The 53,230-nt window shown below is 69.6% G+C and carries 68 protein-coding genes (2 of these 68 cut by a window edge); 59 read left to right on the top strand and 9 right to left on the bottom strand.

Going from position 1 to position 53,230, the window contains the following annotated elements; all coding sequences use genetic code 11:
• The 42 genes from rfbD to glmM all read left to right on the top strand — a co-directional run.
• A protein-coding gene (rfbD, locus tag ACZ4YL_RS18405; RefSeq protein WP_468117564.1) for a dTDP-4-dehydrorhamnose reductase crosses the window boundary here: on the top strand, positions 1-727 show its 3' portion. The gene continues 185 nt to the left of window position 1, outside the view; the window shows 727 of its 912 coding nt (coding positions 186-912); its start codon lies beyond the left edge, outside the window; it ends in the stop codon at positions 725-727.
• Between the two features lie 143 nt (positions 728-870).
• The gene (locus ACZ4YL_RS18400) at positions 871-1,272 is read left to right on the top strand and encodes a DUF2304 family protein (protein WP_468117562.1); all 402 of its coding nucleotides are present in this window, start codon (positions 871-873) and stop codon (positions 1,270-1,272) included.
• Complete coding sequence (locus ACZ4YL_RS18395; protein ID WP_468117560.1) at positions 1,269-2,075, top strand: glycosyltransferase family 2 protein; 807 nt, start codon at positions 1,269-1,271, stop codon at positions 2,073-2,075. The genes ACZ4YL_RS18400 and ACZ4YL_RS18395 overlap by 4 nt, the downstream gene beginning before the upstream one ends.
• 9 nt (positions 2,076-2,084) lie before the next feature.
• Positions 2,085-2,969 carry a glycosyltransferase gene (locus tag ACZ4YL_RS18390; protein ID WP_468117559.1) on the top strand — a complete coding sequence of 295 codons (885 nt, stop codon included), beginning with the start codon at positions 2,085-2,087 and terminating at the stop codon, positions 2,967-2,969.
• Between the two features lie 25 nt (positions 2,970-2,994).
• Positions 2,995-4,293, top strand: a complete 1,299-nt coding sequence (locus ACZ4YL_RS18385; RefSeq protein WP_468117558.1) for a lipopolysaccharide biosynthesis protein — start codon at positions 2,995-2,997, stop codon at positions 4,291-4,293.
• 149 nt (positions 4,294-4,442) lie between these two features.
• A complete protein-coding gene (locus ACZ4YL_RS18380) occupies positions 4,443-5,552 on the top strand; it encodes a hypothetical protein (protein WP_468117557.1) in 1,110 nt (369 codons plus the stop codon).
• Between the two features lie 470 nt (positions 5,553-6,022).
• Positions 6,023-6,331 (top strand): 30S ribosomal protein S10, encoded by a 309-nt coding sequence (gene rpsJ, locus ACZ4YL_RS18375; protein ID WP_003948644.1) that lies wholly within the window; start codon positions 6,023-6,025, stop codon positions 6,329-6,331.
• A 14-nt stretch (positions 6,332-6,345) separates the two neighbouring features.
• Positions 6,346-6,990 (top strand): 50S ribosomal protein L3, encoded by a 645-nt coding sequence (gene rplC / locus ACZ4YL_RS18370; RefSeq protein ID WP_007265899.1) that lies wholly within the window; start codon positions 6,346-6,348, stop codon positions 6,988-6,990.
• Positions 6,991-6,994: 4 nt separating this feature from the next.
• Positions 6,995-7,645: a 50S ribosomal protein L4 gene (gene rplD, locus ACZ4YL_RS18365; RefSeq protein WP_030725940.1), complete on the top strand. Its 651-nt coding sequence runs from the start codon at positions 6,995-6,997 to the stop codon at positions 7,643-7,645.
• Positions 7,645-7,968, top strand: coding sequence for a 50S ribosomal protein L23 (rplW, locus tag ACZ4YL_RS18360; RefSeq protein WP_030154694.1), 324 nt, complete (start codon positions 7,645-7,647; stop codon positions 7,966-7,968). Before rplD ends, rplW begins: the two co-directional genes overlap by 1 nt.
• A gap of 39 nt (positions 7,969-8,007) precedes the next feature.
• A complete protein-coding gene (rplB, locus tag ACZ4YL_RS18355; RefSeq protein WP_008739715.1) occupies positions 8,008-8,844 on the top strand; it encodes a 50S ribosomal protein L2 in 837 nt (278 codons plus the stop codon).
• Positions 8,845-8,856: 12 nt separating this feature from the next.
• Positions 8,857-9,138: a 30S ribosomal protein S19 gene (rpsS, locus tag ACZ4YL_RS18350; protein ID WP_008739713.1), complete on the top strand. Its 282-nt coding sequence runs from the start codon at positions 8,857-8,859 to the stop codon at positions 9,136-9,138.
• A 43-nt stretch (positions 9,139-9,181) separates the two neighbouring features.
• Complete coding sequence (gene rplV, locus ACZ4YL_RS18345) at positions 9,182-9,529, top strand: 50S ribosomal protein L22 (RefSeq protein ID WP_007265904.1); 348 nt, start codon at positions 9,182-9,184, stop codon at positions 9,527-9,529.
• A complete protein-coding gene (gene rpsC, locus ACZ4YL_RS18340; RefSeq protein ID WP_008739710.1) occupies positions 9,529-10,371 on the top strand; it encodes a 30S ribosomal protein S3 in 843 nt (280 codons plus the stop codon). The genes rplV and rpsC overlap by 1 nt, the downstream gene beginning before the upstream one ends.
• 5 nt (positions 10,372-10,376) lie before the next feature.
• On the top strand, positions 10,377-10,796 hold the full coding sequence (rplP, locus tag ACZ4YL_RS18335; RefSeq protein ID WP_008739704.1) for a 50S ribosomal protein L16: 420 nt from the start codon (positions 10,377-10,379) through the stop codon (positions 10,794-10,796).
• Positions 10,796-11,020 (top strand): 50S ribosomal protein L29, encoded by a 225-nt coding sequence (gene rpmC / locus ACZ4YL_RS18330; protein ID WP_008739703.1) that lies wholly within the window; start codon positions 10,796-10,798, stop codon positions 11,018-11,020. Before rplP ends, rpmC begins: the two co-directional genes overlap by 1 nt.
• On the top strand, positions 11,020-11,301 hold the full coding sequence (rpsQ, locus tag ACZ4YL_RS18325; RefSeq protein ID WP_030008467.1) for a 30S ribosomal protein S17: 282 nt from the start codon (positions 11,020-11,022) through the stop codon (positions 11,299-11,301). Before rpmC ends, rpsQ begins: the two co-directional genes overlap by 1 nt.
• A gap of 137 nt (positions 11,302-11,438) precedes the next feature.
• On the top strand, positions 11,439-11,807 hold the full coding sequence (gene rplN / locus ACZ4YL_RS18320; protein WP_008739701.1) for a 50S ribosomal protein L14: 369 nt from the start codon (positions 11,439-11,441) through the stop codon (positions 11,805-11,807).
• Between the two features lie 2 nt (positions 11,808-11,809).
• Positions 11,810-12,121, top strand: a complete 312-nt coding sequence (gene rplX, locus ACZ4YL_RS18315) for a 50S ribosomal protein L24 (protein WP_030008468.1) — start codon at positions 11,810-11,812, stop codon at positions 12,119-12,121.
• A complete protein-coding gene (rplE, locus tag ACZ4YL_RS18310; protein WP_037792008.1) occupies positions 12,121-12,672 on the top strand; it encodes a 50S ribosomal protein L5 in 552 nt (183 codons plus the stop codon). The genes rplX and rplE overlap by 1 nt, the downstream gene beginning before the upstream one ends.
• 5 nt (positions 12,673-12,677) lie before the next feature.
• Positions 12,678-12,863, top strand: coding sequence for a type Z 30S ribosomal protein S14 (locus ACZ4YL_RS18305; protein WP_003956452.1), 186 nt, complete (start codon positions 12,678-12,680; stop codon positions 12,861-12,863).
• 223 nt (positions 12,864-13,086) lie between these two features.
• Positions 13,087-13,485, top strand: coding sequence for a 30S ribosomal protein S8 (gene rpsH / locus ACZ4YL_RS18300; RefSeq protein WP_008739698.1), 399 nt, complete (start codon positions 13,087-13,089; stop codon positions 13,483-13,485).
• A 20-nt stretch (positions 13,486-13,505) separates the two neighbouring features.
• Positions 13,506-14,045 carry a 50S ribosomal protein L6 gene (gene rplF, locus ACZ4YL_RS18295; protein WP_109778528.1) on the top strand — a complete coding sequence of 180 codons (540 nt, stop codon included), beginning with the start codon at positions 13,506-13,508 and terminating at the stop codon, positions 14,043-14,045.
• A gap of 2 nt (positions 14,046-14,047) precedes the next feature.
• A complete protein-coding gene (gene rplR, locus ACZ4YL_RS18290; RefSeq protein ID WP_189970613.1) occupies positions 14,048-14,431 on the top strand; it encodes a 50S ribosomal protein L18 in 384 nt (127 codons plus the stop codon).
• Positions 14,432-14,476: 45 nt separating this feature from the next.
• Positions 14,477-15,079: a 30S ribosomal protein S5 gene (rpsE, locus tag ACZ4YL_RS18285; protein WP_073912880.1), complete on the top strand. Its 603-nt coding sequence runs from the start codon at positions 14,477-14,479 to the stop codon at positions 15,077-15,079.
• The gene (rpmD, locus tag ACZ4YL_RS18280) at positions 15,079-15,261 is read left to right on the top strand and encodes a 50S ribosomal protein L30 (protein ID WP_005313525.1); all 183 of its coding nucleotides are present in this window, start codon (positions 15,079-15,081) and stop codon (positions 15,259-15,261) included. Before rpsE ends, rpmD begins: the two co-directional genes overlap by 1 nt.
• A 1-nt stretch (position 15,262) precedes the next feature.
• Positions 15,263-15,718 carry a 50S ribosomal protein L15 gene (gene rplO, locus ACZ4YL_RS18275; protein WP_030008473.1) on the top strand — a complete coding sequence of 152 codons (456 nt, stop codon included), beginning with the start codon at positions 15,263-15,265 and terminating at the stop codon, positions 15,716-15,718.
• Positions 15,719-15,905: 187 nt separating this feature from the next.
• Positions 15,906-17,219, top strand: a complete 1,314-nt coding sequence (secY, locus tag ACZ4YL_RS18270; RefSeq protein ID WP_030008474.1) for a preprotein translocase subunit SecY — start codon at positions 15,906-15,908, stop codon at positions 17,217-17,219.
• On the top strand, positions 17,219-17,866 hold the full coding sequence (locus ACZ4YL_RS18265) for an adenylate kinase (protein ID WP_468117552.1): 648 nt from the start codon (positions 17,219-17,221) through the stop codon (positions 17,864-17,866). The genes secY and ACZ4YL_RS18265 overlap by 1 nt, the downstream gene beginning before the upstream one ends.
• Positions 17,867-17,969: 103 nt before the next feature.
• A complete protein-coding gene (map, locus tag ACZ4YL_RS18260; protein WP_390799118.1) occupies positions 17,970-18,821 on the top strand; it encodes a type I methionyl aminopeptidase in 852 nt (283 codons plus the stop codon).
• Between the two features lie 138 nt (positions 18,822-18,959).
• On the top strand, positions 18,960-19,181 hold the full coding sequence (infA, locus tag ACZ4YL_RS18255) for a translation initiation factor IF-1 (protein WP_003956442.1): 222 nt from the start codon (positions 18,960-18,962) through the stop codon (positions 19,179-19,181).
• Between the two features lie 73 nt (positions 19,182-19,254).
• Positions 19,255-19,368 carry a 50S ribosomal protein L36 gene (gene rpmJ / locus ACZ4YL_RS18250; RefSeq protein WP_003956441.1) on the top strand — a complete coding sequence of 38 codons (114 nt, stop codon included), beginning with the start codon at positions 19,255-19,257 and terminating at the stop codon, positions 19,366-19,368.
• A gap of 201 nt (positions 19,369-19,569) precedes the next feature.
• A complete protein-coding gene (gene rpsM, locus ACZ4YL_RS18245) occupies positions 19,570-19,950 on the top strand; it encodes a 30S ribosomal protein S13 (protein WP_007265919.1) in 381 nt (126 codons plus the stop codon).
• Between the two features lie 54 nt (positions 19,951-20,004).
• Complete coding sequence (rpsK, locus tag ACZ4YL_RS18240; RefSeq protein WP_003956432.1) at positions 20,005-20,409, top strand: 30S ribosomal protein S11; 405 nt, start codon at positions 20,005-20,007, stop codon at positions 20,407-20,409.
• Between the two features lie 151 nt (positions 20,410-20,560).
• Entirely contained in the window at positions 20,561-21,583 is a 1,023-nt protein-coding gene (locus ACZ4YL_RS18235; protein WP_008739666.1) for a DNA-directed RNA polymerase subunit alpha, read from the top strand.
• A 141-nt stretch (positions 21,584-21,724) separates the two neighbouring features.
• A complete protein-coding gene (gene rplQ / locus ACZ4YL_RS18230; protein ID WP_030008477.1) occupies positions 21,725-22,186 on the top strand; it encodes a 50S ribosomal protein L17 in 462 nt (153 codons plus the stop codon).
• Positions 22,187-22,296: 110 nt separating this feature from the next.
• Positions 22,297-23,148: a tRNA pseudouridine(38-40) synthase TruA gene (gene truA / locus ACZ4YL_RS18225; RefSeq protein WP_468117550.1), complete on the top strand. Its 852-nt coding sequence runs from the start codon at positions 22,297-22,299 to the stop codon at positions 23,146-23,148.
• A 56-nt stretch (positions 23,149-23,204) separates the two neighbouring features.
• Positions 23,205-24,833, top strand: coding sequence for an ABC-F family ATP-binding cassette domain-containing protein (locus tag ACZ4YL_RS18220; protein ID WP_393785322.1), 1,629 nt, complete (start codon positions 23,205-23,207; stop codon positions 24,831-24,833).
• A gap of 69 nt (positions 24,834-24,902) precedes the next feature.
• Positions 24,903-26,213, top strand: coding sequence for a glycosyltransferase family 87 protein (locus ACZ4YL_RS18215; RefSeq protein ID WP_468117548.1), 1,311 nt, complete (start codon positions 24,903-24,905; stop codon positions 26,211-26,213).
• A gap of 232 nt (positions 26,214-26,445) precedes the next feature.
• Positions 26,446-26,889 carry a 50S ribosomal protein L13 gene (gene rplM / locus ACZ4YL_RS18210; protein WP_008739660.1) on the top strand — a complete coding sequence of 148 codons (444 nt, stop codon included), beginning with the start codon at positions 26,446-26,448 and terminating at the stop codon, positions 26,887-26,889.
• A 42-nt stretch (positions 26,890-26,931) separates the two neighbouring features.
• Positions 26,932-27,453: a 30S ribosomal protein S9 gene (rpsI, locus tag ACZ4YL_RS18205; protein WP_150258789.1), complete on the top strand. Its 522-nt coding sequence runs from the start codon at positions 26,932-26,934 to the stop codon at positions 27,451-27,453.
• Between the two features lie 135 nt (positions 27,454-27,588).
• Entirely contained in the window at positions 27,589-28,947 is a 1,359-nt protein-coding gene (gene glmM, locus ACZ4YL_RS18200; RefSeq protein ID WP_468117545.1) for a phosphoglucosamine mutase, read from the top strand.
• On the opposite strand, the gene ACZ4YL_RS18195 is transcribed toward glmM, so the two are convergent.
• Complete coding sequence (locus ACZ4YL_RS18195; protein ID WP_468117543.1) at positions 28,944-29,924, bottom strand: DUF389 domain-containing protein; 981 nt, start codon at positions 29,922-29,924, stop codon at positions 28,944-28,946. The two genes, glmM and ACZ4YL_RS18195, sit on opposite strands and share 4 nt — an antisense overlap.
• Positions 29,925-30,018: 94 nt before the next feature.
• Positions 30,019-31,068, bottom strand: a complete 1,050-nt coding sequence (coaA, locus tag ACZ4YL_RS18190; protein ID WP_301367595.1) for a type I pantothenate kinase — start codon at positions 31,066-31,068, stop codon at positions 30,019-30,021.
• Positions 31,069-31,365: 297 nt separating this feature from the next.
• Between coaA and ACZ4YL_RS18185 the strand changes: the two genes are divergently transcribed.
• The 8 genes from ACZ4YL_RS18185 (at position 31,366) to ACZ4YL_RS18150 (ending at position 39,343) form a co-directional block, all read left to right on the top strand.
• Complete coding sequence (locus tag ACZ4YL_RS18185; protein ID WP_468117542.1) at positions 31,366-32,136, top strand: hypothetical protein; 771 nt, start codon at positions 31,366-31,368, stop codon at positions 32,134-32,136.
• A 107-nt stretch (positions 32,137-32,243) separates the two neighbouring features.
• Positions 32,244-34,091, top strand: a complete 1,848-nt coding sequence (gene glmS / locus ACZ4YL_RS18180) for a glutamine--fructose-6-phosphate transaminase (isomerizing) (RefSeq protein ID WP_468117540.1) — start codon at positions 32,244-32,246, stop codon at positions 34,089-34,091.
• A gap of 29 nt (positions 34,092-34,120) precedes the next feature.
• Positions 34,121-34,489, top strand: coding sequence for a holo-ACP synthase (locus ACZ4YL_RS18175; protein WP_189733332.1), 369 nt, complete (start codon positions 34,121-34,123; stop codon positions 34,487-34,489).
• Between the two features lie 10 nt (positions 34,490-34,499).
• Entirely contained in the window at positions 34,500-35,900 is a 1,401-nt protein-coding gene (locus ACZ4YL_RS18170; RefSeq protein ID WP_468117539.1) for an NAD(P)H-hydrate dehydratase, read from the top strand.
• A 284-nt stretch (positions 35,901-36,184) separates the two neighbouring features.
• Positions 36,185-37,321 (top strand): alanine racemase, encoded by a 1,137-nt coding sequence (gene alr / locus ACZ4YL_RS18165; RefSeq protein ID WP_468117538.1) that lies wholly within the window; start codon positions 36,185-36,187, stop codon positions 37,319-37,321.
• Positions 37,266-38,525, top strand: a complete 1,260-nt coding sequence (locus tag ACZ4YL_RS18160; RefSeq protein WP_468117536.1) for an alpha/beta fold hydrolase — start codon at positions 37,266-37,268, stop codon at positions 38,523-38,525. Before alr ends, ACZ4YL_RS18160 begins: the two co-directional genes overlap by 56 nt.
• On the top strand, positions 38,476-39,042 hold the full coding sequence (gene tsaE / locus ACZ4YL_RS18155; RefSeq protein ID WP_468117535.1) for a tRNA (adenosine(37)-N6)-threonylcarbamoyltransferase complex ATPase subunit type 1 TsaE: 567 nt from the start codon (positions 38,476-38,478) through the stop codon (positions 39,040-39,042). The genes ACZ4YL_RS18160 and tsaE overlap by 50 nt, the downstream gene beginning before the upstream one ends.
• A 115-nt stretch (positions 39,043-39,157) precedes the next feature.
• Positions 39,158-39,343, top strand: coding sequence for a hypothetical protein (locus ACZ4YL_RS18150; RefSeq protein ID WP_468117533.1), 186 nt, complete (start codon positions 39,158-39,160; stop codon positions 39,341-39,343).
• A gap of 44 nt (positions 39,344-39,387) precedes the next feature.
• Here ACZ4YL_RS18150 and ACZ4YL_RS18145 read toward each other — a convergent pair whose 3' ends face one another.
• Positions 39,388-39,942, bottom strand: coding sequence for a hypothetical protein (locus tag ACZ4YL_RS18145; RefSeq protein ID WP_468117531.1), 555 nt, complete (start codon positions 39,940-39,942; stop codon positions 39,388-39,390).
• A 119-nt stretch (positions 39,943-40,061) separates the two neighbouring features.
• On the opposite strand from ACZ4YL_RS18145, the gene tsaB reads away from it, so the two are divergent.
• The 4 genes from tsaB to ACZ4YL_RS18125 are packed head-to-tail and all read left to right on the top strand — an operon-like array spanning position 40,062 to position 42,634.
• Positions 40,062-40,739 carry a tRNA (adenosine(37)-N6)-threonylcarbamoyltransferase complex dimerization subunit type 1 TsaB gene (gene tsaB / locus ACZ4YL_RS18140; RefSeq protein WP_468117529.1) on the top strand — a complete coding sequence of 226 codons (678 nt, stop codon included), beginning with the start codon at positions 40,062-40,064 and terminating at the stop codon, positions 40,737-40,739.
• A 20-nt stretch (positions 40,740-40,759) separates the two neighbouring features.
• Positions 40,760-41,239: a ribosomal protein S18-alanine N-acetyltransferase gene (gene rimI, locus ACZ4YL_RS18135; protein ID WP_202203724.1), complete on the top strand. Its 480-nt coding sequence runs from the start codon at positions 40,760-40,762 to the stop codon at positions 41,237-41,239.
• Positions 41,232-42,365, top strand: a complete 1,134-nt coding sequence (gene tsaD, locus ACZ4YL_RS18130) for a tRNA (adenosine(37)-N6)-threonylcarbamoyltransferase complex transferase subunit TsaD (protein ID WP_468117527.1) — start codon at positions 41,232-41,234, stop codon at positions 42,363-42,365. The genes rimI and tsaD overlap by 8 nt, the downstream gene beginning before the upstream one ends.
• Positions 42,362-42,634, top strand: a complete 273-nt coding sequence (locus ACZ4YL_RS18125; protein WP_389119695.1) for a hypothetical protein — start codon at positions 42,362-42,364, stop codon at positions 42,632-42,634. The genes tsaD and ACZ4YL_RS18125 overlap by 4 nt, the downstream gene beginning before the upstream one ends.
• A gap of 152 nt (positions 42,635-42,786) precedes the next feature.
• Here the strand turns inward: ACZ4YL_RS18125 and ACZ4YL_RS18120 are convergent, their stop codons facing one another.
• Positions 42,787-43,995, bottom strand: coding sequence for a class I SAM-dependent methyltransferase (locus ACZ4YL_RS18120; RefSeq protein ID WP_468117525.1), 1,209 nt, complete (start codon positions 43,993-43,995; stop codon positions 42,787-42,789).
• 224 nt (positions 43,996-44,219) lie between these two features.
• On the opposite strand from ACZ4YL_RS18120, the gene ACZ4YL_RS18115 reads away from it, so the two are divergent.
• Positions 44,220-45,089, top strand: coding sequence for a polysaccharide deacetylase family protein (locus tag ACZ4YL_RS18115; RefSeq protein ID WP_468117524.1), 870 nt, complete (start codon positions 44,220-44,222; stop codon positions 45,087-45,089).
• Positions 45,086-45,967 (top strand): polysaccharide deacetylase family protein, encoded by an 882-nt coding sequence (locus ACZ4YL_RS18110; protein ID WP_468117523.1) that lies wholly within the window; start codon positions 45,086-45,088, stop codon positions 45,965-45,967. Before ACZ4YL_RS18115 ends, ACZ4YL_RS18110 begins: the two co-directional genes overlap by 4 nt.
• Before the next feature lie 286 nt (positions 45,968-46,253).
• Here the strand turns inward: ACZ4YL_RS18110 and ACZ4YL_RS18105 are convergent, their stop codons facing one another.
• Together ACZ4YL_RS18105 and ACZ4YL_RS18100 are read right to left on the bottom strand one after the other, a co-directional pair.
• The gene (locus ACZ4YL_RS18105) at positions 46,254-46,466 is read right to left on the bottom strand and encodes a hypothetical protein (protein ID WP_468117521.1); all 213 of its coding nucleotides are present in this window, start codon (positions 46,464-46,466) and stop codon (positions 46,254-46,256) included.
• Positions 46,467-46,610: 144 nt separating this feature from the next.
• Positions 46,611-46,895: a hypothetical protein gene (locus ACZ4YL_RS18100; protein ID WP_468117520.1), complete on the bottom strand. Its 285-nt coding sequence runs from the start codon at positions 46,893-46,895 to the stop codon at positions 46,611-46,613.
• 252 nt (positions 46,896-47,147) lie between these two features.
• On the opposite strand from ACZ4YL_RS18100, the gene ACZ4YL_RS18095 reads away from it, so the two are divergent.
• Positions 47,148-47,615 carry an NUDIX hydrolase gene (locus ACZ4YL_RS18095; RefSeq protein ID WP_468117519.1) on the top strand — a complete coding sequence of 156 codons (468 nt, stop codon included), beginning with the start codon at positions 47,148-47,150 and terminating at the stop codon, positions 47,613-47,615.
• Positions 47,616-47,639: 24 nt separating this feature from the next.
• On the opposite strand, the gene ACZ4YL_RS18090 is transcribed toward ACZ4YL_RS18095, so the two are convergent.
• From ACZ4YL_RS18090 to ACZ4YL_RS18080, 3 genes are all read right to left on the bottom strand, one after another.
• Positions 47,640-48,347, bottom strand: a complete 708-nt coding sequence (locus tag ACZ4YL_RS18090) for a UTRA domain-containing protein (RefSeq protein WP_468117738.1) — start codon at positions 48,345-48,347, stop codon at positions 47,640-47,642.
• Between the two features lie 393 nt (positions 48,348-48,740).
• Positions 48,741-50,135 carry an FtsW/RodA/SpoVE family cell cycle protein gene (locus ACZ4YL_RS18085; protein WP_468117518.1) on the bottom strand — a complete coding sequence of 465 codons (1,395 nt, stop codon included), beginning with the start codon at positions 50,133-50,135 and terminating at the stop codon, positions 48,741-48,743.
• A 742-nt stretch (positions 50,136-50,877) separates the two neighbouring features.
• Positions 50,878-51,396 (bottom strand): hypothetical protein, encoded by a 519-nt coding sequence (locus ACZ4YL_RS18080; protein WP_468117517.1) that lies wholly within the window; start codon positions 51,394-51,396, stop codon positions 50,878-50,880.
• Between the two features lie 258 nt (positions 51,397-51,654).
• Between ACZ4YL_RS18080 and groES the strand changes: the two genes are divergently transcribed.
• Positions 51,655-51,963, top strand: coding sequence for a co-chaperone GroES (gene groES, locus ACZ4YL_RS18075; RefSeq protein ID WP_030389102.1), 309 nt, complete (start codon positions 51,655-51,657; stop codon positions 51,961-51,963).
• A gap of 112 nt (positions 51,964-52,075) precedes the next feature.
• Positions 52,076-53,230, top strand: partial view of a chaperonin GroEL gene (gene groL, locus ACZ4YL_RS18070; RefSeq protein ID WP_327264020.1) — the 5' portion only. Its footprint extends 474 nt past the window's final position; 1,155 of the gene's 1,629 nt are visible here — the first part of the coding sequence; it begins with the start codon at positions 52,076-52,078; its stop codon lies off the right edge, out of view.

Raw genomic sequence — 53,230 nt, 5'->3', positions numbered from 1 at the left:
CTGCGCGGCCTGGACCGACGTGGACGGCGCCGAGACCGCCGAGGAAGCCGCCACCGCCGTCAACGGCACCGGCGTACGCGTCCTCGCGGCGGCCTGCGCCGACGCCGGTGCGCGCCTGCTGCACGTCTCCACCGACTACGTACTGCCCGGCAATGCCACGCAGCCGTACCGCGAGGACGCCGAGACCGGTCCGGTCAACGCCTACGGGCGCTCCAAGCTGGTCGGCGAACAGGCCGTCGCCGAGCTGCTCCCGCAGGACGGCTACATCGTGCGGACCGCGTGGCTGTACGGCGAGCACGGGGCGAACTTCGTCGCAACCATGCTGAAGCTGGCCGCCCAGCGGGACACCCTCGACGTGGTCGACGACCAGCACGGCCAGCCCACTTGGTCCTACGCGCTGGCCCGTCGCCTGGTCGACCTCGGCCTGGCCGCGCTGGCGGGCAAGGCCCCGGGCGGGGTCTACCACGGCACCGCGAGCGGCCGTACGACCTGGATGGGGCTGGCGCGCGAGGCGTACCGGCTGAGCGGGCTCGACCCCGAGCGGATCCGGCCGACGACCTCCGAGGCGTTCGTACGCCCCGCCGTGCGCCCGGCCTTCAGTGTCCTTGCTCACGACGGCTGGTCGGCCGCCGGGCTGGAACCGCTGCCCGACTGGCGGGCGCAGCTCGCCGAGGCGATCACCCGCCCGGCCTTCGCTGATCTGCTGAGACTGTCCTCCGCGAAGTGAGCCGGAGAGGCTGATCGCTTACATACGCGCGTCGTCGACGGGGCCCGGGATGCAACCTCTCGGGCCCCGTTTGCGTCATGTGCCGTGCCATATGCTTCTCCTATAAAGATGTTGGCCCCTTCGCGCGAAAGGCGCCGTCCGCTGTGCGACTCTCCGTTCTGACCTCCATCACCGGTCTTCTGGTGCTGGGGTACATCCTCGAGCTGCTGCGCCGCCAGCAACTGCGGGAGAAGTACGCGGCGATATGGCTCGCGATCGGATTGCTGGTCGCCCCGCTCGGGTTCGTTCCCGGCCTGCTGGACCCGGTGGCCAGGAGCCTCGGCGTGGCATCCGGCGTCAGCCTGGTGCTTTTCGTCGGGTTCATCCTGGTCCTGCTGGTGAGTCTGCACCTCAGCTGGGAGACCAGCCGGCTTGAGGCGGAGACCCGCACCCTCGCGGAGGACGTCGCGCTGATCCGCGCGCACCTCGTCCAGCAGGGCGGATACCCCAGTACGTCGCCGCGCGCGGAGGAATCCGGCGCCATCGAGGCACAGGTGAACTCGTGAACGACGGTCGTCGCGTTCTGATCATTCTTCCCGCCTGGAACGAGGAGGACGGTCTGCCCTCCGTCCTGCGCGAGATCCAGCAGCAACTGCCCTACGTGGACACCCTCGTGGTCGACGACGGCTCGGCGGACAACACCGCCGAGGTGGCCCGGGCAGCCGGCTCGGCCGTCGCCCAGCTGCCCTTCAACCTCGGTGTCGGCGGCGCGATGCGGCTCGGCTACCGCTACGCGCAGCAGCACGGCTACGACGTGGCGATCCAGGTGGACGCCGACGGCCAGCACGACCCGGCGTACGTGCCGGCGCTGCTGGAGCGCCTCGCCGTCGGCGACGCCGACCTGGTCATAGGCGCCCGGTTCGCCGGCGACGGCGACTACACGGTGCGCGGCCCGCGCAAGTGGGCGATGTCGCTGCTGTCCGTGGTGCTGTCGCGGATCACCCGGACCAAGCTCACCGACACCACCTCGGGCTTCCGTGCCTGCAACCGGCCGCTCATAGAGTTCTTCGCCCGCTGGTACCCCGTGGAGTACCTCGGGGACACCATCGAGTCCATGGTGGGCGCGGCACGCTCCGGCTTCACCGTGCGCCAGATCCCCGTGGCCATGCGCGAACGGACCACCGGCCGGCCGAGCGCCTCGCCGTTCAGGGCCATGGTCTATCTCACCCGGGCCGGCCTCGTGCTGCTGCTCGCGATGATCCGCAGGATGCCCGGCGAGCTCAAGGCGTTCCAGCCCGGCACCCCGGCGTACACCGCCTTCCAGCAGCGCACCGCCGAGCTGGTCGCCCGCGAGCTGACCAAGGCCTAGGCGGAGAACATGTCGCGTTTCGAGATCCTTCTGCCGTACTACGGCGACGTCGCGCTGATGCAGGACGCCGTCCGCAGCGTCCTGGCCCAGGACGGCGACGACTGGCGCCTCACCGTCGTCGACGACGGCCGTGAGCCGGGCGTCCCCGAGTGGTTCGAGGAGCTGGCGGACCCCCGCGTCCGCTACTTCCGCAACGAGCACAACCTCGGGGTGACCGGCAACTTCAACCGCTGCGTCGAGCTCGCCGAGTACGAGTACCTGGTGCTCATGGGCTGCGACGACCTCATGCACCCGAACTACCTGCGGGTGGTGCGGGCCGCGGCCGACCGCGAGCCGGCCGCCGCGATGATCCAGCCGGGCGTCCTGGTGATCGGCACCGACGGCCGGGAGTACGACACCCTGGTCGACCGGACCAAGCGCAAGCTGTACTCCCCGAAGGGCCCGGGCCAGGCCCTGCTCGGCGGCGAGGAGCTGGCCATCAGCCTGCTGCGCGGCAACTGGCTGTACTTCCCGTCGATCTGCTGGCGCACCGAGGCGGTCAAGCGCTTCGGCTTCCGCACCGACCTGGGCGTGATCCAGGATCTCGCCCTGGTCGTCGACCTGCTGGTGGCGGGGGAGACCCTGGCCACCACGCCGGAGGTCTGCTTCAGCTACCGCCGGCACGCCGGGAGCGAGTCCTCCGCCAAGGCCTACACCGGCCACCGCTTCGAGGAGGCCAAGCGCTTCTTCGTGGAGACCGCCGACCGCCTGGACCGGCACGGCTGGCCGCGCGCCGCCAAGGTCTCCCGACTGCACCTCTCCTCCCGGCTGCACGCGATCACCCTGCTGCCCGGCGCGGTGAAGCACGCCGGCCGGCCCGGTGTCAGCGCCATGCTCCGCCACGCCACGCGCTGAGCGTGCGGCCGATGAAAGCTACGGGATGAACCCGATCGCGAAACTGCTCAAAGCCCTGCCCCCCGGGACCGCCATGGTCGCGGGGGGCACCGCCGTACTCGGCGCCGCCTCCTACATCCACCTCGCGGTGGCCGGACACAGCCTCTCCGAGGCCGAGAAGGCCGGCGTCTCGGTGCTGTGGACCCTGGTGATGTCCGTCGGGATCGGCCTGTTCTTCCCGATCGAGCAGGAGCTCACCCGGATCGTCGCCGCCCGCGTGGTGCGCGGTGAGGGCGCCGCGCCGGTGCTCCGGAAGGCGGGACTGCTGACCGGGGGCATCCTCGGCGCGGTCCTCGGGGCGCTCGCCGTCTTCGCCCGGCCGATCGCCGACCGGCTGTTCCACGGTGACCTCCAGATGGTCGCCGTGCTCGGCGGCGCCTTCGCCGGGATGGCCCTGTGCTACCTCACGCGGGGCATCCTGGCCGGCACCGGCCGGTTCACCGCGTACGGCTCCCAGCTCGCGGTCGACGGCGGCCTGCGGATCGTGCTGGCCTTCGGCTGCGCCGCCGCCGGGCTGCACTCGGCGCTCGCCTTCAGCCTGATCCTCGTCGTGGCGCCGTTCATCGCCCTGCTGGTCACGCTGGCCCCGACGCTGCGCGCGGCGCGGCCCGGCGGCGTGTTCCCCACCCGGGAGCTGGTCCGCGGTCTCGGGCCGCTGACCGCCTCCACCCTGCTGGCGCAGGTGGTGGTCAACGCGGCGGTGATGAGCACCCAGCTGCTGGAGCCGACCCGCATCGCCCTGATCTCGGCCCTGCTCAGCGCCCTGGTGCTGGCCCGGGTGCCGCTGTTCGTCTTCGGCTCGCTGCAGGCCTCGCTGCTCTCCGGCCTGTCCACCGTGGTGGCCGCCGGGGACCACCAGGGCTTCGCGCGGATGCTCCGCAAGGCCTGCCTGGTGGTGCTCGGCCTCGGCGCGGTCGGCGGCGTGCCCGCCGTGCTGCTCGGACCCTGGCTGATCGAGATCCTGTTCCGCGCCCAGACCGGCCAGCTCGGCCACGTCGACTTCCTCTGGTTCGCCGTCGGGACGACCTGCTACATGCTGGCGATGGTGCTCGGCCAGGCCCAGATGGTGCTGCACAAGCACCGCGCCCAGCTGGCCTGCTGGGTGTTCGGCACCGCGGTCCTGCTCGGGATCACCCTGCTCCCCGGCGACATCGCGCTGCGCGTGGGCCTCGCCTACGCGGTCGGCTCGCTCGCCACCGCCGCCGCGATGCTGCTGACCCTGCGCGGCGCCGTGCCGCGCCGTAGCACCGCACCGGTCCCCGACGGGCAACTCGCCGAGGTCTGAGGTCCGCCGGCGACCGGCACCTCCCGCAGTACGATTTCATGATCCGGCGGCGTGGCCAGTCGCCCGATCGGTGGCCGAGAGGCCCCGCACCGCACGGTGCGGGGCCTCTCGGCCGTAGCGGACACATACGGATGCACACGGGGTGGGGCATGGGCAGGAACGACGAGGACGCGCGCAGCGGGGGCATATCCGACGAGGAGCTGGCGGCGTTCCTGGAACAGGCCTCCTCGGGCGCCGGGGAGGCACCGCGGGAGCCCTCGGCGCGGGCCCGGATGGTGACCGAGCGGCTGCGTGACCAGCAGGATCCGCCGGGCTGGCGCACCGGCCCGGCCTCGCAGGGGATGCGGGGCGGGCGGGGCCGGGCCGGGCGGCGGATCAAGGCCGCCCTGGCCGTCGTCTTCATCGCCGGGCTCGCGCTGGTCGCGCTACGGCCCGAGCTGGTGATCGACCGGGTCACGGGCAAGACCGCCGACCGGGAGGCCGCGAAGGCGCCGCTGGCCGCGGAGACGGCCCGGCCGACCGCGCCGCCGCCCCCGGTGGCCCCCGACCTGCCGACGCTGAAGGAACCCTTCCGCGGGTCTCCGGCCCTCCAGTGGGCCGACGGCGCCGCCGGGATCGAGGTCCCCGAGGCCACCGCCGTGGGCTGGATGCCGAAGGAGAAGGTCGCGGACGCGCTGCAGCAGGTCAAGCAGTTCCTCGTCGCGGCCGGCCTGGACCCGGCGACCCTGCGCGGCGAACGGCCCGCCGCAGCCCTGGCGCTCCTGGATCCCCGGCAGCCGGACGGCCCGCAGCGGCTGGAGCAGTTCCTGGCGAAGCCCACGGCGCAGGACAGCCCGTTGACGCTCTTCACCCGCTTCGATCCGGCCGAGGTCAAGCCCGTCGGCGACGTCGTCAAGGTGCGCGGCAGCATGCGCGTGGAGGAGGGGGAACCCGGGGAGGTGCGCGTGGTGACGGACTACACCTTCGTCCACCCGATGACGAAGGGCGGCACGAGCGTGCAGCGCACGATCGTGCGCCGGCAGATCACCTTGTCCCTGCTCGACCCGGCGCGCTGGACGGCCTCAGGAGACCGGCTCCAGCTGAGCGAGCACCACGCGGAATGGTCGAACGTGCGATGCGAGGTGGCCGACGGCTACCTGCACCCGCAGTTCCCGCAGGACGCGCCGACCGGTCAGGCACCCACCGGGCCCGCCACGGACCCGTACGACCGCAGCAAGGACATCAAGGGCGGAGGGTGCGGGACCTTCACCCGCTCCTGACCGGGGGAGAGGCCCTGCCGCGCCGTGTGCGTGGTGCAGTTTGACCACTCAGCGTGGCGGGGTATTCTCTTCGGCCCGATTGGCCAGGTACGTGCCTCGTATGGCAGACTACTCAAGTTGCTCGGCTGAGTGCCGATGCTGCGCGCCTCCCGCCGGGAGGACCGGAAGCGAGTCCCACAGTACTCGTCGTCCTTAATCTGCCTCTCGGGGCAGCAATGGGGACGGACGTACGGGAATCTTCTGGGAAGTGTCAGCACGGTGCACACCAGGCACTCGGTGGGTGTTTCTCCCCCGAATCGCGGTCACAGGGACCGTACCCCCTTGGACGAGGGAATTTCCGTATGGGAATTTTCTGTAGAGGGAGTGCGACACGCCCGACCGCGTGGGTCGGAGGAGAGGCCGCGGGATTCGTTCCGCAGCCGGCCGGGAGCCAGAGCGTTTCCACATACAGACAGGACTACGGAGTAGCCATGGCGGGACAGAAGATCCGCATCCGGCTCAAGGCCTACGACCACGAGGTCATCGATTCCTCGGCGAAGAAGATCGTCGAGACGGTGACGCGCACTGGTGCGTCGGTCGCGGGCCCGGTGCCGCTGCCCACTGAGAAGAACGTGTACTGCGTCATCAAGTCGCCGCACAAGTACAAGGACTCGCGCGAGCACTTCGAGATGCGCACGCACAAGCGCCTGATCGACATCCTCGACCCGACTCCCAAGACCGTTGACTCGCTGATGCGCCTGGACCTTCCGGCCGGCGTTGACATCGAGATCAAGCTCTGAGAGGCGTCGAGAAGATGGCAAAGCAGATCAAGGGCGTCCTGGGCGAGAAGCTCGGCATGACCCAGGTCTGGGACGAGAACAACCGTGTCGTCCCGGTGACCGTGGTCAAGGCCGGACCCTGCGTCGTTACCCAGGTCCGTACGAACGACATCGACGGCTACGAGTCGGTCCAGATCGCCTTCGGCGAGATCGACCCGCGCAAGGTGAACAAGCCCCTCAAGGGCCACTTCGCCAAGGCCGACGTGACCCCCCGCCGCCACCTGGTGGAGCTCCGCACCTCCGACGCCAGCGAGTACACGCTCGGCCAGGAGATCACTGCTGAGGTGTTCGAGTCCGGCGTCAAGGTTGACGTCACGGGCAACAGCAAGGGCAAGGGCTTCGCCGGTGTCATGAAGCGGCACAACTTCCGGGGCCTCGGCGCCGGTCACGGTGTGCAGCGCAAGCACCGCTCCCCCGGTTCGATCGGTGGCTGTGCCACCCCTGGGCGTGTCTTCAAGGGCATGCGCATGGCCGGTCGCATGGGTAACGAGCGCGTCACCACCCAGAACCTGACCATCCACGCGGTTGACGCGGAGAAGGGTCTGCTCCTCATCAAGGGTGCGGTCCCCGGTCCGAACGGCGGCCTCGTCCTGGTCCGTACCGCGGCCAAGGGGGCTTGAGGTAATGAGCACCATTGACATCCTTTCGCCGGCAGGCGACAAGGCCGGTACCGTCGAGCTCCCCGCGGAGATCTTCGACGCGAAGACCAGCGTTCCGCTGATCCACCAGGTCGTTGTCGCTCAGCTGGCTGCTGCCCGTCAGGGCACGCACAAGACCAAGCGTCGTGGCGAAGTCCGTGGTGGTGGCCGCAAGCCGTACCGCCAGAAGGGCACCGGCCGCGCTCGCCAGGGTTCCACCCGCGCTCCGCAGTTCGTCGGCGGTGGCGTTGTCCACGGCCCGCAGCCGCGTGACTACTCGCAGCGGACCCCGAAGAAGATGAAGGCCGCCGCCCTCCGCGGTGCCCTCTCGGACCGTGCGCGTCACTCCCGCATCCACGTCATCACCGGCGTGGTCGAGGGTGCCGCCTCCACGAAGGCCGCCAAGACGCTGTTCGGCAAGATCTCGGAGCGCAAGAACCTGCTCCTGGTCGTCGACCGCGCCGACGAGGCCGCGTGGCTGTCCGCCCGCAACCTGCCCCAGGTTCACATCCTGGAGCCGGGCCAGCTGAACACGTACGACGTGATCGTCTCTGACGACGTGGTCTTCACTCAGGCCGCTTTCGAGTCCTTCGTGTCTGGCCCCAAGGCCGATGAGACCGAAGGGAGCGACGCCTGATGTCTGAGGCGACCGTTACCAGCAAGACCTTCACTGACCCGCGCGACCTGCTGATCAAGCCGGTTGTCTCGGAGAAGAGCTACGCGCTGCTGGACGAGAACAAGTACACGTTCATCGTCGCGCCCGGCTCCAACAAGACCCAGATCAAGCAGGCCGTGGAAGCGGTCTTCGGGGTCAAGGTCACCGGGGTCAACACGATCAACCGTCAGGGTAAGCGCAAGCGCACCAAGACCGGTTTCGGCAAGCGCGCTGACACCAAGCGCGCCATCGTGACCCTCGCTGAGGGCGACCGAATCGACATCTTCGGCGGCCAGGCCTCCTAACGGAGGTCTAGTCGTCCGGAATCGGACGAGGACTGAGAAATGGGTATCCGCAAGTACAAGCCGACGACCCCGGGCCGTCGTGGCTCCAGCGTCGCCGACTTTGTCGAGATCACGCGGTCCACGCCGGAGAAGTCGCTGGTTCGCCCCCTGCACAGCAAGGGCGGCCGTAACAACACCGGTCGGATCACCGTTCGCCACCAGGGTGGTGGACACAAGCGCGCCTACCGCGTGATCGACTTCCGTCGTCACGACAAGGACGGCGTGCCGGCCAAGGTCGCGCACATCGAGTACGACCCCAACCGCACCGCGCGCATCGCGCTCCTGCACTACGCGGACGGCGAGAAGCGCTACATCATCGCGCCGAAGGCTCTGAAGCAGGGCGACCGGATTGAGAACGGCCCCACGGCCGACATCAAGCCCGGTAACAACCTGGCCCTCCGCAACATCCCGGTCGGTACCACGATCCACGCGATCGAGCTCCGTCCCGGTGGCGGCGCCAAGTTCGCGCGCTCCGCTGGTGCCTCCGTGCAGCTGCTGGCGAAGGAGGGCACGATGGCCCACCTTCGTATGCCGTCCGGTGAGATCCGTCTCGTCGACGCGCGCTGCCGCGCCACGGTCGGCGAGGTCGGCAACGCCGAGCAGTCGAACATCAACTGGGGCAAGGCCGGCCGCATGCGCTGGAAGGGCGTTCGCCCGTCCGTCCGCGGTGTCGCGATGAACCCGGTTGACCACCCGCACGGTGGTGGTGAGGGCAAGACCAGTGGTGGTCGCCACCCGGTCTCCCCGTGGGGTCAGAAGGAGGGTCGTACTCGCTCGCCGAAGAAGGCTTCGAGCAAGTACATCGTCCGCCGCCGCAAGACGAACAAGAAGCGCTAGGAGCGGGTTTAGATGCCGCGCAGTCTCAAGAAGGGGCCCTTCGTCGACGACCACCTCGTAAAGAAGGTGGACGTCCAGAACGAAGCCGGCACCAAGAACGTCATCAAGACCTGGTCCCGTCGCTCGATGATCATCCCCAGCATGCTGGGTCACACCATCGCGGTGCACAACGGCAAGACCCACGTCCCGGTGTTCGTCACCGAGTCGATGGTCGGCCACAAGCTCGGCGAGTTCTCGCCGACTCGCACCTTCCGCGGCCACGTCAAGGACGACCGGAAGTCGAAGCGCCGCTAAAGGCGGGGTGGTTATGACTATGACTTACACCGAAGGGACAACCATGGAAGCCAGGGCCCAGGCGCGGTACATCCGCGTCACGCCCATGAAGGCCCGCCGAGTGGTGGACCTTATCCGTGGCATGGATGCCACGGAGGCTCAGGCGGTCCTGCGTTTCGCCCCGCAGGCCGCGAGCGTGCCGGTTGGCAAGGTGCTTGACAGCGCCATCGCCAACGCCGCACACAACTACAACCACCCGGACGCCTCCACGCTGGTCATCAGCGAGGCGTACGTGGACGAGGGCCCGACCCTGAAGCGGTTCCGTCCGCGTGCGCAGGGCCGTGCCTACCGGATCCGCAAGCGGACCAGCCACATCACCGTGGTCGTCAGCAGCAAGGAAGGTTCCCGGTAATGGGCCAGAAGGTAAACCCGCACGGGTTCCGGCTCGGCATCACCACCGACTTCAAGTCGCGTTGGTACGCCGACAAGCTGTACAAGGACTACGTCAAGGAAGACGTCGCCATCCGTCGGATGATGACGTCCGGCATGGAGCGCGCCGGCATCTCGAAGGTTGAGATCGAGCGCACCCGTGACCGCGTGCGTGTGGACATCCACACCGCTCGTCCGGGCATCGTCATCGGCCGCCGTGGCGCCGAGGCCGACCGCATCCGCGGTGACCTCGAGAAGCTCACGGGCAAGCAGGTCCAGCTGAACATCCTCGAGGTCAAGAACCCCGAGCTCGACGCTCAGCTGGTTGCCCAGGCCGTTGCCGAGCAGCTCTCCTCCCGCGTCTCCTTCCGTCGCGCCATGCGTAAGAGCATGCAGGGCACGATGAAGGCCGGCGCCAAGGGCATCAAGATCCAGTGTGGCGGCCGTCTCGGCGGCGCCGAGATGTCCCGCTCCGAGTTCTACCGCGAAGGCCGTGTGCCGCTGCACACCCTCCGCGCGAACGTGGACTACGGCTTCTTCGAGGCCAAGACCACCTTCGGCCGTATCGGTGTGAAGGTCTGGATCTACAAGGGCGACGTCAAGAACATCGCCGAGGTTCGCGCCGAGAACGCTGCGGCCCGTGCGGGTAACCGCCCGGCCCGTGGCGCGCAGGGCGCTGGCGACCGTCCCGCCGGCCGTGGTGGCCGTGGTGGCGAGCGCGGCGGCCGTGGTGGCCGCAAGCCGCAGCAGGCTGCTGGTGCCGAGGCCCCCAAGGCCGACGCTCCCGCCGCCGCTCCGGCCGAGAGCACCGGAACGGAGGCCTGACCGACATGCTGATCCCTCGTAGGGTCAAGCACCGCAAGCAGCACCACCCGAAGCGCAGCGGTATGGCCAAGGGCGGTACTGAGGTCACGTTCGGCGAGTACGGCATCCAGGCGCTGACCCCGGCTTACGTGACGAACCGCCAGATCGAGGCGGCTCGTATTGCGATGACCCGCCACATCAAGCGTGGCGGCAAGGTCTGGATCAACATCTACCCGGACCGCCCGCTGACGAAGAAGCCGGCCGAAACCCGCATGGGTTCCGGTAAGGGTTCTCCCGAGTGGTGGATCGCCAACGTGCACCCGGGTCGGGTCATGTTCGAGCTGTCCTACCCGAACGAGAAGATTGCTCGTGAGGCGCTCACCCGCGCTGCTCACAAGCTTCCGATGAAGTGCCGGATTGTTCGGCGCGAGGCAGGTGAGTCGTGATGGCGACGGGAACCAAGGCGTCCGAGCTGCGTGAGCTCGGCAACGAGGAGCTCGTTGGCAAGCTGCGCGAGGCCAAGGAGGAGCTGTTCAAGCTCCGCTTCCAGGCGGCCACGGGTCAGCTGGAGAACAACGGCCGGCTCAAGTCCGTCCGTAAGGACATCGCTCGCATCTACACCCTGATGCACGAGCGTGAGCTCGGTATCGAGACGGTGGAGAGCGCCTGATGAGCGAGAACAACGTGACTGAGAAGACCGAGCGCGGTTTCCGCAAGACCCGTGAGGGTCTGGTCGTCAGCGACAAGATGGACAAGACCGTCGTCGTCGCCGTCGAGGACCGCGTCAAGCACGCCCTGTACGGCAAGGTCATCCGCCGTACGAACAAGCTCAAGGCGCACGACGAGCAGAACGCTGCCGGCGTCGGCGACCGCGTCCTCATCATGGAGACGCGTCCGCTGTCGGCGAGCAAGCGCTGGCGCATCGTCGAGATCCTCGAGAAGGCCAAGTAAGGCAATTCGCGCAAGCGAATTCCAAACAGACACAGTCTGAGGGGTTTCCCTCAGATTCGTTCCGCCAGGCTCGGTGGGGGCGACGCTCTCCGGAGTGAAGCCCCCGCCGGGAACCGGCAGACAAACAGGAGATACACGTGATCCAGCAGGAGTCGCGACTGCGTATCGCCGACAACACTGGTGCGAAGGAAATCCTTTGCATCCGTGTTCTCGGTGGTTCCGGTCGCCGCTACGCGGGCATCGGTGACGTCATCGTCGCCACGGTCAAGGACGCGATCCCCGGTGGCAACGTGAAGAAGGGTGACGTCGTCAAGGCGGTCATCGTTCGCACCGTCAAGGAGCGTCGCCGCCAGGACGGCTCGTACATCCGCTTCGACGAGAACGCCGCCGTCATTCTGAAGAACGACGGCGACCCTCGCGGCACCCGTATCTTCGGCCCGGTGGGCCGTGAGCTGCGCGAGAAGAAGTTCATGAAGATCATCTCGCTCGCGCCGGAGGTGCTGTAAGCATGAAGATCAAGAAGGGCGACCTGGTTCAGGTCATCACCGGTAAGGACAAGGGCAAGCAGGGCAAGGTCATCGTCGCCTTCCCCGCCGACAACCGCGTCCTCGTCGAGGGTGTCAACCGGGTCAAGAAGCACACCAAGGCTGCGCAGAACCAGGCCGGTGGCATTGTGATCACCGAGGCCCCGGTCCACGTCAGCAACGTTCAGCTGGTTGTGGAGAAGGACGGCAAGAAGGTCGTCACCCGCGTCGGCTACCGCTTCGACGACGAGGGCAACAAGATCCGCGTTGCCAAGCGGACGGGTGAGGACATCTGATGGCTACCACTCCGCGTCTCAAGACGAAGTACCGCGAGGACATCACCGGCAAGCTGCGTGAGGAGTTCTCCTACGAGAACGTCATGCAGATCCCCGGCCTCGTGAAGATCGTGGTCAACATGGGTGTGGGCGACGCCGCCCGCGACTCCAAGCTGATCGACGGCGCCATCAAGGACCTGACGACGATCACCGGTCAGAAGCCGGCCGTCACGAAGGCCCGCAAGTCCATCGCGCAGTTCAAGCTGCGCGAGGGTCAGCCGATCGGCTGCCACGTCACCCTCCGTGGTGACCGCATGTGGGAGTTCCTGGACCGTACGCTGTCGCTCGCGCTGCCGCGTATCCGTGACTTCCGCGGTCTGTCGCCGAAGCAGTTCGACGGCCGTGGTAACTACACCTTCGGTCTCACGGAGCAGGTCATGTTCCACGAGATCGACCAGGACAAGATCGACCGTACCCGGGGTATGGACATCACCGTGGTCACCACGGCGACCAACGACGCTGAGGGCCGCGCGCTCCTTCGTCACCTCGGCTTCCCCTTCAAGGAGGCGTAAGCGAGATGGCGAAGAAGGCTCTCATCGCGAAGGCTGCCCGTAAGCCCAAGTTCGGTGTGCGTGCGTACACCCGCTGCCAGCGCTGCGGTCGCCCCCACTCCGTGTACCGCAAGTTCGGCCTGTGCCGCGTGTGCCTTCGTGAGATGGCTCACCGTGGCGAGCTGCCGGGCGTGACCAAGAGCTCCTGGTAAATCGCCCTCGTCCGCAAGGACTTGGGGAGTACCAGGCACTCTCGGTAAGCATCTGGACGGTGGGTGCCCGGCCGCGCATGCCTTAGGCTTGTGTGGTTGGGCGTCCGCCGCCCATAACGACTTACTACGCCGTAGGTCCCCGCACCGCACCCGTCCCGCCACTGAGTGGGGAGAGGGATGGCGCATACAGGAAACCCCGGCGAGAGAGGCCGAAGGCCACTTCATGACCATGACTGACCCGATCGCAGACATGCTGACCCGTCTGCGTAACGCTAACTCGGCGTACCACGACTCCGTCGTGATGCCGCACAGCAAGATCAAGTCGCACATCGCAGAGATCCTCAAGCAGGAGGGTTTCATCACCGGCTGGAAGGTCGAGGACGCCGAGGTCGGCAAGAACCTCGTCCTCGAGCTGAAGTTCGGGCCGAACCGCGAGCGCTCCATTGCGGGCATCAAGCGGATCTCGAAGCCCGGTCTGCGCGTGTACGCGAAGTCCACCAACCTGCCGAAGGTGCTCGGCGGCCTGGGCGTGGCGATCATCTCCACGTCGCACGGTCTGCTCACCGGCCAGCAGGCAGGCAAGAAGGGCGTAGGTGGGGAAGTCCTCGCCTACGTCTGGTAGTCGGGAACGGAGGAAAAGCAATGTCGCGAATCGGCAAGCTCCCCATCCAGGTTCCCGCCGGTGTGGACGTCACCATCGATGGCCAGACGGTCGCTGTGAAGGGCCCCAAGGGTTCCCTCGCGCACACCGTCAAGGCGCCCATCGCAATCGTCAAGGGTGAGGACGGCGTTCTGAACGTCACCCGCCCGAACGACGAGCGTCAGAACAAGGCCCTGCACGGCCTGTCCCGCACGCTGGTGGCGAACATGATCACCGGTGTGACCACGGGGTACGTCAAGGCTCTCGAGATCAGCGGTGTCGGTTACCGTGTCCTGGCGAAGGGCTCCAACCTGGAGTTCCAGCTGGGTTACAGCCACCCGATCCTGGTGGAGGCGCCCGAGGGCATCTCCTTCAAGGTCGAGTCGCCGACCAAGTTCTCGGTCGAGGGCATCGACAAGCAGAAGGTCGGCGAGGTCGCCGCCAACATCCGCAAGCTGCGGAAGCCCGACCCGTACAAGGCCAAGGGTGTCAAGTACGCCGGCGAAGTCATCCGCCGCAAGGTCGGAAAGGCTGGTAAGTAGCCATGGCATACGGTGTGAAGATCGCCAAGGGCGACGCGTACAAGCGCGCTGCCAAGGCACGCCGCCACATCCGCATCCGCAAGAACGTCTCGGGTACGGCGGAGCGTCCGCGCCTCGTCGTGACGCGTTCCAACCGCAACATCGTTGCTCAGGTCATCGACGACCTCCAGGGTCACACCCTGGCGTCGGCGTCGACCCTGGACGCTTCGATCCGCGGTGTGGAAGGCGACAAGAGCGCCCACGCCCAGGCTGTCGGCGCGCTCGTCGCCGAGCGTGCCAAGGCTGCGGGTGTCGAGACCGTCGTGTTCGACCGCGGTGGCAACCGATACGCCGGGCGCATTGCCGCTCTGGCTGACGCCGCCCGCGAAGCCGGGCTGAAGTTCTAAGCCCCGGTTCCGGGACTCACGGACGTAACAGAGAGAGGTAATCCAATGGCTGGACCCCAGCGCCGCGGAAGCGGTGCCGGTGGCGGCGAGCGGCGGGACCGGAAGGGTCGCGACGGTGGCCCTGCCGCCGAGAAGACCGCTTACGTTGAGCGCGTTGTCGCGATCAACCGCGTCGCCAAGGTTGTCAAGGGTGGTCGCCGCTTCAGCTTCACCGCGCTGGTCGTGGTGGGCGACGGTGACGGCACTGTAGGTGTCGGATACGGCAAGGCCAAGGAAGTTCCCGCGGCCATCGCCAAGGGTGTCGAGGAAGCCAAGAAGAGCTTCTTCAAGGTTCCGCGCATCCAGGGCACCATCCCTCACCCGATCACGGGCGAGCGTGCCGCGGGCGTCGTGCTCCTGAAGCCGGCTTCCCCCGGTACCGGTGTTATCGCCGGTGGCCCGGTGCGCGCCGTTCTGGAGTGCGCCGGCGTTCACGACATCCTGTCGAAGTCGCTCGGCTCGTCGAACGCGATCAACATCGTGCACGCGACCGTGGCAGCGCTCAAGGGCCTGCAGCGTCCCGAGGAGATCGCGGCTCGCCGTGGTCTGCCCCTCGAGGACGTCGCCCCCGCGGCTCTGCTTCGTGCACGTGCTGGGGCGGGTGCGTAATGGCTCGCCTCAAGATCACGCAGACGAAGTCGTACATCGGCAGCAAGCAGAACCACCGCGACACTCTGCGTTCGCTCGGGCTCAAGCGCCTGAACGACGTGGTCGTCAAGGAGGACCGCCCCGAGTTCCGCGGAATGGTTCACACCGTCCGCCACCTCGTGACGGTTGAGGAGGTTGACTAACATGGCTGAGAACAGCCCGCTGAAGGCCCACAACCTCCGTCCCGCCCCCGGCGCCAAGACCGCGAAGACCCGTGTCGGTCGTGGTGAGGCGTCGAAGGGTAAGACGGCCGGTCGTGGTACGAAGGGCCAGAAGGCCCGCTACCAGATCCCGCAGCGCTTCGAGGGCGGGCAGATGCCCCTCCACATGCGTCTGCCGAAGCTCAAGGGCTTCAAGAACCCGTTCCGCACCGAGTTCCAGGTTGTCAACCTGGACAAGCTCGGCGCTCTCTACCCCGAGGGTGGAGAAGTCACGGTGGCCGACCTGGTCGCCAAGGGCGCGGTTCGCAAGAACAGCCTCGTCAAGGTCCTGGGCCAGGGCGAGATCTCCGTGGCGCTGCAGGTTTCGGTTGACGCCGTCTCCGCCTCCGCCAAGGAGAAGATTGCCGCTGCCGGCGGCACCGTCACCGAGCTCGTCTAAGACGATTTCAGTGGCTGAATAGCTCGAAACCCGACCGGGGATGCCTCACATATGGGGCATCCCCGGTCGGTCGTTCCACGGAAGGCACACTCGCCGGTAAGGTGGCGTGCACCTTTGCTTTGTCGTATTCGTCGATCCCTCAGACCGTCACCTCTGACGCAGTAGCGCGGGGGTCGCAGGAGGCACCGTGCTCACCGCGTTCGCCCGGGCGTTCAAGACGCCCGACCTGCGCAAGAAGCTGCTCTTCACGCTCGGCATCATCGTGCTGTTCCGGCTCGGGTCCCACGTTCCGGTACCCGGCGTGAGCTACAAGAACGTTCAGATCTGTGTGGAGCAGGCAGGCAGCAGCAATGGGCTGTTCGGCCTGGTCAACATGTTCAGCGGCGGTGCGCTGCTGCAGATCACGATCTTCGCGCTCGGCATCATGCCCTACATCACGGCGAGCATCATTCTGCAGCTGCTGACCGTGGTCATCCCGAAGCTGGAGACCCTCAAAAAAGAGGGACAGTCCGGCACGGCGAAGATCACTCAGTACACGCGCTATCTGACGGTCGCGCTCGCGATCCTGCAGGGCACGGGCCTCGTCGCCACGGCCCGCACCGGTGCCCTGTTCCAGGGCTGCCAGGCCGCCAGCGAGATCGTTCCCGACCGCTCGATCTTCACCACGGTCGTCATGGTCGTCACCATGACCGCCGGTACCTGCGTCGTCATGTGGCTCGGTGAGCTCATCACCGACCGCGGCATCGGCAACGGCATGTCGATCCTCATGTTCATCTCGATCGCCGCCGGCTTCATCGGCGCCCTCTGGCAGATCAAGCTCCAGGGCAAGATCGCGGACGGCTGGGTCGAGTTCGGCGTGGTCATCCTGGTCGGCCTCGCGATGGTGTGCCTCGTGGTCTTCGTCGAGCAGGCGCAGCGCCGGATCCCGGTCCAGTACGCGAAGCGCATGATCGGCCGCCGTGCGTACGGCGGTACCTCGACCTACATCCCGCTCAAGGTGAACCAGGCGGGCATCATCCCCGTCATCTTCGCCTCGTCGCTGCTCTACATCCCGGCGCTGGTCGTGCAGTTCAGCGGGTCCCAGGCAGGCTGGGCGACCTGGATCCAGAAGCACTTCGTCAAGGGCGACCACCCGTACTACATCGCGGCCTACTTCCTCCTGATCGTTTTCTTCGCGTTCTTCTACGTGGCGATCTCGTTCAACCCCGAGGAAGTTGCAGACAACATGAAGAAGTATGGTGGGTTCATCCCGGGCATCCGCGCCGGTCGGCCCACCGCCGAGTACCTCAGCTACGTACTCAACCGGATCACCTGGCCGGGGTCGCTGTACCTGGGTCTCATCGCTCTTGTGCCGACGATGGCGTTGGCCGGCTTCGGAGCGAACCAGAACTTCCCGTTCGGCGGGACGAGCATCCTGATCATCGTGGGTGTGGGTCTGGAAACCGTGAAGCAGATCGAGAGCCAGCTCCAGCAGCGTAATTACGAAGGGTTCCTCCGCTGATGCGAATCGTCCTCGTTGGACCGCCCGGTGCGGGCAAGGGAACGCAGGCCGCGTTCCTTGCCAAGAACCTGTCGATTCCGCACATCTCCACGGGCGACCTGTTCCGGGCCAACATCAGCCAGGGCACCGACCTGGGCAAGCAGGCGAAGGCGTACATGGACGCCGGCGACCTGGTTCCCGATGAGGTGACCATCGGCATGGCGAAGGACCGTATGGAGCAGTCGGACGCCGTGAACGGCTTCCTGCTCGACGGATTCCCGCGCAACGTCTCGCAGGCCGAGGCGCTCGACGTGATGCTCCAGGCCGAGGGCATGAAGCTCGACGCCGTCCTCGACCTTGAGGTCGAGGAGGACGAGGTCGTCAAGCGGATCGCCGGCCGGCGGATCTGCCGCAACGACTCCTCGCACGTCTTCCACGTGACGTACGCCCCGGCGAAGGCCGAGGGTGTCTGTGACACCTGCGGCGGCGAGCTGTACCAGCGCGGCGACGACTCCGAGGCCACGGTCCGCAATCGGCTGGAGGTCTACCACACGCAGACCGAGCCGATCATCGACTACTACAAGGCCCAGGGCCTGCTGGTGACCATCCCGGCCCTCGGTGAGGTCGCGGACGTCACGAAGCGCGCGATGGACGCCCTCAAGAAGTAGTAACCCTTTGTGCGCAGGTACGGCCGCGGTGTCCCCAGGACATCGCGGCCGTACTGTTGAGAAGACCTGAACAACGCAGATCCGAAGGTGGAAGGCATTTCCCATGGTCCAGATCAAGACCCCCGAGCAGATCGCGAAGATGCGCGAGGCAGGGCTGGTCGTCGCGGCGATCCACGCTGCGACCCGTGAGGCGGCCGTACCCGGCGCCACGACGCGGGATCTGGACATGGTGGCCCGCAAGGTCATCGAGGACGCCGGGGCCAAGTCGAACTTCCTCGGCTACGGCGGCTTCCCCGCGACCATCTGCACCTCGGTGAACGAGGTCGTCGTCCACGGCATCCCGGACGACAAGACCGTCCTCAAGGACGGCGACATCATCTCGATCGACGCGGGCGCGATCGTGGACGGCTGGCACGGCGACGCCGCGTACACCGCCTTCGTGGGCACCGGGCACGCCCCTGAGCTCGTGGAGCTGTCCCGGGTGACCGAGGAGTCCATGTGGGCCGGCATCGCCGCCATGAAGCTCGGCAACCGCCTCGTGGACATCTCCAAGGCGATCGAGACGTACATCAAGCGCCAGCCCCGTCCCTCCACCGGTGAGCACAGCCTCGGCAAGTTCGGGATCATCGAGGACTACGGCGGCCACGGCATCGGGTCCGAGATGCACATGGACCCCCACCTGCTGAACTACGTCTCGCGCAAGCGGGGCAAGGGGATCAAGCTCGTTCCGGGCCTCTGCCTGGCGATCGAGCCCATGGTCTCCCTGGGCACCGCCCAGACGGAGGTCCTTTCGGACGACTGGACGGTCATCACGACGGACGGCACCTGGTCCTCGCACTGGGAGCACTCCATCGCGCTGACCGAGGCCGGGCCCATCGTCCTGACCAGCCCGGACTGCGGAAAGGCGAAGCTGGCGGAGTACGGAGTCACCACGGCTCCGGACCCTCTCGGTTAATGATCTAGACTCTGGGGCAAACTTTCCGGATTCGTCTTTCTGGGTGCCCTGACGTAGACTGACTCGTCGGCTCTCGTGCACTTCCATGCCTGCATGGCGCACGGAGTTGATCAAGGTAGCCGATTCGAAAGGCGAAGCGTGGCCAAGAAGCAAGGTGCCATCGAAATCGAGGGCACCGTGATCGAGTCCCTCCCGAACGCGATGTTCAAGGTGGAACTCCAGAACGGTCACAAGGTCCTCGCGCACATCAGCGGCAAGATGCGCATGCACTACATCCGCATCCTCCCCGATGACCGGGTCGTTGTGGAGCTGTCTCCGTACGACCTGACGCGTGGCCGGATCGTCTACCGATACAAGTAGATCTTGCTCTCACTCCTGCCTGGGCATCCGTCCCGGTGCGGGTGGTGGCACTGACCCGGAGAACCTCACCAACATGAAGGTCAAGCCGAGCGTCAAGAAGATCTGCGACAAGTGCAAGGTGATCCGCCGTCACGGCCGGGTCATGGTCATCTGCGACAACCTGCGCCACAAGCAGCGCCAGGGCTGACGCACGCCGACCGACCTGCCTTCCGCAGTTCTTCGCGCGACGTAAGAAAACGTACATACGCAGAACCCGCCCAGCCCTGTACGGGGCCGGCGGCACCTCCGGCGGGGGCCGGGGACCCGGGCGTACCATCACTCCACTTCGGGGTGGTCGGCGGTCGGGGTCGGTTCTGCTGAAGACCCCCGAACACACAGGAGCCATTGAATGGCACGCGTTTCCGGTGTTGACATCCCGCGCGAAAAGCGCGTGGAGATCGCACTCACCTACGTCTTCGGTATCGGGCGCACCCGGTCCAAGGAGATCCTCGCCTCCACCGGCGTGAACCCGAACACCCGCGTTCGTGACCTGGCCGAAGAGGACCTCGTCAAGATCCGCGAGTACGTGGACGCCAACCTCCGTACCGAGGGTGACCTCCGCCGCGAGATCCAGGGCGACATCCGCCGCAAGATCGAGATCCAGTGCTACCAGGGTATCCGCCACCGTCGCGGCCTCCCGGTGCACGGTCAGCGCACCAGCACCAACGCGCGTACCCGCAAGGGCCCGCGTCGCGCGATCGCCGGTAAGAAGAAGCCGGGCAAGAAGTAGTCCTGTTCAGCGGTCTTGCGCTGTAGGACCGACCACCTCCCGTAGGAGATTTAGATGCCCCCCAAGGGTCGTCAGGGCGCTGCCAAGAAGGTGCGCCGCAAGGAAAAGAAGAACGTCGCTCACGGGCACGCCCACATCAAGAGCACGTTCAACAACACCATCGTTTCGATCACCGACCCCTCGGGCAACGTGATCTCCTGGGCCTCCGCCGGCCACGTCGGCTTCAAGGGCTCGCGCAAGTCCACCCCCTTCGCCGCGCAGATGGCCGCCGAGTCGGCCGCCCGCCGCGCGCAGGAGCACGGCATGCGCAAGGTTGACGTCTTCGTCAAGGGTCCGGGCTCCGGCCGCGAGACCGCGATCCGCTCCCTCCAGGCCACCGGCCTTGAGGTCGGCTCGATCCAGGACGTCACCCCCACCCCGCACAACGGCTGCCGCCCGCCGAAGCGCCGCCGCGTCTGACGCAGCGGACGCACCTGTGCGTTCTTGAGTGTCCGGGCGGTACGACCCCTTCGGGGGACGTACCGCCCGTACCCTTGCAGTAGCCGTACTCCCGGTACGGCGTCCCGTCGGGCGTCAAATAGTGGGCGTCCACGAATGAAGGAACACAGACATGCTTATCGCTCAGCGTCCTTCGCTGACCGAAGAGGTCGTCGACGAGTACCGCTCGCGGTTCGTGATCGAGCCGCTGGAGCCGGGCTTCGGTTACACCCTCGGCAACTCCCTGCGCCGTACCCTCCTGTCCTCCATCCCGGGTGCCGCTGTCACCAGCATCCGCGTGGACGGCGTCCTGCACGAGTTCACCACCGTGCCGGGCGTCAAGGAAGACGTCACCGACATCATCCTCAACATCAAGCAGCTGGTCGTCTCCTCGGAGCACGACGAGCCGGTCGTGATGTACCTGCGCAAGCAGGGTCCCGGCCTGGTCACCGCTGCCGACATCGCGCCCCCGGCCGGTGTCGAGGTGCACAACCCGGACCTGGTCCTCGCCACGCTCAACGGCAAGGGCAAGCTGGAGATGGAGCTGACCGTCGAGCGCGGTCGCGGCTACGTCTCCGCCGTCCAGAACAAGCAGCTGGGCCAGGAGATCGGCCGTATCCCGATCGACTCCATCTACAGCCCGGTCCTCAAGGTCACCTACAAGGTCGAGGCGACCCGAGTCGAGCAGCGCACCGACTTCGACAAGCTGATCGTCGACGTCGAGACCAAGCAGGCCATGCGCCCGCGTGACGCCATGGCGTCCGCCGGTAAGACCCTGGTCGAGCTGTTCGGTCTGGCGCGCGAGCTCAACATCGACGCCGAGGGCATCGACATGGGCCCCTCGCCGACGGACGCGGCCCTGGCCGCCGACCTGGCGCTGCCGATCGAGGAGCTTGAGCTCACGGTCCGCTCGTACAACTGCCTCAAGCGCGAGGGCATCCACTCCGTGGGTGAGCTCGTCGCCCGCTCCGAGGCCGACCTGCTCGACATCCGCAACTTCGGTGCGAAGTCGATCGACGAGGTCAAGGCGAAGCTGGCCGGCATGGGCCTGGCCCTCAAGGACAGCCCGCCCGGATTCGACCCGACCGCCGCCGCCGACGCCTTCGGCGCCGACGACGACGCGGACGCCGGTTTCGTCGAGACCGAGCAGTACTGATTCACCCCCGCCGCCGGCGGCTGAGGCCTTTGGCCTGGGTCGCCGGCCGGGCTTGAACCGAAAACTTTCCCGCGGCATCCGCCTCGGGGGAACTGACACCGGTACCTGACACGGCCGGTGCAGATATGAAGGAGTTACACCATGCCGCGTCCCGCAAAGGGTGCCCGTCTGGGCGGTTCCGCCGCGCACGAGAAGCACCTCCTCGCGAACCTTGCGAAGTCGCTCTTCGAGCACGGCCGCATCACCACCACCGAGGCCAAGGCCCGCCGCCTGCGTCCCTACGCCGAGCGTCTGGTCACCAAGGCCAAGAAGGGCGACATCCACAACCGTCGCCTGGTGCTGCAGACGATCACGGACAAGAGCATCGTGCACACGCTGTTCACCGAGATCGCCCCGCGCTACGAGAACCGCCCCGGTGGTTACACGCGCATCACCAAGATCGGCAACCGTCGTGGCGACAACGCCCCGATGGCCGTGATCGAGCTGGTCGAGGCCCTCACGGTCGCCCAGCAGGCCACCGGTGAGGCCGAGGCCGCCACCAAGCGCGCGGTCAAGGAGGCGGAGGCTGTCGAGACCCCCGCCGAGGAGACCAAGGAGGCCTGATCCCCCGGGATCACGCTTGCTTGAACGGCTCTGAACGGGCCCGCCCCCTTCCGGGGCGGGCCCGTTCTGCTTTTGCCTGGCGGTATCGGCTTTCTGAGAGGATCGGTCACGTGAGTGACGAGGTGGAGCCCGGGCACGTCCGGGTGCGGCTGGACCTGAGCTACGACGGCAAGGACTTCTCCGGCTGGGCGAAGCAGCGCGTGCTGCGGACCGTCCAGGGCGAGCTGGAGTCGGCCCTGCAGACCGTGATGCGGCTGTCCGAGCCGGTCGAGCTGACCGTGGCCGGGCGGACCGACGCGGGCGTGCACGCCCGCGGGCAGGTCGCCCAGTTCGACCTCGCCGAGGAGGTGTGGGCCGAGCACCAGGACAAGCTGCTGCGCCGCCTCGCGGGCCGGCTGCCGCACGACGTACGGGTGTGGAAGGTGGCCGAGGCCCCCGAGGGCTTCAACGCGCGTTTCTCGGCCATCTGGCGCCGCTACGCCTACCGCGTCGGCGACCACCAGGGCGGCGTCGACCCGCTGCGCCGCGGACACGTGCTCTGGCACCAGTGGCCGCTCGACGTGGACGCCATGAACGAGGCCGCCGCCCCGCTGCTCGGCGAGCACGACTTCGCCGCGTACTGCAAGAAGCGCGAGGGCGCCACGACCATCCGTACCCTCCAGCAGCTCAGCTGGGAGCGCGCCGAGGACGGGATCATCACCGCGACCGTCCGCGCCGACGCCTTCTGCCACAACATGGTCCGCTCGCTGGTGGGAGCCCTGCTGCACGTCGGCGACGGGCACCGGCCCACCGACTGGCCCGGCAAGGTGCTGGCGGCCGCCGTACGGGACTCCTCGGTGCACGTGGTCAAGCCGCACGGCCTGACCCTGGAGGAGGTCGGCTACCCGGCGGACGAGCTGCTGGCCGCCCGCAGCAAGGAAGCGCGCAACGTGCGGACCCTGCCGGGCGCCGGCTGCTGCTGAAAGCCCCGCAGGCGTGCGGCTAATCCGTTTGGGCGGATCGGCGCCGGACCGGGACAATGCCCGGCATGGGACATCTCGAAGCCAGCCACCTGGAGTACTACCTTCCCGACGGGCGGGTACTGCTCCCTGACGTCTCCTTCCGCGTGGGGGAGGGGTCGGTCGTCGCGCTCGTCGGGGCGAACGGGGCCGGCAAGACCACCCTGCTGAAGATGATCTCCGGCGAGCTCCAGCCGCACGGCGGCGGGATCACCGTCTCCGGCGGCCTCGGCGTGATGTCGCAGTTCGTGGGCTCGGTGCGGGACGAGACGACCGTACGGGACCTGCTGGTCTCGGTGGCCCAGCCGCGCATCCGGGAGGCCGCCAAGGCGGTGGACCGCGCCGAGCAGCTGATCCTGACGGTGGACGACGAGGCCGCCCAGATGGCCTACGCGCAGGCGCTGAGCGACTGGGCGGACGTCCAGGGGTACGAGGCGGAGACGCTGTGGGACGTCTGCACCATGGCCGCGCTGGCGATTCCGTACGACACCGCGCAGTTCCGCGAGGTGCGCACGCTGTCGGGCGGTGAGCAGAAGCGCCTCGTGCTGGAGGCGCTGCTGCGCGGGCCCGACGAGGTGCTGCTGCTCGACGAGCCGGACAACTATCTGGACGTCCCCGGCAAGCGCTGGCTGGAGGAGCAGCTGAAGGCCACCCGCAAGACGGTGCTCTTCGTCTCCCACGACCGGGAGCTGCTGACACAGGCCGCGGAGAAGATCATCAGCCTGGAGGCGAGCCCGACGGGCTCCGACGTCTGGGTGCACGGCGCCGGCTTCGCCACCTACCACGACGCCCGCAAGGAGCGCTTCGCGCGCTTCGAGGAGCTCAAGCGGCGCTGGGACGAGGAGCACGCGCGGCTGAAGGCGCTGGTGCTGCGGCTGCGCAACCAGGCCGCGAGCAGCCCCGACATGGCCTCGCGGTACCGAGCGATGCAGACGCGCTTCCAGAAGTTCGAGGAGGCCGGCCCGCCGCCGGAGCCGCCGCGGGAGCAGGACATCCGGATGCGGCTCAAGGGCGGGCGTACGGGCGTGCGCGCCCTGACCGTGGAGAACCTGGAGCTGACCGGCCTGATGAAGCCCTTCTCCCTGGAGGTCTTCTACGGGGAGCGGGTCGCGGTCCTCGGCTCGAACGGCTCGGGCAAGTCGCACTTCCTGCGCCTGATGGCGGGCGAGGACGTCAAGCACACGGGCACGTGGAAGCTGGGCGCGCGGGTGGTTCCCGGCCACTTCGCACAGACCCACGCCCACCCGGAGCTCTTCGGGCGGACCCTCGTCGACATCCTGTGGACGGAGGCGGCGAAGCCCCTGGGGCAGGCGATGGGCGCCCTGCGCCGGTACGAGCTGGAGCGCCAGGGCGACCAGCCGTTCGAGAAGCTCTCGGGCGGGCAGCAGGCGCGCTTCCAGATCCTGCTGCTGGAGCTGGCGGGCACCACGGCGCTGCTGCTGGACGAGCCGACGGACAACCTGGACCTGGAGTCGGCGGAGGCCCTGCAGGACGGACTGGAGGCGTACGACGGCACTGTGCTGTGCGTCACGCACGACCGGTGGTTCGCGCGCACATTTGACCGTTACCTGGTCTTCGGTTCGGACGGTGTTGTGCGGGAGACTCAGGAACCCGTCTGGGACGAACGTAGAGTCGAACGCAAGCGCTAGGGGGAGACCGTGGCCCCCTCGGTCGAGTGAGGGGCAGGCGTCGTGGGGCTGCGGCCTAGCATCTGGCTGATGAAGTGGGAGAACCAGGGCGTCAGGAACCGGGGTGCCGGGGACGAGGGCGCCGGGGACGCGGAAGCGGGGGGCGGGGGAACCGGGAACAGGCTGATCGACTGGCTGCTGCAGCCGGCCGCCCGGTCCTGGCAGGTGGTCTCCCTCGCGGTGCTCCTCGGGATCGCCGTCTCCACGAGCCTGCGGGCGAACTGGGGCTCCGACAACGCGTTCGTGGTCAAGGCCGCGGAGACGCTGCTGGCGGGCGGGTCACCGTACGAGGACAAGCGCTTCCTCTACCTGCCCAGTGCAGTGATCATGGCGGTTCCCGAGGCGCTGCTGCCGCGTGAGGTGCTGCGGTGGCTGCTCCCGCTCGGGATGTCGGGGCTGCTGGGCGCCGGCTGGCTGGCCGCGCTGCGGATATTCGCGGTGCCGCTGCGCTCGCGCTTCGCGGTCGGCGGCTTCGCGGTGTTCGCCCTCGCCTACAAGCCGTACGTCAACCTCGTGCTGATCGGCAACTGGACCGCCATCTCGGCGGCCGCCCTGCCGGTGGCGCTGCTGCTCGCGCAGCGGCGCTCGTGGGGGTCGGCCGGGCTGGTGGTGGGGCTCGCGATCGCGTGCAAGCCGATGCTCGTGCCGCTCGGGCTGCTCTTCCTGGTCGCCCGGCGGTGGCGGGGGCTGGCTGCGGCCGTGCTGGTGCCGCTGGGGTTCTCGCTGGCCGGTGCGCTGCTGATGCCGAGCCCCTCGCTGTTCTTCACCAAGACCCTGCCCTTCCTGCTCCAGGGACAGGACTCGTATGCGCTGCCGTGGGACGCCTCGCCGATCGCCGTGCTGCCGCGGCTGGGGGTGCCGGTGCCGCTGGCGGTGCTGGTGGCCTTCGCGGGGGCCGCGGCGGGCCTGTGGGCGGCCTGGGTGCGGTGGCGGCGGGAGGACACCGACGGGGGCGAGCTGCGCCTGGTGGAGACGGCCTGCATGGTGATGCTCGCCGCATTTCTGGTGTCGCGGCCGTCCTTCGACCACTACCTGCTGGTGGTCCTGCCGCTGCTGATGGCGTCGGTGGTGCGGACGGACGCGGCGGCGCGTTCGCCCTGGTTCTGGGCGGCGCTGGGACCCCAGGTGGCGGGCATTCCGTGGCCGTCCGAGCTGGAGGCCAAACGGCGCGCCTTCAAGGACTGCGCCACCCTGTGCGGACTCGCGATCGTGCTGGCGCGTCGTGCACTGCGCTCCGGGCGGGTTACTCTGGAGCCCGTAACAACTGCGGGGTCCCCACCCAGGACCGAACCGGAGTGCGCCGCGACGCCAGCAGAATCGGCATCGCGGACCGCGTTTTGACCCGTACGGGTCTGCTTGGGTATCCTGCTGGTTTGTTATGCGTATTGGCTTTCTCATTCTCACGTGAAAGGGCCTTGCGCCGGTCCACCGGACCGATGACCAGCAGTTCACACGGGTTGCGTCCCCGTTGTGAATGAGGGCTGTCGTGATCGTCCGTGGTGACCCTGTCAGGACCTTCCCGTTGGGGCTTGCGCCCTTGGGATACCACCACCGAAGAAGCGAAGGCATACGCGTGCGTACGTTCAGCCCCAAGCCCGGCGACATCTCGCGCCAGTGGCTCGTCATCGACGCCCAGGACGTTGTCCTCGGCCGTCTGGCGACCCAGGCCGCAGCCCTCCTGCGCGGCAAGCACAAGCCGACTTACGCCCCCCACATGGACATGGGCGACTTCGTCATCATCGTCAACGCCGACAAGGTTCACCTGTCCGGCAACAAGGCGTCGCAGAAGATGGCGTACCGCCACTCCGGCTACCCGGGTGGTCTCCGCTCGGTGCGCTACGACGACCTCCTGGCGAACAACCCGGAGAAGGCCGTCGAGAAGGCCATCAAGGGCATGCTCCCCAAGAACACCCTGGGCCGTCAGATGCTCTCGAAGCTGAAGGTCTACTCGGGCGACCAGCACCCCCACGCTGCCCAGCAGCCGGTGCCGTTCGAGATCACCCAGGTCGCGCAGTAGTTCCGGCCACCCCCTAAGACGTAGAAAATTCTGAGGAGCATCGTGGCCGAGACCACCGCCGAGACGACCCCCGTCGACGAGTTCGAGGGCAACGTCGAGGAGTACACCAGCGAGTCTGAGGTCGTCGTCGAGGGCGACTACACCTCCGAGTCCCTTGCCGGTCGCTTCGGCGACCCCCAGCCGGCTGCCGGCCTGGGCCGTCGCAAGAACGCCATCGCCCGCGTCCGGATCGTTCCGGGCACCGGCAAGTGGAAGATCAACGGTCGCACCCTTGAGGACTACTTCCCCAACAAGGTGCACCAGCAGGAAGTCAACGAGCCCTTCAAGCTCCTTGAGCTTGACGGCCGCTACGACGTCATCGCCCGCATCTCGGGTGGCGGCGTCTCCGGCCAGGCCGGCGCCCTGCGCCTCGGTGTGGCCCGTGCGCTGAACGAGGCGGACGTGGACAACAACCGCCCGGCGCTGAAGAAGGCCGGCTTCCTCTCCCGCGACGACCGTGCGGTCGAGCGCAAGAAGGCCGGTCTCAAGAAGGCCCGTAAGGCTCCGCAGTACAGCAAGCGTTAATCTGCGCCTGCTGTTCTGCAACGAAACCGCCCCGGCAGCACTCTCTGTGCTGCCGGGGCGGTTCGTTTACCGCCACAAGCGGCAAATATCTGTCACAAGCGGTCATACGCGAAGCGGAAACTCGGGAGGACAACAGTGGGACGACTCTTCGGGACGGACGGTGTACGCGGCGTTGCCAACGCGGATCTGACGGCGGAGCTCGCGCTCGGCCTCTCCGTGGCGGCTGCCCACGTACTCGCCGAGGCGGGCACCTTCGAGGGCCACCGGGCGACCGCGGTGGTCGGCCGGGACCCCCGTGCCTCCGGCGAATTCCTGGAGGCCGCGGTCGTGGCCGGCCTCGCGAGCGCGGGCGTGGACGTCCTGCGCGTCGGTGTGCTGCCCACCCCGGCGGTGGCGTATCTCACCGGTGCGCTGGGCGCCGACCTCGGCGTGATGCTCTCCGCCAGCCACAACGCCATGCCCGACAACGGCATCAAGTTCTTCGCGCGCGGCGGCCACAAGCTCGCCGACGAGCTGGAGGACCGCATCGAGTCGACCTACGAGCAGCACCGCACCGGCGCTCCCTGGGACCGGCCCACCGGCTCCGGCGTCGGCCGCGTCTCCGACTACACCGAGGGCTTCGACCGGTACGTCGCCCACCTCATCGGTGTCCTCCCGAACCGCCTCGACGGCCTGAAGGTCGTCCTCGACGAGGCCCACGGCGCGGCCGCGTACGTCTCGCCCGAGGCGTTCACCCGGGCCGGCGCGGAGATCGTCACGATCGGGGCCGAGCCCAACGGCCTCAACATCAACGACGGCTGCGGCTCCACCCACCTCGGCCTGCTCAAGGCGGCCGTGGTCGAGCACGGCGCCGACTTCGGCATCGCGCACGACGGCGACGCCGACCGCTGCCTGGCCGTGGACGGCTCCGGCGAGGAGATCGACGGCGACCAGATCCTCGCCGTACTGGCCCTGGCCATGCGCGAGGCCGGCCAGCTCCGCGAGAACACGGTGGTCGGCACCGTGATGTCCAACCTGGGCTTCAAGCTGGCCATGGAGGCCGAGGGCATCCAGGTCGTGCAGACCGGCGTCGGCGACCGCTACGTGCTGGAGTCGATGAAGGAGCACGGCTACGCGCTCGGCGGCGAGCAGTCCGGCCACGTGATCATCCTCGACCACGCGACGACCGGCGACGGCACGCTGACCGGCCTGCTGCTGGCGGCGCGCGTCGCGGCCACCGGCAAGTCCCTCGCCGAGCTGGCGGGCGTCATGCAGCGGCTGCCGCAGGTGCTCATCAACGTTCCCGACGTGGACAGGTCCCGCGTCACCACCTCCGCCGAACTGGCCGCGGCGGTCACCGACGCCGAGCGCGAGCTGGGCACCACCGGGCGGGTGCTGCTGCGTCCCTCCGGCACGGAGCCGCTCGTACGGGTGATGGTCGAGGCCGCCGACATCGAGCAGGCCCGCTCGGTCGCCGGCCGCCTCGCGGACGTCGTGAAGTCCGCGCTGGGCTAGAAATTCCGCCGGGCTCCGCCCGGCCCGTGTGGCGCACCCGGCTTCCGGACCATCCGGCCCTGCTGGGTGCGCCACAGCAGTTTCCAGCAGATGAGGGTGAGCGTGCCCGCGAGGATGATGCCGCCCAGATTGAGCGCCAGCTGGATGCCCGAGCCCCACATCTGGCCGAGATCGCCGTAGCTGAGCGCCACGGCGGCGTTGGCGCCCGCCGGGACGGTGGTGACGGAGATCGCGACGCCGACCAGCGCACCGGCCTTCGCCGAGGTCAGCGACAGCATGCCGGCCACACCGGCGAGCAGCGCCACGACGAAGGAGAACGGATCGGGCTGCCAGATGAAGCTGGTGTTCGGCCGCGCATTGTCGAGCATTCCCTCGTGGAACAGGCCGAGTGCGTTCATCACCAGACTGAAGACCGTCGTCGCCACGATCGCCGCCGTGAAGCCGACCACCAGCGCGAAGAACGAACGCCCGGCGAGCCTCGGACGGCGCTGCACCAGGCCCGTGCAGATGCCGGCGAGCGGGCCGAACTCCGGGCCGACCGCCATGGCGCCCACGATCAGGATCGCGTTGTCCAGGACCACACCGCATGCCGCGATCATCGTCGCGATGATCATGAATGCGGCGTAGGTGATCGTGAGGGTGGATTCCTCGTGCGTCGACTCGGCGAGCTGCTCCCAGACCACCGCGTCGGCGGCCTCGCCGGGTGCCTCCTCCTCGGCGCCGTCGGCGCGTCTGGAGATCGACAGGTCGATGTTCTCGACGGCGATCGAACCGGTCTCGCCGATGCCGAGCGAGCGCATCTCCTGCAGCAGTTCGTCGGCCGCCTCGCGGGCGACGTCGCACAGGACGAGATCGCCCTCGGGGTCGCGGGCGGCGCCGGTCAGTACGACCAGATGGGTGGTCCCGACCGTCCGGTCGATCAGCGCCACCACCCGGTCGGTGAGGTGATGCGGGGTGATCATCCGCAGATGCAGCATTCCCGCACCCTAGGGGATGCCTTGCCGACCAGGCCGGGCTCGCGGTGCTCCCTGATCCGGCCCGACCGACAGGACACCCCCTGGCGACTGCCGACTAGAGCTTGCGGAGGCTCAGCTTCTGCACCTTGTGGTCGGGTCCCTTGCGGACGACGAGGGTGGCCCGGCCGCGGGTGGGCGCCACGTTCTCCAGCAGGTTGGGCCGGTTGATCGTCCGCCACATCGTCTGCGCGTACTCCATGGCCTCCTCCTCGGAGACCTGGGTGTACTTGCGGAAGTAGGAGAAGGGATTCTGGAACGCGGTCGCGCGCAGCTTCCGGAAGCGGTTCAGGTACCAGCGCTCGATGTCCTCGGGGCGCGCGTCCACGTACACGCTGAAGTCGAAGTAGTCGGCGAGGGCGACGCGGGTACGGCCGTCCGTGCCGGGGAGGGCCGGCTGGAGCACGTTGAGGCCCTCGACGATGAGGATGTCCGGGCGGCGGACGACGAGTTCCTCGCCGGGGACGATGTCGTAGATGAGGTGCGAGTAGACCGGGGCCCGCACCTCGTCCTTGCCGGCCTTGATGTCGGCGACGAAGCGGGTGAGCGCGCGGCGGTCGTAGGACTCCGGGAACCCCTTGCGGGAGGTCAGCCCACGCCGCTGGAGCTCCTTCATCGGGTACAGGAAGCCGTCGGTGGTGACCAGCTCCACGCGCGGGTGCTCGGGCCAGCGGGCCAGCAGCGCCTGCAGCAGGCGCGCCACGGTGGACTTGCCGACGGCGACCGAACCGGCGACGCCTATGACGAAGGGGGTGCCCTGCTGGGCGCCGTGCCCGTTGCCCGCGTCGCCGAGGAAGGTGTTGAGGGTGCCCCGCAGGTTGCTGGTGGCGCCGACGTAGAGGTTGAGGAGCCGGGACAGCGGCAGGTAGACGTCGCGGACCTCGTCGAGGTCGATGACGTCACCGAGGCCGCGCAGCCGCTCCACCTCGTCGGCGGTCAGCGGCAGCGGGGTCCGCTCCCGCAGGGCGCTCCACTCGGCGCGGGTGAGGTCGACGTAGGGCGAGGCCTCGGGGCCCCGGCGGTGTGCGGGGCGGGTGGGGTGCCCGTCCCGGCCGGTGCGCTCCGTTGCGTTGTCCGGCGTGTTGCTTCGTGGCGGCGAAGTGATCACACCGCCATTGTCGGGGCTGCGGGGCGGTTGTGGGTGGTGTGGTCGGTCACGTGCGGAGCGGGAGGGGCCGGTACCGGACAGGGTGGCCGGTGCGGCCCGGGTTGTACGCCGGGTGGTTGCGATTGGAAATTCTTGGGGTCTCGTCCGGGTCACGATCGGCCGCGAACACAGCCTGGGACGACGGGGTGATCCATCGCCCCGTACATTGTTGATCACCGCAGTCATGGCTACGCCCCGCTTCGAGGGGCGCGGTTCGGGCTGCCCTGCCGCTGTCGTACTCCATGGGGGAGATCTTTCGTGCGTACCGCCCTTGTCCGTCGTACCGTCCTGACCGCGTCCGCGGTGTCCCTGGCCCTGCTGGCCACCGCCTGCGGCTCCGACAAGGCCGACACCAAGGCGGACGCCAAGCCGTCCGAGGCGGCGGCGACGTCGGCCGCCCCGGCCGCCAAGGCGAAGACCACCGCCGAACTGGCCGGCGTGCTCGTGGTCCAGGCCGACCTGCCCAAGCACGTGGTCAAGGCGGCCACCCCGGCCGAGATCGCCGCCGCGTCCGGCACCAAGAGCGACAAGCCGGAGTGCCAGCCGCTGGTCTCCGCCCAGTCGATGGCCCCGATCGGCACCGCCGCGGGCACGGCCGGGACCAAGGCCATCGCCAAGGGCAAGGAGCCGGCCGCCGACGCCAGCCCCGAGGAGAAGCTCAAGGCCGGTCTGGACGCCCTGGGCGCCACCGCCACCTCGGTCGCCCTCCACTCGTACGAGGGCAAGGGCGCCGCGGAGGCCTTCGCCACCATCAAGACGGCGGGCACGGCCTGCGCCGGCGGCTACACGGGCGGCCAGGGCGGCGACTCGCTGAAGATCACGAAGGTGGCCCCGGGTGCCGCCGTCACCGCGGGCGACGAGGCCCTCGCGTACACCGTGACGGGTGACGCGGACGGCGAGCCGATGAGCATGGAGCTCGTGGTCGTCCGCAAGGGCAGCACCCTGGCGACCTTCTCGGCCGTGAGCCTGGCCGGCGCCGCCGAGCAGCCGAAGGACGTCGTCGACGCCCAGGTGAAGAAGCTCGGCTGACGCCTGCCCGACGACACGTCAACCCGCCCCGGCGCACGCGCCGGGGCGGGTTTTTCGTCTTGTTCGGCTACGGGGCAGACGGCCAACTACGGCGTACGCTGCGGCGTATGTGCGGAATTGTGGGTTACGTGGGAGCGCAGTCGGCGCTCGATGTGGTCATCGCCGGACTCAAGCGGCTGGAGTACCGCGGCTACGACTCGGCCGGGGTCGCCGTGCTCGCGGACGGCGGCCTGGCGGCCGTCAAGAAGGCCGGGAAGCTCGTCAATCTGGAGAAGGAGCTGGTCGGGCACCCGCTGCCGACCGGTTCCACGGGGCTCGGGCACACCCGGTGGGCGACCCACGGCGGGCCCACCGACGCCAACGCCCACCCGCACCTCGACAACTCGGGGCACGTGGCCGTCGTGCACAACGGCATCATCGAGAACTTTGCCGCGCTCCGGGCCGAGCTGGCCGAGCGCGGACACCGGCTGGAGTCCGAGACGGACACCGAGGTCGTGGCGCACCTGCTGGCGGAGCAGTTCTCGGCCACCGGCGATCTCGCGGAGGCCATGCGGCAGGTGTGCCGGCGTCTGGAAGGCGCCTTCACCCTGGTCGCCGTGCACGCCGACGAGCCGGACGCGGTGGTCGGCGCGCGCCGGAACTCGCCCCTGGTGGTGGGCGTCGGAGAGGGTGAGAACTTCCTCGCCTCGGACGTGGCCGCGTTCATCGCCCACACGCGGTCCGCGATCGAGCTGGGGCAGGACCAGGTCGTCGAGCTCCGCCGCGAGGGCGTCACGGTGACCAACTTCGACGGTTCGGCCGCGACCGTGCGGGCGTACCACGTGGACTGGGACGCCTCGGCGGCCGAGAAGGGGGGCTACGACTACTTCATGCTCAAGGAGATCGCCGAGCAGCCGAAGGCCGTCGCCGACACCCTCCTGGGCAGGATCGACGCGAGCGGCTCGCTGACCCTGGACGAGGTGCGCATCCCCGTCTCGGTGCTCAGGGAGGTCGACAAGGTCGTGATCGTGGCGTGCGGTACGGCGTACCACGCGGGCATGATCGCGAAGCTGGCCATCGAGCACTGGACCCGCATCCCGTGCGAGACGGAGCTGGCGAGCGAGTTCCGCTACCGCGACCCGATCCTGGACCAGCGGACGCTGGTGGTGGCGATCTCGCAGTCCGGCGAGACCATGGACACCCTGATGGCGCTGCGGCACGCCCGCGAGCAGGGGGCCAAGGTGCTGGCCGTCTGCAACACGAACGGGTCGACGATCCCGCGCGAATCGGATGCGGTGCTGTACACGCACGCCGGTCCCGAGGTGGCCGTCGCCTCGACCAAGGCCTTCCTGACGCAGCTGGTGGCCTGCTACCTGGTCGCGCTCTACCTCGGACAGGTCCGGGGCACGAAGTGGGGCGACGAGATCGAGACGGTGATCCGCGAGCTGTCCGACATCGCCGCGGCGGTGGACACCGTGCTGGAGACCATGGAGCCGGTCCGGGAGCTCGCGCGCTCGCTCGCCGACAAGAACACCGTGCTGTTCCTGGGACGGCACGTCGGATACCCGGTGGCGCTGGAGGGCGCGCTCAAGCTCAAGGAGCTGGCGTACATGCACGCCGAGGGCTTCGCGGCGGGCGAGCTCAAGCACGGGCCGATCGCGCTGATCGAGAAGGACCTGCCGGTGGTGGTCGTCGTCCCGTCGCCGCGCGGCCGGTCGGTGCTCCACGACAAGATCGTGTCGAACATCCAGGAGATCCGGGCGCGCGGGGCGCGGACCATCGTGATCGCGGAGGAGGGTGACGAGGCGGTCGTCCCGTACGCCGACCACCTGATCCGGATCCCCGCGACGCCGACGCTGCTCCAGCCGCTGGTGGCGACGGTCCCGCTGCAGGTGTTCGCGTGCGAGCTGGCGACGGCGCGCGGCAACGAGGTGGACCAGCCGCGTAACCTCGCCAAGTCGGTGACCGTGGAGTAGTAGTCCGCCAGGCCAGTGGAGTTGTCGTTGTGATTATCGGCGTCGGGATCGACGTAGCGGAGATCGAGCGGTTCGGAGCGGCGCTGGAACGCACCCCGAACCTGGCCGGGCGGCTGTTCGTCGACGCCGAGTTGACGCTGCCGAGCGGCGAGCGGCGCGGGATCGCCTCGCTCGCCGCTCGGTTCGCCGCCAAGGAGGCCCTCGCCAAGGCCCTCGGCGCGCCCGCCGGGCTGCTGTGGACCGACGCCGAGGTGTACGTCGAGGACAGCGGGCAGCCCCGGCTGCGCGTGTCCGGGACGGTCGAGGCGCGGGCGCTGGCCCTCGGCGTGAAGTCCTGGCACATCTCGCTCAGCCACGACGCCGGTGTCGCCTCCGCCGTGGTGATCGCAGAAGGGTAGGGGGCAGTCCGTGCGCACTGCTTACAGCGTGGAGACCGTACGGGCCGCCGAGCGGGAGCTGATGGCCCGGCTCCCCGAGGGCGCCCTGATGCAGCGGGCGGCGGCCGGCCTGGCCGCCGCGTGCGCGGGGCTGCTGCGGCGGGCCCGCGGCGGGGTGTACGGGGCCCGGGTCGTCCTGCTCGTCGGCCCCGGGGACAACGGCGGCGACGCGCTGTACGCGGGCGCCCGGCTGGCCCGGCGCGGGGCCGGGGTGACGGCCGTGCCGATGGACCCCGAGCGGATGCACCCGGGCGGGCTGGCCGCGCTGCGGGCCGCCAGGGGACACCTCGCGCGGTCGGTCCCGCAGCGGGCGGACCTCGTCCTGGACGGGCTGCTCGGGATCGGCGGGCGGGGCGGGCTGCGCCCGGCGGCCGCGGCCCTGGTGGAGCGGATCCCGCCGGGGGTCCCCGTGGTCGCTGTGGACCTGCCGAGCGGGGTGGACGCGGACACCGGGGAGGTGGCGGGTCCGGCCGTGACGGCCGATGTGACGGTGACCTTCGGGGCGTACAAGCCCGGCCTGCTGATCGACCCCGGGGCCTCGCGCGCGGGCGTGGTGCACCTCGTCGGCATCGGGCTGGAACTGCCGTCGCCGGAGGTGGAGGCCCTGCAGCACGCCGATGTGGCGGGGCTGCTGCCGGAGCCGACGGCGACGAGCGACAAGTACCGGCGGGGCGTGGTCGGGATCGTCGCCGGGTCCGGGCAGTACCCGGGCGCGGCGGTGCTGGCCGTGGCGGGAGCACTGCGGGGCGGCGCGGGCGCGGTGCGGTACGTGGGGCCGGCGGCGGAGTCGGTGCTCGCCCGCTACCCCGAGACGCTGATCGGGCCCGGCCGCGTGCAGGCGTGGGTGGTCGGCCCGGGGCTGGGCGAGGGGCGCGCCGGGGAGGTCGCGCAGCTGCTGGCGGGGGACACGGCGGTGCTGGTCGACGCGGACGGGCTGCGCGGGCTGGACGCGGCGGCGCTGCGGGCCCGGAGCGCCCCCACCCTGCTGACCCCGCACGCGGGGGAGGCGGCGGCGCTGCTGGGCGTGTCGCGGGAGTCGGTGGAGGCGGGCCGGCTGGACGCCGTACGGATGCTGGCGCAGCGGTACGGGGCGGCGGTGCTGCTGAAGGGCTCGACGACGCTGGTCGCCTCGGGCGGCGGAGCCGTTCGGGTGAATCCGACAGGCACCCCGTGGCTGGCCACCGCCGGCAGCGGGGACGTGCTGTCCGGGCTGGCGGGCTCCCTGCTGGCGGGGGGCCTGTCCGGGGCGGACGCGGGCGCGGTGGGCGCGTACCTCCACGGCCTGGCGGCCCGCCGCGTCGGGGGCCCGCTCCTGGCCCACCAGGTGGCCGAGGCCCTCCCGGCCGCCTGGCGCGACGCCAGCGGACCGTGACCGCCCGCGGCGCCGCTGGTTCGGGGCCGGCCCCGAACCCCGCGCCTGGATCTTCAGCCCCTCCGGCGTTTGAGGAGCGGGGTTCGGGGCGGAGCCCTGAGAAACGGTGAAAGGGCGGGGAGGGGAGCAGCTCCGCGCAGCGGCGCCGTTGCCGGGGCCGGGGCCGGACCCCCGCGCCTCAAACGCCGGGGGCCGGAGTGGCGCGGCGAACCCGGATGGGCGCGGCGGAGCTGAAATGCCCAGCCCCCGCAGGGCCCGGCGGGGATTCTGAGAGACTGGGGGCGATGAACGAGACAGCGACGCGCGTGTACGCCGAGATCGATCTTGACGCCGTACGGGAGAACGTGCGCGCACTGCGCGAGCGGGCGCCCAGGGCCGAGTTGATGGCCGTGGTCAAGGCGAACGCCTACGGGCACGGCGCCCTGGAGTGCGCCAAGGCCGCCCAGGAAGCCGGTGCCACCTGGCTCGGGACCGCCACGCCCGACGAGGCCCTCGCGCTCCGCGCCGCAGGGATCCAGGGGCGCCTCATGTGCTGGCTCTGGACGCCGGGCGGGCCCTGGCGGCAGGCCGTCGAGGCCGATATCGACGTCTCCGTCAGCGGCATGTGGGCCCTCGACGAGGTCAGCGAGGCCGCCCGCGCGGCGGGCCGCACCGCGCGCATCCAGCTCAAGGCCGACACCGGCCTCGGCCGCAACGGCTGCCAGCCCGCCGACTGGGAGGCCCTGGTCGGAGCGGCCGTCGCCGCCCAGGCCGAAGGAACCGTCCAGGTCACCGGCGTCTGGTCGCACTTCGCCTGCGCCGACGAGCCCGGGCACCCCTCGATCCAGCTCCAGCTGGCCGCCTTCCGCGACATGCTCGCGTACGCCGAGAAGGCGGGCGTCGAGCCCGAGGTCCGGCACATCGCCAATTCGCCGGCCACCCTGACCCTGCCCGAGTCCCACTTCGACCTGGTGCGCTGCGGGCTGGCCGTCTACGGGGTCTCGCCCGCCCCCGAGCTCGGCACCCCGGCCCAGCTGGGCCTGCGGCCCGCGATGACCCTCAAGGCCTCCCTCGCGCTGGTCAAGACGGTCCCCGCCGGGCAGGGGGTGAGCTACGGCCACCACTACGTCACCGACGCCGAGACGACCCTCGCACTGGTCCCGGCCGGTTACGCCGACGGCATCCCCCGGCAGGCCTCGGGCCTCGGCCCGGTGCTCGTCGCCGGCAAGATCCGCCAGGTCGCCGGGCGCGTCGCGATGGACCAGTTCGTGGTCGACTTGGAGGGAGACCACGCCCGCGCGGGTGACGAGGCCGTCATCTTCGGGGACGCGGAGCGCGGTGAACCCACCGCCGAGGACTGGGCACGAGCGGCGCACACGATCGCGTATGAGATCGTCACCCGTATCGGTGCACGTGTGCCCCGGGTGTACCTGGGCGGCTGAGCGGAGTGAGGGCGGCGGCGTGAGCGAGAACTGGCGCAAGGCCGGCTGGGCCGGCGCCGCCATCGGCGTGATAGCCGCGGGCGCGGCGGCCGGTGTCGCGGTCGAACGGATCACCGTGGGGCGCGGCATGCGGATGAAGGCACGCCTCGCACTCGACGCGGCCGGGGACTACGGGTCCCTGCGCGGCGCCGAGGGAATCTGCCGGGCCGAGGACGCCACCGAGCTCTACTACGAGGTCGACGAGCTCCCCGACGACGGCAAGCGGCGGCGGCTGCGGCGTAAGGCCGAGCCCCAGGCCACCGTCGTCTTCTGCCACGGCTACTGCCTCGGCCAGGACTCCTGGCACTTCCAGCGCGCCGCCCTGCGCGGTGTGGTCCGCGCGGTCTACTGGGACCAGCGCAGCCATGGCCGCAGCGCCCGCGGCCTCGCCCAGGCGGACGGCGAGCCGGTGAGTATCGACCAGCTCGGCCGGGACCTGAAGGCCGTCATCGACGCGACCGCCCCCGAGGGGCCGCTGATCCTGGTGGGTCACTCGATGGGCGGAATGACCATCATGGGATTCGCCGAGCAGTACCCCGAGATCGTCCGCGACCGCGTCGTCGGCGTGGCCCTGGTCGGCACCTCCAGCGGCCGCCTCGACGAGGTGACGTACGGGCTTCCGGCCGTCGGCATGGGAGCCGTGCGCCGGCTCCTGCCGGGCGTGCTCAAGGCGCTCGGCTCGCAGGTGGAGCTGGTGGAGAAGGGCCGCCGGGCCACCGCGGACCTCTTCGCCGGAATGATCAAGATGTACTCGTTCGGCTCCCGGGACGTGGATCCGGGCGTCGCGCGGTTCGCGGAGCGGCTGATCGAGGCCACGCCCATCGACGTGGTCGCCGAGTTCTACCCGGCCTTCCAGACCCACGACAAGACCTCCGCGCTCCAGCTGTTCGCGGACCTGCCGGTCACGGTCATAGCCGGGGACAACGACATGGTCACCCCGTCCGCGCACAGCGTCGCCATCAAGGAGGCGCTCCCCGGCGCCGACCTCGTGGTCCTGGAGTCCACCGGGCACCTCATGATGCTCGAACGCCCGGAGACCGTGACGCGGCTGCTCACCGAGCTGCTGGCGCGCACCGGGGCGGCGGCCGTCCCCGCAGCGACTAACGTTGGCGGGCATGGAAGAAGTACCGCTGGAAGCACAGCGCAGCCAGGCGCCGGCACCTGAGGCCGTGCCCGGCGCGGAGACCCGGATCACCATCGACTCCCCGGACGCGATGCAGGAGTTGGGCCGCAGGATCGCCGCCCTGCTGCGCCCCGGCGACCTCGTCCTGCTGACCGGCGAGCTGGGCGCGGGCAAGACCACCCTCACCCGCGGCCTCGGCGAGGGCCTGGGCGTGCGCGGGGCCGTGACCTCGCCGACCTTCGTGATCGCCCGGGTGCACCCCTCGCTGACCGGCGGACCGGCGCTGGTGCACGTGGACGCGTACCGCCTGGGCGGCGGGCTGGACGAGATGGAGGACCTGGACCTCGACGTCTCGCTGCCCGAGTCCGTGGTCGTCGTGGAGTGGGGCGACGGCAAGGTGGAGGAGCTCTCCGACGACCGGCTGCACGTGGTGATCGCGCGGGCGGTCGGCCACGAGGAGGTCCTGGACGACGTACGGGAGGTCCTCGTGCGCGGGGTCGGGGCGCGCTGGAGTGCCGGGGCCGGGCTGGACGCCCTGGCGGGCGCCCTCTCGGAGTAAACGTGCCGACAACTCGTCGGCAAGATATTGCGCTGTCGGCGGCCCTCGTGGTGACATGGTACCGAGAGTTTCTTAGGTATGCCTAAGTACGGTGTCCCGGGTCCAGGAGGCAGCCATGTCGGCACCAGCAGGAGCACATCGCGAACCCCGCCCGTCCACCGTCTCCATGTGGACGCTCCTCGCCGCCGGCGTGGCCGCCACCGCCGTCTCGACGCCGCCCGCGCGCGAGTACGCCACCAGCCCGGGCGGGCCGGCCGACACCGCACACGAAGAGGCCGCTCCGGAATCCGAAGCGGCCTAGGAGCGGAGCGCCGTCACCCGGTCGGGTGAAGCGCGGGCGATCCGTCAGGGAACGACGACGACCTTCGAAGTGATCGTCGCGAAGGCCCACATCGCGTCGCCGTCGGCACGGGTCATGCGGATGCCGCCGGTCTTCTTGTTCGGGTCGGGCTCCGGCAGCGCGCCGTCCGTACGGGCGCTGAAACCGACCGCCACACCCTCCGTGCTGGCGAACCGCACGACGTGCTCGATCGGCACGCCGTCCGAGCCCGTGACCGTACCCGAGCGCGACCCGACCGTGTAGGCGCCCGGCTTCGGGTGCACCGTGCTCGGCATCACCGTGAACGACTTCGGCGGCTGCGCGGGGTCGCCGACCAGCCACACCCGCTTCTGGCCCACCGAGTACACGACGCGCACCCCGGTGCCGGAACCCTCGGGCACGGCCACCGGCTTCGCCGGGTCCTGCTTGGCGGCCGGGCTCGCGGCGGGGGCCGGCTCCGCCACGGCGGCCTTCGGGGGACGCACGGGCGCCGTGGCGGAAGCCTGGTAGCCGAGGAAACCGACGACGGTCACTGCCACGGCGGTGAGCCCGGCCACGATTCCCGAGCTGCTGCGTGCCACCTTGCTCCACCTCTCCGCGCCGACTGATACCACGTCCGGTACCCCGTCGAAAGGTAGCAGCCGCCCTGCTCCGAGACCGGCCGCAAGGGGTGCGGCCGCCGGAGTCGTAGGCTGTTCGCGTGCTCTTGCTCGCCGTAGATACCGCCACGCCCGCCGTCACCGTCGCCCTGCACGACGGTGAGTCCGTCGTCGCCGAGTCGAACCAGGTCGACGCCCGCCGCCACGGGGAGCTCCTGCTGCCCTCCGTGGACAAGGTCCTCGCCGAGGCCGGGGTCACGCTCGAAGCCGTCACCGGCATCGTCGTCGGCGTCGGCCCCGGCCCCTACACCGGGCTGCGCGTCGGCCTCGTCACCGCCTCCACCTTCGCCGCCGTGCTGGGCGTGCCCGTGTACGGCCTGTGCACGCTCGACGGCCTCGCGTACGCCGCCGGGACCGCCGGTATCGAGGGCCCCTTCACCGTCGCCACCGACGCGCGGCGCAAGGAGGTCTACTGGGCCCGGTACGAGGACCCGCGCACGCGCGTCGGCGAGCCCGCCGTGGACCGCCCGGCCGACATCGCCGAGCAGGTCGCGGGCCTGCCCGCGGTCGGCCAGGGCGCGCTCCTGTACCCCGAGGTGTTCCAGGACGCCCGGGGCCCCGAGCACCAGTCGGCCGCCGCGCTGGCCTCGCTGGCCGTGGAACGACTGGCCGCGGGCCTGGCGTTCGAAAACAGTGGGGGCCTGCCTCCGACCCCGCTCTACCTGCGCCGACCCGACGCCCAGGTACCCAAGAACTACAAGGTGGTCACGCCGCAGTGACCCCCCACACGCTGCGCGAGATGCGCTGGTGGGACATCGGGCCCGTACTGGAACTGGAGCACGAGCTGTTCCCCGAGGATGCCTGGTCCGCCGGGATGTTCTGGTCCGAACTCGCCCACGCACGCGGCCCGCAGGCCACGCGCCGCTACGTCGTCGCCGAGGACGCGGCGGGCCGCCTGGTCGGCTACGCCGGACTCGCCGCCGCCGGCGACCTGGCCGACGTACAGACCATCGCGGCCGCGCGCGACCAGTGGGGGACCGGGCTCGGCGCCCGGCTCCTGACCGACCTGCTGCGCGCCGCCACCGCGTTCGAGTGCGCCGAGGTGCTGCTGGAGGTACGGGTGGACAACACCCGCGCCCAGAAGCTCTACGAGCGCTTCGGCTTCGAGCCCATCGGCTTCCGGCGCGGCTACTACCAGCCCGGCAACGTCGATGCGCTCGTCATGCGACTGACCGACCCCGCACAAGCACGAACTGAGAGCAGTGAGAGCAATGGCTGACGAACCGCTCGTCCTCGGCATCGAGACCTCTTGCGACGAGACCGGCGTCGGCGTCGTCCGTGGCACCACCCTGCTCGCGGACGCGATCGCGTCGAGCGTCGACGAGCACGCCCGCTTCGGCGGCGTCGTGCCCGAGGTGGCCTCGCGGGCCCACCTGGAGGCGATGGTCCCCACCATCGAACGCGCCCTGAAGGAGGCCGGGGTCAGCGCCCGCGACCTCGACGGCATCGCCGTCACCGCGGGACCCGGCCTCGCCGGTGCGCTGCTCGTGGGCGTCTCGGCGGCCAAGGCCTACGCGTACGCGCTCGGCAAGCCGCTGTACGGGGTGAACCACCTGGCCTCCCACATCTGCGTGGACCAGCTGGAGCACGGGCCGCTGCCGGAGCCGACGATGGCGCTGCTGGTGTCCGGCGGCCACTCCTCGCTGCTGCTGGCCCCGGACATCACCTCCGACGTACGGCCGCTCGGCGCGACCATCGACGACGCGGCGGGCGAGGCCTTCGACAAGATCGCGCGCGTGCTCCAGCTGGGCTTCCCGGGCGGTCCGGTCATCGACCGGCTCGCACGCGAGGGCGACCCGAAGGCGATCAAATTCCCGCGCGGGCTGACGGGGCCGCGCGACGCCGCGTACGACTTCTCCTTCTCCGGGCTCAAGACGGCCGTCGCCCGCTGGATCGAGGCGAAGCGCAACGCGGGCGAGGACGTCCCGGTGCGCGATGTGGCGGCGTCCTTCCAGGAGGCCGTGGTGGACGTGCTCACGCGCAAGGCGATCCGGGCGTGCAAGGACGAGGGCGTCGACCACCTGATGATCGGCGGCGGCGTCGCGGCCAATTCCCGGCTGCGCTCGCTGGCGCAGGAGCGGTGCGACGCCGCGGGGATCGTGCTGCGCGTACCGCGGCCGAAGCTGTGCACGGACAACGGCGCGATGGTCGCGGCGCTGGGCGCGGAGATGGTCAAGCGGAACCGGCCCGCATCGGACTGGGACCTGTCGGCGGATTCCTCGCTGCCGGTGACGGACCCGCACGTGCCGGGTACCGCGCACACGCACACGCACGATCATGGCCATGGCCACACCCACGATCACGACCACGTGCACGAACTGAGCAAGGACAACCTGTACTCGTGAGCACCGTCGCGCTGATGTGGGAGGCCCGGGCCGCCGACGGCCGGGGCAACGAGCTGCTGGAGTGGGCCCGCGCCCAGGTCCTCGCCCGGGAGCCGGTGCGCCGCGAGGTGTTCCGCGCCCCGCAGGACCGGGTCCTCGTGATCACCTGGTGGGAGGCCGCCGAAGGCGTGGCGGCCGACCTCCCCGAGCTGCCCGAACCCGCGGCCGACCTGATCACGCGGGCGGTGCACCGCTGGCGGTTCGAGTCGGTGGGGGTCGACGGGGGCTGAGCGGGGCCGGAGGCCGGGACCCGCGGCACGGGACCGGACCCGCACGCCCCACCCCGGCCGGGCACGGGCCGTATCGCCCATCCGCCGGGCCACCGCCGGGCACGTCGCTGCCGGCCCCGTACGGGCCCGGCGCGTAGTGCCGGACCCGCGTCTCACCGGTCGAGCGTCGCCGCAGGCGGCCCGGCAGGCGGCCCGGCAGGGGCGCCGATGAGCATCGAGGGAGCTCCCGCCACCCGGGTCAGGAAGACGGTCGCGGAGTTCGGCCCCTGCGGTTTGACCTTCCTGCGCAGCTCCTCGGGCTCGATCGCCGAGCCGCGCTTCTTCACGGTCAGGATCCCGACCCCGCGCTCGCGCAGCAGCGCCTTCAGCTTCTTCAGGCCGAAGGGCAGCACGTCGGTGATCTCGTACGCCGTCGCGTACGGCGTCGCGCGCAGCTCGTCGGCGGTGATGTAGGCGATGGTCGGGTCGATCAGCCGGCCGTCCAGCTGCCCGGCGACCTCGGCGACCAGATGGGCGCGGATGACGGCCCCGTCGGGCTCGTAGAGCCAGCGGCCGACCGGCCCGGCCGCCGGATCGGGCAGCGGATCGGCCGTGTGCAGCCCGCGCGGTCCGGGGAGCAGGGTGGCGCGCACGGTCCCCGGCGCGGTTCCGAACCAGAGCACGGCCTCCTTGACGTCCCCCTGGTCCGAGATCCACTCGGCCTCGGCCTCCGCGGGCACGGCCTCGTGCGGGATTCCGGGGGCGATCTTGATGGCGGCGTACTTCGCCGCACGGGCCGTCTCCACCGCCCACGACAGCGGCGGGGAGTACGACTCCGGGTCGAAGATCCGGCCGCGCCCGCCGCGCCGGGCCGGGTCGATGAAGACGGCGTCGTAGCCGGCGGTGTCCACCTCCGTCACATCCGCCTCCAGGACCTCGATCAGGTCCGCCAGCCCCAGCGCCTCCGCGTTGGCCCGCGCGACGGCGACCGTGAGCGGGTCGTGGTCCACCGCGAGGACCCGGATGCCGAGCCGGGCCAGGGCCAGGGCGTCGCCGCCGATGCCGCAGCACAGGTCCGCGAGGCTGCGTACGCCCAGGGCGGCGAGCCGCTCGGCCCGGTACGAGGCCACGGACGCGCGGGTGGCCATCTCGCCGCCGCCGGGCGTGAAGTACATCCGGAAGGCGTCCTCGGCGCCGAACTTCGCCACCGCGCGCTGCCGCAGCCGGGCCTGCCCGAGAGCGGCGGAGACCAGGGCGGCGGGGTGCTCGCGGCGCAGCCGGGTGGCGACGGCCAGCTCCTGGGAGGGGTCGTAGTCGCGGAGCGAGTCCAGGAGGGCGCGGCCCTCGGGGGCGAGGAGGGCGGCGAAGTCTTCGGGGGTCACGGGTCCATTGTCGGCGACGGTCCGGCCCGGGGGCGGCGCGGGCGGGCGCCCCCGGACCGGACGGTGTGGGCCAGTCGAAGGAAGGTGGGACCGCGTTCGCGGTGTCTTCCGGGGAGCCCGTGTGTCGGGTGCCAGGATGCGCTGCTATGCAGCTAGTACGACAAAAAGGAAATACGTCGCAACAAGGTCACCGGTACGCGGCAGGTCCGCGCGGCCGGTTCGGGGTGGCCGTCGCAGCCCTGCTCGTCGCCGCCCTCGGGACGGCGTGCGGCTCCGGGGACTCAGGGCCCGACAAGGCCGCGAAGGCGAAGGCCGCGGAGGCGGGCGCGGCGGGCGCGGCGGGCGCGCGCAGCGCCGCCGAGAAGGCCAGGGCGGCCCAGCAGGCGCGCGTCGTCGCGGCGAAGAAGTGGGGCCTGCGCAAGACCCCGCTCGCCGCCCCGCCGGCGCCGAAGGCGAAGCCCGCGATCACCACGCGCGAGGGCTTCGAGGTGGAGGACCAGGAGGAGTACCCGAACGTCTTCACCACGGTCCCGACCGAGGACAAGGTCGTCTTCCTGACGATCGACGACGGCTCGGAGAAGGACCCCGAGTTCCTGAAGATGATGCAGGAGCTCAAGATCCCGTACACGGCCTTCCTCAGCGACTACGTCGTACGGGACAACTACCCGTACTTCAAGCAGATGCAGGCCGCGGGCGTCACCCTGAACAACCACACGCTCAACCACCGCTACATGCCGGGCCTGTCGTACGAGCAGCAGCGCGAGGAGATCTGCGGCCAGCAGGACACGATCCAGAAGCAGTTCGGCAAGCGGCCCACCCTCTTCCGCCCGCCGTACGGCAACTACAACCAGGACACGCTGCGCGCGGCGAAGTCCTGCGGCATCAAGGCGGTCCCGCTGTGGAACGCGGAAGCGTTCACCAACCGGATGGACTACCGGGAATGGGACCGCGATCTGCACCCCGGTGACATCATCCTCACTCACTTCCGGGGCAAGGAGGACTGGAAGGGAACGATGCCTGACATGATCCGTCATGTCATGAAGACCGTCACGGACAAGGGGTACGCCGTGGCCCGCCTGGAGGACTATCTGTGAAGCACGCGCGCCGGTTGGTGGCCGGAACGCTGGCGGCCGGCGCGCTCGCGCTGTCCCTGACGGGGTGCGGGGACAGCGCGGCCCCCACCGAACGACTGGCCGGCAAGACGGCGCAGCCGACACCCGAGGGCGGCAGCGCGACGCCGTCGACGGCGTCGCCGGCACCGGCGCCGGGGGGCGCCTCCGACGAGGCGTACAAGAAGTGGGGCCTGACGGCCCCCCTCCAGTACGCGCCCAAGCCGGCCCAGAAGCCGCAGATCCCGAAGCCGGGCGCGGGCAAGGTCGCGGTGATAGACCGAATACCCGTCCCGGCGGACGACAAGGTCGTCTTCCTGACCTTCGACGACGGCGCGGAGAAGGACCCCGAGTTCCTGAAGATGGCGGCCGACCTCAAGCTGCCGATCAGCATGTTCCTCACGGACAACGTGGCTTCGTCGGACTACGGGCACTTCGAGAAGATCCGCGACAACGGCTCGGCGAGCACGATAAACAACCACACGCTGACGCACCCGAATCTGCGGACCCTCTCCTTCGAGGCGCAGAAGAAGGAGATATGCGGCCAGCAGGAGCGCCTGGAGAAGCGCTTCGGCAAGCGCCCGCCGCTTTTCCGCCCGCCCTTCGGCAACTACAACGACGACACCCTCCGGGCGGCCTCGGAGTGCGGAGTCTCGTCCCTGGTGCTGTGGCGGGTCTCGATGCAGATCAACAACTTCCAGTACGCCGGGGGCTCCGCCCTCAAGCCGGGCGACATCATCCTCGCCCACTTCCGCGGCCCCGGTGAGCTCAAGGGCACGACGGAAACCCAGATGACGACGCGCATGCTCCAGCGCATCCAGGAACAGGGCTACCGCATAGGCCGCCTGGAGGACTACCTGTAGGGCGGGGGCCGGGACCGGGGTCAGTCTCGCCACGCGGTGGGCGATCCGGGCGGCCGGGGCGGGGCCGCCTGCTCGGCCCAGTTCGCCCGCCAGGACCACGCAGCCCGGGTCCAGGATCGACGACTGCTCGCTCTGGCAGGCCGTGTGGCTCGCCCCGAACGCCGTGCGCCGCCTTCCCGTCGAAGGCGCCGACGCCGGACTGTTGTCCCTGCGACTCTCCCGGCGATGCTCGCGCGGGAGCGCCCCGCGGCGCGTGGCTGCGGGGCGCCGGGGCGCCTTGAGGGGTTCAGTCGACCTGCTCCCCGTTGTGCGTGCCGCCCTTGCAGTAGTTGCCCGCGTCATTGACCGCGGGCGTTCCGCCGCCCTGCTTGCACTCAGAAGGGGTGACGTAGGTTGGGGCACCCTGTGCGGCGGTGGCGGCGGTGGCGGCGCCTGTGAGGCCGAGTCCGGCGAGGGCTGCCGTGGCGATGACGGCGGCGAGGGTTCGTCGAATGCGCATGTGGTTTCCCTTTCACGGATTGCCTCGGGTGGGGCACTAGCCAGTTTGATCTTCACCCGTGTGGGTGGCACGTCATGTTGCGCCATTCGGGTGACGGTGCCGTCGGGTGCGGGGTCTGTTATGCGACCCGTCCGGACAACACACCTAGGCGGAGGCGACGACCTTGCCGGCCGTGACCTGCGGAGGGTTGGGCAGGAACTGAGTCAGGTTGTCGCGGACGAAGTCCGCAGCCCTCTCGACCGACTCGTCGGCGCCCGCACGGTCCCGGAAGACGCTGGTGGACACCATCACCCCGCCCCCGGCGTCGACCCAGAAGTACGCCACGAAACCGGAAACCTGGCGCATGATCGGCACGAACCCCTCGTCGACGATGCGTCCTGCCTCGGCCGGGTCGGTCACGCCTTCATACCGCCGGACTGCTGCGTACATGGTGGATCCCCTCAACGGTGCTCGGCGTCGTCGTTGCGAAGAGGACGTACCCGGACCGGCCTCACTCGGCCCGCGCGGCCCCCGGCAATCACCGGAAGAGACCTCGCCGGCCGCGCGAACGGGCGGTTTCCCCGGGTCGGACGAGCGGCCGTTAGGGTGCGGCCGACCGGATCCTCGGCACGCCGACGTGGTGCGTGGGCATGCTCAGTCAGCGGTGGAGCCGTGGACGCGACATCCGGGAGGAGAAGCACAATGCCCAGGCGTGACTGCGAGGACGACCCCGAAGCCCCCATGGCGAACAGCCTGGTGCCGGCCGCTTCCGAGATCGTCGTCGATGGCGAGGGCCGTGTGTTGCTGCAGCGACGTACGGACAATGAGATGTGGGCCCTGCCCGGCGGAAAGATGGAGCTCGGGGAGAGCATCGGCGACTACGCGGTCCGGGAGACACTTGAGGAGACCGGCATCACGGTTGAGATCGCCGGGATCGTAGGTACGTACACGAACCCCCGACACGTCTTCGCCTATGACGACGGGGAAGTCCGTCAGGAATTCTCGATCTGCCTTCTCGCCCACCCCACTGGCGGAAGCCTGCGGACGTCCGACGAGTCGTTCGAAGTCGCGTGGTTCACTCCCGAAGCGACCGACGATCTCCCGATGGTGTCCAGCATCCGCAATCGCATCGATGACTGGCGAGCAGGCGGCGGGCCTGTCGTGCGCTGACCTCAAGGAGGACAGCGGACTCTCTCAGGCGTCGAAGTCGTACTCCAGCACGTACGCAGCGGAGTCCAGCGTCATCTCGTTGATCTCGACAGCTCGCCCGCCCTCGGCGAACGCGGTGCGCACGATCTGGATGACAGGCGTGCCCATGGAGAGCGACAGCCGCTCGGCCTCACCGGCCGAGGGCATCCGCGAGCGGATCTCCTCCCGGAAATGAACGGGCGCATGCCCCAGCTCGGCCAACCGCGCGTACGTCCCGCCGGGACCGGTGTCGGCCTGTGTGATGGCAGAGTCCCCGACGATGTCCGACGGCAGGTACGACACCGCGAACAGCACGGGCTTGCCGTCAAGCACGAAGCGGCGGCTGCGGGCCCACACCTCAGTCCCTGCCGGAACGCCCAGCGCGCCGCAGACGCGGTCGTCCGCCTCTTCTTCACGTACGTCGATCTGGTCGACGACCAGCTCCCGATCCCCGGAATCGGCGGACCAGACGGACCGCCCCGAGCCCCACTGCTCCTGCGCCAACCGCTGGATACCGCGCCGCCGCAGAGGCTTGAACGCCCTCCGCGCATCGGCGATCCGCTGGTGTTCCGGCTGACGGGTGCTGCCCTGGCTGGTCATGAAACTGATCACCCCTTTTGCGTTCCAACACCTTAGGGCCGTAGGTAGGTGTCCATCAGTGAGATGGAAGGCGTCTCCTCCGTGAGGGTGGCGGCCAGGTGCGGCCAAAGCGATGTGTAGTCGGGTCTGCGCTGGTGGACTAGAACTGGCTCCAGCAACCCCAGACGGATCGCAGTCGCTGTGATCGAGGAGCGCGTAGCGATGTGGTGCGCTTCCCCGATCCGGGAGGCCGTCTCTATGGGCCCCGCCTCCTGGCTGTGCGCTTTCGCGCCCGACCGGGCCGGGCATCTCCGACCGCCCCGTCCTGGTCCTTGAGGGACCGGCCCGAACCGGAGAGACGATGAGACTGACGGGAAACCCCCATACGCATCCCTGATTCCGCCCGAGAGGCTCCCGTTCACCGAAGCCACCCCCGCGCCTGGGGCGGGTGGGCGAACGCCGCCGCGGGGTGGTGGCTCAAAAGCGGTAATCCTGCCGAGGCGAAGCGCACCGAAGCCGCCCCGCCTCCTACACCCGCACCGCCGGCGTGATCGTCGTTTCCGCCGGGCCGTGGGTGTCCGCCTCGCGTTGGCGTTCCGCGCTGTCGCTGATGCGGATGAGCAGCGCGATCATGATCCAGTTGGCAAGGAGGGATGAGCCGCCCTTGGCCAGGAAGGGCAGGGCCTTGCCCGTCAGGGGGATCAGGCCCGTCACGCCGCCCGCGACCACGAAGACCTGCAGGGCCAGCGCCGCCGCCAGGCCCACCGCGAGCAGCTTGCCGAAGGGGTCGCGTGCGCCGAGTGCCATCCGCAGCCCCCGCTGCACGAGGAGCGCGTAGAGGATCAGCACGGCCATGACCCCGGCCAGGCCCAGCTCCTCGCCCACCGTGGTCAGGATGAAGTCGCTGCGCCCGGCGAACGCGATCAGCTCGGGGTGGCCCATGCCGAGGCCCGTGCCGGAGACGCCGCCCGTGCCGAAGCTGAACAGTGCCTGCGCCGACTGGTCCGAGGTGATTCCGGCCGGCCGGTTCTCCCAGTAGAACGACAGCGGGTTGAGCCACGCGGCCACGCGTGCCTTGACGTGCGGCTCCGTCGAGCCGACCACGAAGGCGCCCGCCGAGGCCATGAGCAGGCCGCAGACGATCCAGCTGGTGCGTTCGGTGGCGACGTACAGCATCACCACGAACACCCCGAAGAAGATCAGCGAGGTGCCGAGGTCGCGTTCGAAGACCAGGACCAGCATCGAGACGATCCACACCGTGACGATCGGGCCGAGCTGGCGCATCGGGGGCAGCCGCACGCCCAGGAACCTGCGGCCCGTCAGGGCCAGCGAGTCTCGGTGGATGACCAGATAGCCGGCGAAGAAGATCGCGATCATGATCTTCACGAACTCGCCGGGCTGCAGCGAGAAGCCGAAGAGTTTGATCCAGCGCTTCGCACCGTAGGTGTCCGCGCCGAAGAAGGCGGGCGCGATCAGCAGTACCAGCGCGACGGCCATGTTGATGTAGATGAACCGCTGCAGCAGCCGGTGGTCGCGCAGCAGCGCCAGCACCAGCAGGCAGGCGGCGACGCCGACCACCGTCCACATCAGCTGGCCGGGGGCGTTCGCGTCCGAGTTGTAGCGCTCGATGTAGCCCTGGTCGAGGCGGTGCAGCAGCACCAGCCCGAGGCCGGTCAGCAGCATGGCGAGCGGGAAGATCAGCGGGTCGGCGTAGGCCGCGAAACGGCGTACGCCCAGATGCCCCACCAGGGACAGCAGGGTCATGCTGAGGGTGAAGTCGACGAATTTGGGCGGCAGCTCGCCGTTCATGGCGAGGCCTGCGGTGGCGTGGCCGAAGACGGCGATGGCGATGACGAAGACCAGGAGCAGCGCCTCGGTGCGGCGGCGGGCGACCGCCGACGTCAGGGGTTTCAGCCCAAGCACGGGATGCCGCCGCCGTCCTTGGGGGCGGACGGGGAGGGTGGCGGGGGTGCCGCCTCGGGTGAGGACGTGGCGCCCGATGCGCCGGGGTCAGCGGAAGCTTTGGGTCCGATCTGCTCGGCAATGAGGCGCTTTATCTTCATATCATCTACGACGTTGGAGCCCTCCCCATGGTTCCTCTGGGCCCTGTGGGCGGCTCGGCGGTGTGCTTCGGCGCGGGCCGTGTGCCGGGCGCTGCCCGGACCCGCGCCTCAATCGCCGGCGGGGCTGGTAATGCGGGCCCGTGCCTCGGTGGGCGGCGGGGCTGGAGGTGGCGGGCCTGTCGGTAGGGGTCGGGGTGGGGGGCCGGGGCGGGGTGTCTCCTCGGCTCGGCGCGTGCGGGCATGTCTCGGCTGTGGGCGGTGGTTGCGCGCTCGTCCTGCGGGGACACCCCGCCCCGTCCCCCCACCCCTTCACGCCGTCGAAGCCCACAGGGGGGATGGAAGCCGCCCTGTCGAAGCCCTGCCGTGGGGCGGGGACACGCAGGAGGGTCCCCGCAGGACGAGGCGCGACCGCGGCCGTCTGGCCGTGACAAGCCCGAACGCGCCGAGCCGAGGAGACCCTCGTGCGGGGCACCGCCCCACACCACCCAGCCCCGCCGGCGATTGAGGCGACCCACCACGGCAGGGAAGCCACACCGCCGAGCCGACCGCAGGGCACCCCGCACGGGCACCGGTCCCGCCGGCGATTGAGGCGACCCACCTCGTCAGGAGGATCCGCGCCCCCGAGCGCCCGGCAGCGGCCCCCACGAGTTGGGGCCCACGGCCGGCTCCGGCGGGCGGTTCCGGCGACGTCTGCGGCGGTCGACGGCGTCGCGGGTGGCCGCGGTCAGTGCCCAGGCCGGGAACGCGAAGCCGATCAGCCCGATGCACAGCAGGGGTGCCAGCGACATGAGCCCCGGCCGCACGGCCTCGTCGGCCGACGGTCCGCTGACCCGGGAGGCCACCGGTCCGGTCGGATCGGTTTCGAACAGGCCCTCGGCCGCGATCCGGTGGATGGTGAACGATCCGTCGGCAGCGGTGAAGGAGCCGACGCACACCCGCTGCCAGGCGTCGTCGTAGTCCTTCTGTCCCTGGCACTGCTCCGCGCGGAAGTTGCCCTCCACCCCCGTCAGCTTGGTCATCAGTCGCGGTCCGGCCAACCCGAACGCGGAGATCCCGATCACCAGGCCCACGGTGATCGAGATGATGTCGCGCCAGCGCAGCTCGGCGTTTCTCCTGGTCATGCGGTGGAGAGTAGCGATCTCCGGCCTTCGTGAGCCCCCGGGGGGCCAGCGTTCCGGTCCGGTCCGCGCAACGCCCGGCGGTCGGGAATTGGCACTCCGCTTGACCGAGTGCTAATCGCCGGAATAGTCTCGCACCTGGCACTCACCCCTGGTGAGTGCCAACACAGCGACAGGCAGATCCGGCACCCGCGACGACGGATCGACCTGGTCGCCACCTCAGACAGTTAACCCCGGATCTCCGAAGGGGGAGGTCGGATCGTGACGACCACCAGCTCCAAGGTTGCCATCAAGCCGCTTGAGGACCGCATTGTGGTCCAGCCGCTGGACGCCGAGCAGACCACGGCCTCCGGCCTGGTCATCCCGGACACCGCGAAGGAGAAGCCCCAGGAGGGCGTCGTCCTCGCGGTGGGCCCGGGTCGCTTCGAGGACGGCCAGCGTCTCCCGCTGGACGTCACCGTCGGCGACATCGTGCTCTACAGCAAGTACGGCGGCACCGAAGTGAAGTACAGCGGCGAGGAGTACCTCGTCCTCTCGGCTCGCGACGTGCTCGCGATCGTCGAGAAGTAATTCTCTTCATCAGTACTGCTTTGAGCTGCGCCCCTGGTCACCCCGCTGATTGCCGGGCGGCGAGGGGCGCAGCTCGTTAAACCCGAGTTTTCGAGAGGGCTGAACCGCTCCCATGGCGAAGATCCTGAAGTTCGACGAGGACGCCCGTCGCGCCCTCGAGCGCGGCGTCAACAAGCTTGCCGACACGGTCAAGGTGACGATCGGCCCCAAGGGCCGCAACGTCGTCATCGACAAGAAGTTCGGCGCCCCCACCATCACCAACGACGGTGTCACCATCGCTCGCGAGGTCGAGCTGGACGACCCGTACGAGAACCTGGGCGCGCAGCTCGTGAAGGAGGTGGCGACCAAGACCAACGACATCGCGGGTGACGGCACCACCACCGCCACCGTGCTGGCCCAGGCGCTGGTCCGCGAGGGTCTGCGCAACGTCGCCGCGGGTGCGTCCCCGGCCGCCCTGAAGAAGGGCATCGACGCCGCGGTCAAGGCCGTGTCCGAGGAGCTCCTCGCGACCGCCCGCCCGATCGAGGACAAGTCCGACATCGCCGCCGTGGCCGCGCTCTCCGCGCAGGACCAGCAGGTCGGCGAGCTCATCGCCGAGGCGATGGACAAGGTCGGCAAGGACGGTGTCATCACCGTCGAGGAGTCCAACACCTTCGGCCTGGAGCTGGAGTTCACCGAGGGCATGGCCTTCGACAAGGGCTACCTCTCGCCGTACATGGTCTCCGACCAGGAGCGTATGGAGGCCGTCCTCGACGACCCGTACATCCTGATCAACCAGGGCAAGATCTCCTCGATCCAGGACCTCCTGCCGCTGCTGGAGAAGGTCATCCAGGCCGGCGCCTCCAAGCCGCTGCTGATCATCGCCGAGGACGTCGAGGGCGAGGCGCTCTCCACCCTCGTCGTCAACAAGATCCGCGGCACCTTCAACGCGGTCGCCGTCAAGGCCCCCGGCTTCGGTGACCGTCGCAAGGCGATGCTCCAGGACATGGCCACCCTCACCGGTGCCACCGTCATCGCCGAGGAGGTCGGCCTCAAGCTCGACCAGGCCGGCCTGGACGTACTGGGCTCCGCCCGCCGCGTGACCATCTCCAAGGACGACACCACCATCGTCGATGGTGGCGGCAGCCACGAAGAGGTCCTCGGCCGCGTCAACCAGATCAAGGCCGAGATCGAGTCCACCGACTCGGACTGGGACCGCGAGAAGCTGCAGGAGCGCCTGGCGAAGCTCGCCGGCGGCGTCTGCGTCATCAAGGTCGGCGCCGCCACC

This window comes from Streptomyces sp. NPDC030021 (assembly GCF_055574035.1).
Note: the sequence above shows the minus strand (reverse complement) of the source record. Positions and strands in the feature narration are given on the sequence as shown.

Bases quoted from the DNA above. Each gene is read 5' to 3' on its own strand.
- rplO (WP_030008473.1), top strand. From the start codon at position 15,263: ATGGCTGAGAACAGCCCGCTGAAGGCCCACAACCTCCGTCCCGCCCCC.
- ACZ4YL_RS18220 (WP_393785322.1), top strand. From the start codon at position 23,205: ATGCCCGGCATGGGACATCTCGAAGCCAGCCACCTGGAGTACTACCTT.
- rplF (WP_109778528.1), top strand. From the start codon at position 13,506: ATGTCGCGAATCGGCAAGCTCCCCATCCAGGTTCCCGCCGGTGTGGAC.
- tsaD (WP_468117527.1), top strand. From the start codon at position 41,232: ATGGCTGACGAACCGCTCGTCCTCGGCATCGAGACCTCTTGCGACGAG.
- ACZ4YL_RS18390 (WP_468117559.1), top strand. From the start codon at position 2,085: ATGTCGCGTTTCGAGATCCTTCTGCCGTACTACGGCGACGTCGCGCTG.
- rpmJ (WP_003956441.1), top strand. From the start codon at position 19,255: ATGAAGGTCAAGCCGAGCGTCAAGAAGATCTGCGACAAGTGCAAGGTG.
- ACZ4YL_RS18265 (WP_468117552.1), top strand. From the start codon at position 17,219: ATGCGAATCGTCCTCGTTGGACCGCCCGGTGCGGGCAAGGGAACGCAG.
- ACZ4YL_RS18160 (WP_468117536.1), top strand. From the start codon at position 37,266: ATGAGATCGTCACCCGTATCGGTGCACGTGTGCCCCGGGTGTACCTGG.
- ACZ4YL_RS18385 (WP_468117558.1), top strand. From the start codon at position 2,995: ATGAACCCGATCGCGAAACTGCTCAAAGCCCTGCCCCCCGGGACCGCC.
- map (WP_390799118.1), top strand. From the start codon at position 17,970: ATGGTCCAGATCAAGACCCCCGAGCAGATCGCGAAGATGCGCGAGGCA.
- ACZ4YL_RS18235 (WP_008739666.1), top strand. From the start codon at position 20,561: ATGCTTATCGCTCAGCGTCCTTCGCTGACCGAAGAGGTCGTCGACGAG.
- rimI (WP_202203724.1), top strand. From the start codon at position 40,760: ATGCGCTGGTGGGACATCGGGCCCGTACTGGAACTGGAGCACGAGCTG.
- ACZ4YL_RS18215 (WP_468117548.1), top strand. From the start codon at position 24,903: ATGAAGTGGGAGAACCAGGGCGTCAGGAACCGGGGTGCCGGGGACGAG.
- ACZ4YL_RS18105 (WP_468117521.1), bottom strand. From the start codon at position 46,466: ATGCGCATTCGACGAACCCTCGCCGCCGTCATCGCCACGGCAGCCCTC.
- rpsH (WP_008739698.1), top strand. From the start codon at position 13,087: ATGACCATGACTGACCCGATCGCAGACATGCTGACCCGTCTGCGTAAC.
- ACZ4YL_RS18100 (WP_468117520.1), bottom strand. From the start codon at position 46,895: ATGTACGCAGCAGTCCGGCGGTATGAAGGCGTGACCGACCCGGCCGAG.
- rplQ (WP_030008477.1), top strand. From the start codon at position 21,725: ATGCCGCGTCCCGCAAAGGGTGCCCGTCTGGGCGGTTCCGCCGCGCAC.
- rplV (WP_007265904.1), top strand. From the start codon at position 9,182: ATGGAAGCCAGGGCCCAGGCGCGGTACATCCGCGTCACGCCCATGAAG.
- rplR (WP_189970613.1), top strand. From the start codon at position 14,048: ATGGCATACGGTGTGAAGATCGCCAAGGGCGACGCGTACAAGCGCGCT.
- rpsE (WP_073912880.1), top strand. From the start codon at position 14,477: ATGGCTGGACCCCAGCGCCGCGGAAGCGGTGCCGGTGGCGGCGAGCGG.
- rplP (WP_008739704.1), top strand. From the start codon at position 10,377: ATGCTGATCCCTCGTAGGGTCAAGCACCGCAAGCAGCACCACCCGAAG.
- rpsK (WP_003956432.1), top strand. From the start codon at position 20,005: ATGCCCCCCAAGGGTCGTCAGGGCGCTGCCAAGAAGGTGCGCCGCAAG.
- rpsJ (WP_003948644.1), top strand. From the start codon at position 6,023: ATGGCGGGACAGAAGATCCGCATCCGGCTCAAGGCCTACGACCACGAG.
- rpsC (WP_008739710.1), top strand. From the start codon at position 9,529: ATGGGCCAGAAGGTAAACCCGCACGGGTTCCGGCTCGGCATCACCACC.
- rpmC (WP_008739703.1), top strand. From the start codon at position 10,796: ATGGCGACGGGAACCAAGGCGTCCGAGCTGCGTGAGCTCGGCAACGAG.
- glmS (WP_468117540.1), top strand. From the start codon at position 32,244: ATGTGCGGAATTGTGGGTTACGTGGGAGCGCAGTCGGCGCTCGATGTG.
- rpsS (WP_008739713.1), top strand. From the start codon at position 8,857: ATGCCGCGCAGTCTCAAGAAGGGGCCCTTCGTCGACGACCACCTCGTA.
- rplD (WP_030725940.1), top strand. From the start codon at position 6,995: ATGAGCACCATTGACATCCTTTCGCCGGCAGGCGACAAGGCCGGTACC.
- tsaE (WP_468117535.1), top strand. From the start codon at position 38,476: ATGGAAGAAGTACCGCTGGAAGCACAGCGCAGCCAGGCGCCGGCACCT.
- ACZ4YL_RS18305 (WP_003956452.1), top strand. From the start codon at position 12,678: ATGGCGAAGAAGGCTCTCATCGCGAAGGCTGCCCGTAAGCCCAAGTTC.
- rplX (WP_030008468.1), top strand. From the start codon at position 11,810: ATGAAGATCAAGAAGGGCGACCTGGTTCAGGTCATCACCGGTAAGGAC.
- ACZ4YL_RS18080 (WP_468117517.1), bottom strand. From the start codon at position 51,396: ATGACCAGGAGAAACGCCGAGCTGCGCTGGCGCGACATCATCTCGATC.
- ACZ4YL_RS18195 (WP_468117543.1), bottom strand. From the start codon at position 29,924: ATGCTGCATCTGCGGATGATCACCCCGCATCACCTCACCGACCGGGTG.
- rplW (WP_030154694.1), top strand. From the start codon at position 7,645: ATGTCTGAGGCGACCGTTACCAGCAAGACCTTCACTGACCCGCGCGAC.
- ACZ4YL_RS18095 (WP_468117519.1), top strand. From the start codon at position 47,148: ATGCCCAGGCGTGACTGCGAGGACGACCCCGAAGCCCCCATGGCGAAC.
- ACZ4YL_RS18150 (WP_468117533.1), top strand. From the start codon at position 39,158: ATGTCGGCACCAGCAGGAGCACATCGCGAACCCCGCCCGTCCACCGTC.
- alr (WP_468117538.1), top strand. From the start codon at position 36,185: ATGAACGAGACAGCGACGCGCGTGTACGCCGAGATCGATCTTGACGCC.
- rpsM (WP_007265919.1), top strand. From the start codon at position 19,570: ATGGCACGCGTTTCCGGTGTTGACATCCCGCGCGAAAAGCGCGTGGAG.
- rplE (WP_037792008.1), top strand. From the start codon at position 12,121: ATGGCTACCACTCCGCGTCTCAAGACGAAGTACCGCGAGGACATCACC.
- rpmD (WP_005313525.1), top strand. From the start codon at position 15,079: ATGGCTCGCCTCAAGATCACGCAGACGAAGTCGTACATCGGCAGCAAG.
- rpsQ (WP_030008467.1), top strand. From the start codon at position 11,020: ATGAGCGAGAACAACGTGACTGAGAAGACCGAGCGCGGTTTCCGCAAG.
- rplB (WP_008739715.1), top strand. From the start codon at position 8,008: ATGGGTATCCGCAAGTACAAGCCGACGACCCCGGGCCGTCGTGGCTCC.
- ACZ4YL_RS18380 (WP_468117557.1), top strand. From the start codon at position 4,443: ATGGGCAGGAACGACGAGGACGCGCGCAGCGGGGGCATATCCGACGAG.
- rplC (WP_007265899.1), top strand. From the start codon at position 6,346: ATGGCAAAGCAGATCAAGGGCGTCCTGGGCGAGAAGCTCGGCATGACC.